Origin of the sequence: Pseudomonas sp. MD330_10, assembly GCF_042610415.1 — a bacterium.
GTDB lineage: Bacteria > Pseudomonadota > Gammaproteobacteria > Pseudomonadales > Pseudomonadaceae > Aquipseudomonas > Aquipseudomonas rhodesiae.
This window is the reverse complement of sequence record NZ_JBHGZU010000001.1, coordinates 510,510-565,480: the sequence shown is the minus strand read 5'-3', so window position 1 is coordinate 565,480 and position 54,971 is coordinate 510,510. Positions and strand designations below refer to the sequence as shown.

Genomic DNA, 54,971 nt, shown 5'->3' with positions numbered 1-54,971 from the left:
ACCTGGCTTCAAATGCATCCTGCGGTTGTTGGCCAGGGCGATATTGTCTTGCAGCGAAACGCCTGGGGGCATTGGAGGGACAGCCATTTGCGAATCCTTGCTGATGGGGTTGAGCGTCAAAAGCTAGCACTCAAAAATCAGCCAAAACTCGGGAAAAGAACTTACAGAAGCTTCACACTACTTTTCGATCTACGTCTTACATCTGTTAGGGGCAAAGTAAGACTTTTTTGGGGCCGGCGTGAGTACCGCATGGCGATGGCCATCGATGCAAAGTACCTACGACTTGTGGCAGGCCGAGCATCGGGAGCAGCCAATGATTGAGCGGTTTGCGCGGATTGACTAAGGAAAAAGCCTACCGGACGCTCAACGCGCCATGACGTTAACCACTACATGCAAAATGAACGCAGGTCCGTAACAAGGTTTCCCCTGCTCATCCTCGATTCTCCAGACTGAAGCCACCGTGCAGGTCTCCTTGGGTGCTGCAAACTCCACACTGATATGCACCGGCTGGCCCGGCAGCGTATCGGCAATAGGGAGCTCGCTGTGCAGGCTACGCAAATGAATATCCATCACAACCTCCAACTGACCCTGTGGATCGGTGCGGCGGGCAATCACATATTCCCTATCAACACGCACCAGTCGTCGCCCGCGCCAGGGTCGTGTCCCCAGGTTCTGAATCTCCCAGGTTTTCTGAAAAACTTCCCCCGGCAACACGACGGCTTGATCAGGCGTCGTGACATCGGCATTGAACACCGCAACGTCATCCGGATCATCAATACCTGCAGCCCGATTGGTGGTAGCCATTGAGTACGCATTAGCGGGCGCGCCTGTCAGGTCAGCGAAGTAGCGAAACAACAGCAAGGGAGAAACCTGCAATGCCTTCGCCAGCTTGATCAGCGTGCGTACCGACGGGTCCCTGGACGCTCCAGCCGCTAGACCGTACAGGTAGGTTCTGGAAATTCCTGCTTCCTTGGCCAGCGCAGTCAGCGGCTTGCCCAATTCGCGGCTGCGCCGTGCAACCAATGACCTGAGGGTATCTCGCGTTCTTATATTCATACGAAGTGTACGGTTCCCGTTTTTAGGTGAACGTCATTTCTTTGTCCGCCAAAAAAGACAACCTGTCCGCCGCCCCGTGTCTTGAACCATGCACACTCGCCACCTGCTGGCGCTGGCGATGTTGTGAAGGACATGGATGGAACCCTTTTAGCCGGTCATATCCAGTGTCGTAGTTTCTCGCATGCTTGCGAACCTAGTGTTTGTTGCGTTCCTTTACATCTACCTTTGGATATAGCCATGAACCACATTAAAGCGTGCTGTGAATCCATTGCTCAAACAGGCTTCGGCACCCTGCAAATATCAGAAGCGATGCTGCTGGATTACAAAAAAATCGTTGATGGATACCCCGCAATATCACCAGCCACCAAAGCCTCGTTTTCCTTCGAAAAAGACACCGATGGATTTTTCCCCTTTGGCACTGAGTACTCGAGCCTTGAGGAGCAGCCAGACCTATGTGAGCGATTTTGTTACTGGCCTGCACATTCATTAAAACGAAGAGCCTTTGAATTCACACGAAGTGATTTTTTTGCCGCCGTCACAGCTTTTGAACAACAGGTCAGCGAGCTTGCCCAGGGATTGATGGACGGAATTTGCGCGGAGTTTGGAGCCACTTCGTTGAACTCTTTGCGTGCAGCGTCCTATCTGCAACTGTGTGTCTATGGAGCTAATTCCGGGTCGGGCCAGCGCCAGTTTGCTCAGGATCCTCACGAGGATGGTCATCTGTTGTCCTTTATCAAGCCTACTCGTGATGGCCTCGTTCTGGTTCGAGGCAGCTCGTTGGAGCCGGTGCGCCTCTTGGAGAACGAGGTAGCAATCTTGGCCGGATCGTTACTGACCGAGCTCTCGGATTGTGCGATTCCCTCTATGTACCACGCGGTTCTGACGCCTCGGAGACCAATGCCGCGAAGCTCTCTCATTTACTTCGTCAACCCTGATTCGGAGCAGGAACTGACAAGCTTTTTCCGCCACCAGCCGATCGACTTGAAAAACGCCGCCAACACGCGCCATACCAGCTTCGGTAATCACCCCCTTCAATTGATCTGATACCCAGGCGGCTGAGCGCTTCATGACTCCAGACTTCAACGCTTTTTATCTCGAAGGCCTGCTACTGGGCATCGGACTGTTCGCCGCTCCTGGACCGAAGGACACCCTGGTTATTCGCCAGGGTGTCAGTCGCAGCCCTGTCTGGGGGGTGGTGGCGGTATGCGTGTTCGCCGACATCATCCTCATCGCTCTTGGGGTCATGGGCTTGGGCTCGTTACTTGGCAGAGAGCCAGGTTTCGTGGCGTTTCTGCTGCTGTCGGGAGCGGCCTATCTATTGTGGTTCGGCTGGCAGCGGTTATTGGCTTGTCTGCGTAACCAATCGATGCCGGACACTCGAAGCAACCTCACCTCACAACGGGGATTGCTGCGCACAGCGGTGATACTTGGATTTGCCAATCCGTATGCTTGGCTGGATACCGTGGTGCTAATTGGCTCTATTGGCGCGGCAAAGCCCGTCAGCCAACAAGCGCTCTTTGCCAGCGGAGCAATGACCGCGTCGCTGGTGTGGTTTGTAGTTTTGGCGTTAGGGTGCCAGAGGTTGACGGGGCTATTTCGTTCGGCGAAGGTCTGGCGTTTATTGGACGCAGGCGTGGTGATTTTGATGGTGTATCTGGCGGGTATGCTGATTGCTGATTTTCATCAGCTGCAGCGTCTCTGAACCGGAAAAGGCCCTCATCACAGGACGCCTTTCATTTCTCAGAAAATGCGCAGCTCAGGCCAGGCCTGACTCGACCAGCAAGGCTTCCAGCCCCATTAAATCCGGCACCTTCGCCACATGTTCGCCCACCTGCACCGCTGCCAGCTCCAGCGGGCTGAGCGGCACGTCCACGTAGCTCAACTCGCTGTCGAGCTTGTACGAGCGTGGGATGCCTTGGATCACCAGGGCGATGAACTTCAAGGTTGGCCGCCCGCCCAGGGCATTCAGCACCACGATGCGTGAGCGTTCGCCGACGACAAGGGCTTCGCCGCAAGCAGCTTCAAAGCTGATCAGGGGGATTTGCCGCTCACGCCAGGTGACTTGCCGCAAGTACCAGGGCGGGGCGTCGCTGGCTGGTTCGCCGCGTTGGAAGTCGATCAGTTCGGCGATGGCGACGTTGGGCAGGATCAAATGCCGGTCGGCCAGGGGCAGCAGCAAGCCGGTGACTTGGCTGGCGCGGTGGTCAAGCATGGGACTTGCTCCAGTAGGCGATGCTCTCCAACAGCACCGACTCCTGGTACGGCTTGCCCAGGTAGTCGTTGACGCCGATGGCCATAGCGCGGTCGCGGTGTTTCTGGCCGGTGCGCGAGGTGATCATGATGATCGGCAGGCGCATCAGCCGTGGGTCGTTGCGCACTTGGATCGCCACTTCGAAGCCGTCCATGCGGGGCATTTCGATGTCCAGCAGCATCAGGTCCGGGGTGTGTTCTTCAAGCACGGCCAGGGCGTCGATGCCGTCCTTGGCGGTGAGCACGTTCATGCCGTTGCGTTCCAGCAGGCGGCTGGTGACTTTGCGCACCGTCACCGAATCGTCGACCACCAGCACCAGCAGCGGGCGTTTTTTCAACGGGTCGTTGAGGATCAGCGGCGCATCGCTCGCCTGGGCCGGCAACACCGGTGGCCGGGCGCGGATATGCGCCAGCAAGTCGATGATCAGCACCACGCGACCGTCCCCCAGAATGGTCGCCCCCGACACGCCTTTTACCCCGGCAAATTGCGGGCCCAGGCCCTTGACTACAATCTCGCGCGTTCCGGCCATGGCGTCCACATGCACCGCCACATGCCGCTCGTTGCACTGCACCAGCAACACCGGCACCGGCTGGTACTGGCCCAGCAGTTTCGGCCGCGCGACGGTGTGCAGCAGGTCGCCCAAGTAGAACAGCTCATAGCGCTGGCCGGCATATTCGTAGAACGGCGGGTCCTGCTGATAGTGGCCCGCCAGCTCATGGGGCAGCACACGCACCAGGCCCTCTATGGTGTTGAGCGGGATCGCGTATTGCTCGTCCGCGCACTGCACCATCAAGGCACGATTGACCGACACCGTGAACGGCAGGCGGATGCGGAAATGCACGCCCTGCCCTGGCGTCGAGTCGATCACCATCGAGCCGCCGAGCTGGCGCACTTCTTCATGCACCACGTCCATGCCCACGCCGCGCCCGGAAATCTGGGTGATTTTTTCCGCAGTGGAAAAGCCCGGTTGCAGGATGAACTGCAACACATCGCGGTCGCTGATCTCTTGCTGAGGGCCCAGCAGGCCGCGCTTGATCGCCTTGCGCCGCACCGCGTCCAGCGGCACGCCGGCGCCGTCGTCGCGCATGTCGAAAATGATATCGCCGCCTTCGTGGGTCAGGTCCAGGGTGATGCGGCCCTTCTGCGGTTTACCGGCAGCCAGGCGCACCTCCCGAGATTCCAGGCCGTGGTCGACGGCATTGCGCAACATGTGCTCCAACGGCGCAACCATGCGCTCCAGCACGTTGCGGTCCATTTCGCCCTCGGCATTGCCGACGATGAACTCGACATCTTTGCCCAACTCACTCGCCACCTGCCGCACGATGCGTTTGAGCCGTGGCAGCATGCGTTCGAACGGCACCATACGGGTGCGCATCAGGCCTTCCTGCAACTCGGTATTGATGCGTGCCTGTTGCTGCAACAGGTTGTGCGCATCCTGGTTGCGCCGCTCCAGGGTTTCCTTGAGGTCGAGCAAGTCCGAGGCCGACTCGAACAACGCGCGGGACAGCTGTTGCAGTTGCGAGTGGCGGTCCATTTCCAGCGGGTCGAAGTCTTCATAGCCCAGGCGCTCGGCCTCGACCTGCTGGCGACTGAGAATGCGGCCCTGGGTTTCGGTGTCCAGGCGGCGCAATTGGTCGCGCATGCGCTCGATGGTGGTTTCCACCTCGTTGAGGGCGACGCCGGCATCGTTGATCTGTTGCTCGATGCGCCCGCGGAAGATCGAGGTTTCGCCGGCCAGGTTGACCAGATCATCGAGCAGATCCGCCGAGATTTTCACCGTATCGGCGGCCGGGTCCACCGCGGCCTCGGCCTTGCCCGCCGGCAATGCCACCGGTGTCGGCGACTCGTTGCTGGGGTGCACCAGGCTCTTGATGCGCTCGATCAGTTTGTCCACCGAACCCACCGGCAAGCCGTCGGCCACCGCGTCGATCATCTGCGCCAGGCGGTCGTGGCAGCCTTGCAGCAGCGCGAACAGCTCCGGGCTCGCAACCAGTTGGCCAGCGGACAACCCTTCGTAGAGAAACTCCAGTTCATGGGCCAAGTCGCCAATCGGGCCGATCTCGACCATGCGCGCGCCGCCCTTGAGGGTGTGCAGGTCGCGCAGCAGGGTTTCGACTTCCTGGCGGCTGCTCGGCTCGGCCTGCCAGCGCAGCAGCGCGGCGCCGGAGCTATCGAGGATGTCGGCAGCCTCTTCGAGGAAAATCTCCAGCAGTTCCGGGTCGGCGCTTGATGCTTCCACCGCCGGCGTCGGGGCCGTGGGGGTGCCGTTATGACGCAACGCCCGGACCTTGGCGACCAGCTCCGTACTGTCGCTCAAGGGCTTGTGCTGGTGCAGCTCTTCCAGTTGCAGCGCGAGCCGTTCATGGCTGGCCATCAATATGTGCGAGAGTTCGTTGGAATAGCTATAGCGCCGGTCGACCAGACCTTCGTAAAGGCATTCCAATTCATGGGCCAGCTCAGCCACCGGCTCTATCTCGGCCATGCGTGCGCCGCCCTTGAGGGTGTGCAGGTCACGCTGCAACGACGACAACGGCGCCATGCTCTCGGGTTCCAGCAACCAGCGCTTGAGGGACTGCCCGGCGCTATCGAGGATATCCACCGCTTCTTCCAGGAAAATCTCGACGATCTCGTCGTCCACAGTGGTGGCGTGATCCAACTGCCGCGTCGCCGCGCCCAGTTCGGCGATGCTCGGCGCACGGTCGCCCTGGTGGGTAATCAGGCCGGTGGCGGACGGATCGAGGGCTTCGTCCAGCAGCTCGCGCAAGGCGTGTACCCGGGCCGGTGCGGGGCTGATTTCCTGGCCGGCGGCGAGCTGGTCGAGCATGTTGATCAACGCGTCATGGGCCTGTTCGGCCTCCTGGAAAAACCGTGCGCTGACTGCCAGGCTGCTTTCTTCCACAGCGCCGTACAGGTCGAGCAAGGCTTCGCAGAGTTCGTCGATGGCATGCAGGTCGGCGTGCTGCGCGCCTTCGCCGAGGGTGGTCAACTCATCCAGCAAGGCCGTGAGTTCCTGGCGTTCGCCGGGGTGTTGCTGCCAGCGACGCAGCAGGTTTTCGGCGTCGAGCAGGATATCCATGCCCTGGGCCAGGAAGTCAGCGATCAGTTGCGGATTGCGCTTGATGCGCAGGCCGGTGTTGGGCGCATCGAGCAGCGCCTGGAGCTGGCGTTCGAGCAACTGTTGGGTGCGAGCAATCAGGTCCGCCGCGCCTTTGATCGGCGCCAGGGGGTTGCTGTCCAGCTGACGCAACCCTCGCTGGAACAGGCCCTCGGCTTCCAGCAGCAGTTCCACTTCATCCAGATCCAGCGGTAAGCGGTGAGCCTTGTACTCGCGGGTCAGGTGGTCGAGCGGCCGCGCCAGTTCGGCGATGGGCGACACACCGGCCATGTAGGCACTGCCCTTGAGGGTGTGCAGGGCGCGTTGCAGTTCATCGCTGACTTGCAGCGGCACATGCTCGGCGGCCTGCTCCAGGAAGTGGTTGAGGCTGTCGAGATGGCTCTGGGCTTCGTTGCGGAAAATCTCCAGCAGCATCGGGTCATGGGCATCAGCGGAGGCCACCGCGGCACCGCTGGCCAACCCATGGGCGCGGGCGGCCAGGGCGTCGACTTCATCGCGCTGGCGTTGGGCGCCCTGGGCAAAATCGGCAATCAATTCCGGCAACAGTGCCACGGTTTCATCCAACACCTGTTGCACCTCGGGGCCCAGGGCCACGCTGCGCTCCAGTACGCGGTTGAGCAGGTTCTCCACCGCCCAGGCCAGCTCCGCCAGCACCAGGGCGCGCACCATGCGGCCGCTGCCTTTTAGGGTGTGGAACGCGCGGCGCATCTCGCCTTGGGCGGTTTTATCCGCGCTGTTCGGCAAATAGCGGTGCAGCACCTCAAGGACTTCCTCAGTCTCTTCGAGGAAGACCTCACGCAGCTCGTCGTCGATAGGCGCTTCGTCGGCGGGCGGCGGCAACAGGCTGCCGGGGCGCTGCAACGCGGGAGGGTTGAGGCGCGAGGTGGGGCTGGCCAATGCGTCGAGTTGGGATTGGTTGGGGGCCGTGTCGGTGGAGAGTGCGCCGTCCGGTGCGACCAGCGCCTGGCGCCAGGGTTTTTCCTCCGGCAGGTATCCAAGGGCAGCCAAGCCCTGGGTGGCCAGTTCCAGCACCCGTTCGCCGGCTGCATCCGGGTCTTGGAGCATGCGTTCGAGGTAGTACTCCAGGCTGCTGATCACGTCGGCGAAGTGCGCCAACTGCGTCTCGCTCGGCGGCTGTTCGTCGACCATCAACTGCGCATCCACGTAATCGCTGCAACCGCGCATCAGGCTGGCCGCCCGTGGCAGCGGGATCATGGCCAGCGCGCCGCGCACCTGGCTCAGCAGTTCCGGCAGGGATTCCAGGCGCTGGCGGTCCCAGTCGGCTTCGAGGCAATCAATCACCAGTTCTTTGGCCTGGCGCAGGCACTGGCAGGATTCGCGGATCACCAACTGGTGGATCTGGGTCAGGTCGGTGGTGGGCAAGCGGCTTTCTTCGCGGCTTTCCGGCTCAACGGTTCCGGCCATACCGGCCAACGTGGCTTCGACATACAGCAACGCGCCGGCCACATCCATCAGCACCGCATCGTCCGGTTCACGATGCCCCTGGGCCAGGCTCAACACCACGGCGAGCTGGTCGATAATCACTTTGCGCGGCTGGCCGAAGCCCAACACCGCCAGGGTATCGGCGATCTGTCGCAACGGCGCCAGCAGCGCGTCAAGGTCACTGGCGTGCTGACGGTCGCTGCGCACGAACAGGTCCAGACGCTCCTTGACCCGCACCAATTCCTCGCACAAAGCGCCGAGTACCGACCCCATGGCATTGCGATCGGGCCCGGCCATGCGCGCGCGCTCGGCATCCACCACAGCGCTGTCGGGCAAGGCTTCGTCCAGGCCGTAACGTTCTTTCAGGCTCTGCATGCGCGGCGTCGGCCGGGTGACCTTGGCGACATAGAACAGCAGGCTTTTGAGCAACTCATCCGGTGCCGGTTGGTTGATGCCGTTGATGCCCTGGGCCAGCAGGCGCTTGAGTTGCTTGTCGCTGGCCTTGAGCAGGCTGCGCAGCGCCGGGCTGTTGGCAATCACGCCAGTGAGCATGCCCTCCACCAGCGCCGAGGTCACTTGCCATAACGGCAACAGTGGCGCGCCCTGGCACAGCGCTTCGAGACGCGCGAACACCCGCGCCATGTCTTCCAGATTGCTCGGGCCGTGATCTTCGCGCAGCAGCCCGACCAAGGCCTGTTGCAGCAGGTGGTGCCATTGGCGCAATTGGGTCGGCAGATCGGGCCCGGCGCGCTGGGCCAGGGCGTCTTCGGGTAAAGGTGCGATCGACAGCAGTTGCGGGCTGAACAGGCTGGTTTCCGAGAGCAGGCTTTCTCCGCGCGCACTGCGCAGGTCGTTGAGCAGCGGCAGCACCACCAGCGGCAGGTCGCGGCGGGCGCTGTGTACGCGTTCGAGGTACAGCGGCAATTGGCCGAGAGCTTGTTGCAGCAGGCCGATGCTCTCATCGCGCTGCCCCACCTGCCCGTCGCGCAGGGCCAGGGCCAGGGCCTCGATCTCCTCGGCCAGCAGCGCCGCGCCGTAGAACTCGACCATTTGCAGCGCGCCATGCACCTGATGGATACCGGCCAGGCATTCGTCGATCACATCGCCGTCGGCGGTTTCGACATAAGCGTCCAGCGCCGAGCGGGCGTGTTGCAGGGTCTCGGCAATGTCGCCCTTGACCCATTCGAGGGCCACGTAGTCGTGCCGGTCAACCATAACTGCTCCGCTTTGAATTCATGAGTTGCTGGTGTTCTTGAAACCTGTACCTATCAACTGTCGACCTGTTTGGGCGGCGGCAGGGTGAAGCCCGACACCGACCGGCGTAACTGGCTGGCCATCTTCGCCAGGTTACCGATGCTCTCGGCAGTGGCGGTGGAGCCCGACGAGGTCTGCGTGGTGATCTGCTGGATCACATTCATGGTCAGGGAGATCTGCCCCGCCGACGAGGTTTGCTGTTGCGCCGCGTTGGAGATGCTCTGGATCAGCGCCGCCAGGGTTTTCGACACGCCTTCGATTTCCTCCAGCGCCACCCCGGCGTCCTGGGCCAACCGCGCGCCGCGCACCACTTCGGTGGTGGTCTGCTCCATGGAGATCACGGCTTCGTTGGTGTCGGCCTGGATCGCCCGCACCAGGGTCTCGATCTGCCGAGTGGCGGCCGACGAACGCTCGGCCAGGCGTTGCACTTCATCGGCCACCACCGCGAAACCACGCCCGGCATCCCCGGCCATGCTGGCCTGGATCGCCGCATTCAGGGCGAGGATGTTGGTCTGGTCGGCAATATCGTCGATCAGGCTGACGATATCGCCGATCTCCTGGGACGATTCGCCCAGGCGCTTGATGCGTTTGGCGGTGTCCTGGATCTGTTCGCGAATGTTGTCCATGCCATGGATGGTGTTGTGCACCACCTCATTGCCCTTGTTGGCGATTTCCACCGAGCGCTCGGCCACGGCCGAGGATTCGGCGGCGTTGGCCGACACCTGATCGATGGACTGGGCCATCTGATTGATCGCGGTGGACGCCTCGGCGATCTGCTGGGCCTGGTGCTCGGACGCCTGGGCCAGGTGCATGGCGGTGGCCTGGGTTTCCTGCACCGCGCCGGCCACTTGGCCGGCGGTGAGGTTGATGGTGGCCACCAGATCGCGCAACTGATCCACGGAATAGTTGATGGAATCGGCGATGGTGCCGGTGAAGTCCTCGGTGACCGACGCCGTCACGGTGAGATCGCCGTCGGCGAGGTCTTCGATTTCATCGAGCAGGCGCATGATCGCGTTCTGATTGCGCTCGTTCTTCTCGGCGGTTTCGTGCAGTTGGCGATTGGTCTCGCGCACCATCACCAGGCCGATCAGGATGATCGAGGTCAGCGCCAGCAAGCCCAGCACATAGCCGCCGATAGTGTCGAAGCTGCGCCCGCTGGCCAGGTTCTCGAAACCGGTGGCCAGGTGCGAGGCTTCATCGAGCAGGGTCTGGGACAGGTTGAAGATATTGCTCGCCGAGGCGCGCACCTGGAACAACTGCGGCGAGGTTTCGAGGATTTCATCCACCGAGCCGGACACGAACTCGAACAACTCGGCGATTTCCGCCAGCCGCGCGCGGGCATCGCGGTCTTCAACCTGGGTGATGCGCAGTCCTGGGTTGCCGTTGAGCATGCCATTGAGCACCTGGCCGAAGCGGTTGGCGTCACGGCCAAAGGCGTCGGCGGCTTGCACGGCGGTTTCGTCGCCGGCCAGCACGGTATTGACCGCGCCCAGGATACGTTCGGCCAGCAACGATTGGCGCTGGGCCACGGCCACCTGGCTGGCGGGTGCGCCGCGCTGCAACAGGATTTCGACGACTTTTTCCGACTCCATCTGCAATTGCGGCACGGTTTCGGCCAGAGTCGCGGCCACTTGATGCAGGGACAGCACCGTCTGCTCGCTGGCCAGAATCGCGTCGGTGTTCTTCAGCAGGGCTTCCCAATCGGTCTGCACCGCGCGCATTTCGGCGCGCACGGCGCTGGGGGCGGCGGGCAGGCCGGTTTGCGGGTCGCCTTTTTTCAGGTAGCCCCAGCGCTGGGCAAAGTCGTTGCGCGCCTCGCCCAGCAGCTTGAACGCCGCGGCTTTGCCGGCGGCGGCCTCGGTGGCGTTCTTGGCGATACGTTGGGACAGCACGCGCAATTCACCGGCGTGGCCGATGTACTGTTTGTCGTAGGTGGACTGGGTATTGAGGTAGGCGAAGTTGGCGAACAACAGCATGATGAACACGATCAGCGCGATAAACAGCACGATGATCTGCGAGCGGCTACGCGAGCCGGCCTGGGGTTTGACGGTGGTCGCGGTGGTCATGGGGCAACATCCATGAAACCTGGCGTCTGGGCCAGGGCGAACGGGCTGAAGACTTGCCACGACGGGTCGCCGTCGAAATGCCCCTGAATAAACGGCGCGCCCGGCGCGGCGTTGGCCAATAAGGCGTCCTGTGCGAAATGCTGCATGCCCACCACCTCGTCCACCAGCAACCCAACAAACAGGTCATTGAATTCCACCACCAGCACCCGCCGTTGCTTGCGCGCCCTGGACAGCGCCTCGCCAAGGAACCCACCAAGGTCCATCACCGGCAATAAACGCCCGCGCAGGTTAGCCACACCTCGTACCCAGGTCTTGACCCCGGGCATTAAAGTGCAACGTGGCTCATGCAAAACTTCGGCAACTTCTCCCATTGGCGCCACGAACCAATGGGCGCCCACCCGAAAGCCGATCCCGCTCCAGCGCTGCAAGCCGGCCTCCTGGGAGGGCAGGTCGGCGGCCAGCAGGCGGCAGCGGCGGTCGATGTCCAGCAACAGCTCGAAGGCGGTTTGCGACTCGGTCATGATGGCGTGCCGTCAGCCGGCCAGCACCTTGTTCAGGGTGGCGATCAGGGTGTCTTCGTCCACCGGTTTGGTCAGGTAATCCTTGGCACCCTGGCGCGCGCCCCAGATTTTGTCGGTTTCCTGATCTTTGGTGGTGATGATGATGATTGGGATGCCGTTGGTTTCCGGCTCTTTGGACAGCTGACGGGTGGCCTGGAAGCCATTGAGGCCCGGCATCACGATGTCCATCAGCACGGCGTCGGGTTTTTCCTGGCGGGCCAGGGCCACGCCGTCCGCGCCGTTTTCGGCCTTGAGCACTTCGTGGCCGTGCTTTTCCAGCATGCCGGTGAGTTTGTACATTTCGGTCGGCGAATCGTCGACGATCAGAACACGTGCCATGGTTTTTCCCCGCTACATTGGTCGGCGCCGGCCCTTGTGAGGCGGCGTCAGTGTGCTTGTTCCACTGCGGCGAACCCAGGCACATAGGCCTTGATTGCACCCAGCAGTTCTTCCTTGCTGAAAGGCTTGGTCAAAAACTGATCGACCCCCACGATGCGTCCCTTGGCCTTATCGAACAGGCCGTCCTTGGACGACAGCATGATCACCGGGATCGCCTTGAACGCCGGGTTGTTCTTCACCAGCGCGCAGGTCTGATAGCCATCCAGGCGCGGCATCATGATGTCGACAAAGATGATGTGCGGGTGATGATCCACGATCCGCGCCAGGGCATCGAAACCGTCGATGGCCGTAATGACATCGCACCCCACGTTCTTCAACAGCGTCTCGGCGGTGCGGCGGATCGTTTTCGAATCGTCGATCACCATCACTCTCAAGGCGTTGGAATGCTGTTCCATATCTGCTCTACCATCGCCACAGCGAATCGGTTTTCGGTGTGTACTGCCTGACATTGCCCAAGATGAACGCCGCAAGCCTTGGAATTCAAGGGCTGCTGCGCCGTGGCAGCCTTTTTAGCACAGTCTCGGGGAGCAATCTATCGAGGCACTGGCCAGGTGGTTTTTCCTTGACCCACAACAGCGTCAGCGCCACTCTGACGCCACTTTTATGCGCCCCATTTGCTAGAGGAAATCCCCCATGAGCGTTCGCGTCGGCATTGTCATGGACCCTATCGCCAGCATTTCCTATAAAAAGGACAGCTCGCTGGCCATGCTCCTGGCCGCCCAGGCCCGCGGCTGGACCCTGTTCTATATGGAGCAGCGCGACCTGTACCAGGGTGAAGGCCAGGCCCGCGCACGCATGCGCCCGTTGCAGGTGTTCGCCAACCCTGAAAAGTGGTTCGAACTGCAAGACGAAATCGACAGCCCCCTGAGCGACCTGGACGTGATCCTGATGCGCAAGGACCCGCCGTTCGACATGGAATTCGTCTACTCCACGTACCTGCTGGAGCAGGCCGAACGCGACGGCGTGCTGATCGTCAACAAGCCGCAAAGCCTGCGCGACTGCAACGAAAAGCTGTTCGCTACCCTGTTCCCACAATGCACGCCGCCCACTGTGGTGAGCCGCCGCGCCGATGTGCTGCGTGAATTTGCCGCCAAGCACGGCGACGTAATCCTCAAACCCCTGGACGGCATGGGCGGCACTTCGATCTTCCGGCACCGCGCCGGTGACCCCAACCTGTCGGTGATCCTGGAAACCCTGACCGTGCTGGGTAGCCAGCAGATCATGGGCCAGGCATACCTGCCGGCGATCAAGGACGGCGACAAGCGCATCCTGATGATCGACGGCGAGCCGGTGGACTACTGCCTGGCGCGCATTCCTGCCGCCGGCGAGACCCGTGGCAACCTGGCCGCCGGTGGGCGCGGTGAGGCGCGGCCGCTGTCGGACAAGGACCGTTGGATCGCCGCCCAGGTCGGCCCGACCCTGAGGGAAAAAGGTCTGCTGTTTGTCGGCCTGGACGTAATCGGCGAGCATCTCACCGAAATCAACGTGACCAGCCCGACGTGCATTCGCGAGATCGACAACGCATTTGGCACGAACATCGGCGAAATGTTGATGGCTGTCATTGAGCGCAAGCTACAAGCCAAGTGACATAGAACAGCCGGATACACACCAACATTGCGTTATCATGCGCGACCTGTGAAACGCGCGATGTTGGTTTTCTTGTTATGACACTCCCGTCCGATCTGCCCCCCGAACTCTCCCACAGTGGCGTGCGCCCGGCTGATCGGCTCGGTTTCACGCTGTTCCTGGCGGCGTTGATTCACCTGGCCGTCCTCCTCGGCGTGGGTTTCACCATGGTCGAGCCCAAGCAGATCACCAAGACCCTGGAAATCACCCTCTCCACCTTCAAAAGCGAAAAAAAACCCGAGAAAGCCGATTTTCTTGCTCAGGACAACCAGCAAGGCAGCGGCACGCTGGACAAGAAAGCCATCCCCAAGACCACTGAAGTGGCGCCTTTCCAGGACAACAAAGTCAATAAAGTCACGCCGCCGCCAGCGCCCAAGCCCGAGGTCAAACAGGCTGCGCCCAAAGCGGCCGTGACCACCGTCGCCCCCAAGCCGCAGAAAGCCCCGACCACGCGCGAAAAGACCAAGACCGAGCCGCAGCCCGAACCGGTGAAACCGGCGCCGACGTTCGACAGCTCACAGTTGTCCGACCAAATCTCCAGCCTGGAAGCCGAACTGGCCAACGAACAACAGCTGTACGCCAAGCGCCCGCGTATCTACCGCCTGAATGCCGCCTCCACCATGCGCGACAAAGGTGCCTGGTATAAGGACGAATGGCGCAAGAAGGTCGAGCGCATCGGCAACTTGAATTACCCGGAAGAGGCCCGCCGCCAGCAGATCTACGGCAATTTGCGCCTATTGGTGTCGATCAACCGCGATGGCACCCTGTATGAGGTGCAGGTGCTGGAATCCTCCGGCCAGCCGCTGCTGGACCAGGCCGCCCAACGCATCGTACGTCTGGCTGCACCGTTTGCGCCCTTTACCGGGGACTTGAACGATGTGGACCGCCTGGAAATCATCCGCACCTGGAAATTCGCCAGGGGCGATCGCCTTTCCAGCAACTGATCGCGCTCACACCCGGCTTGTCAGTTCGCCCCTGCGCCGCCACACTAGCGGGCATGAAAAATGTCAGCCCGACCTACCTCAAGCACCAATTCCTGATCGCCATGCCCCATATGGCCGACCCGAACTTTGCGCATACCTTGACCTACATCGTCGAGCACACCGCCAACGGTGCCATGGGGTTGGTCGTCAATCGCCCGCAAGAGCTGAACCTGGCCGATATCCTTGAGCAATTGCGCCCCGAAGTAGACCCGCCTGCTCGTTGCCAGGGCGTGCCGATCTACATTGGCGGCCCGGTGCAGACCGATCGCGGCTTCGTGCTACACCCCACCGGGCCGACGTTCCAGGCCACGGTGGACCTGGACGGTGTGTCGCTGTCCACTTCCCAGGACGTATTGTTCGCCATCGCCGATGGCGTGGGGCCCGAGCACAGTGTGATCACCCTCGGCTATGCCGGCTGGGAGGCAGGGCAACTGGAAGCCGAGCTGGCCAGCAACGCCTGGCTGACCTGCCCGTTTGACGCCGAGATTCTGTTCGGCACCGCCAGCGAACTGCGCCTGGACGCGGCGGCGGCCAAGCTGGGGGTCAACCTCAACTTGTTGACCAGCCAGGCGGGGCACGCCTAATGGCATTGCGCTTGATCCTCGGGTTTGACTACGGCACCAAGCAGATCGGCGTGGCGGTCGGCCAGGTCATCACCGGCCAGGCCCGCGAACTGTGCACGCTCAAAGCCCAGAACGGCATCCCGGACTGGAATCAGGTCGAAGCCCTGATCAAGGAATGGAAACCCGACGCCGTGGTGGTCGGCCTGCCCTTGAACATGGACGGCACGCCCAGCGATATGTGCCTGCGTGCGGAGAAATTCGCCCGCCGCCTTAACGGCCGCTACAACATCCCCTTCTATACCCACGACGAACGCCTGACCACCTTCGAAGCCAAAGGTGAACGCAGAGACCGTGGCGGGCAGAAGGGCAGCTACCGCGACAATCCCGTGGATGCCATCGCCGCCGCCTTGCTGTTGCAGGGTTGGCTGGATGAAAACACTGCTTTATTTGAATCCTGACTGACGCGGCTTGCCGCGTCTTTTTACGTTTGAGCCCGAACCCTGCCGCCACCTCGACGCGCAAGGCCTAGAAGGAGCCACCATGAGCCTGCCCAATCCCTCCCAACTGATCAGCCAGATGGCGATACGCCTCAAGGCGCACCTGGAACACCGCGGCATCCGCGAACCGCGTTTTATCGGCATCCGCACCGGTGGCGTATGGGTCGCCCAGGCGTTGCTCGAAGCGCTGGGCAGCGACGCGCCACTCGGCACGCTGGATGTGTCCTTCTACCGCGACGACTTCAGTCAGAACGGCCTGCACCCGCAAGTGCGCCCCTCCGCCCTGCCCTTTGAGATCGAAGGCCAGCACCTGGTGCTGATCGACGACGTGCTGATGAGCGGCCGCACCATTCGCGCGGCCATGAACGAATTGTTCGACTACGGCCGCCCGGCCAGCATCACCTTGGTGTGCCTGCTGGATCTGGATGCCGGCGAGCTGCCGATCAGCCCCGATGTGGTGGGCGCCACCCTGTCTTTGGCGGCCCATCAGCGGGTAAAATTGTCCGGTCCCACGCCGCTCGAACTCGAACTGCAAGACCTCGCCCCTTAAACCGCCTTGTAAAGAGTCCCCGCGATGACGCCTCTAGATGCCAAGCGCCCGCTGCAGCTCAATGCTCAGGGCCAGTTGCAACACTTCTTGTCCCTCGATGGTTTGCCCCGCGAACTGCTCACCGAAATCCTCGAAACCGCCGATTCGTTCCTCGAAGTCGGCGGCCGGGCGGTGAAGAAAGTCCCGTTGCTGCGCGGCAAAACCATCTGCAATGTGTTCTTCGAGAACTCCACGCGCACCCGCACCACCTTTGAACTGGCGGCCCAGCGGCTATCGGCCGACGTGATCACGCTGAACGTGTCTACCTCGTCGGCGAGCAAGGGCGAAACCCTGCTCGACACCCTGCGCAACCTGGAAGCCATGGCCGCCGACATGTTCGTGGTGCGACACGGCGACTCCGGTGCCGCGCACTTCATCGCCGAACACGTCTGCCCGCAGGTGGCGATCATCAACGGCGGCGACGGCCGTCACGCCCACCCGACCCAGGGCATGCTCGACATGCTCACCATCCGTCGGCACAAGGGCAGCTTTGAAAATCTCTCGGTGGCCATCGTCGGCGACATCCTGCACTCGCGGGTGGCACGCTCGAACATGCTGGCCCTGAAAGCTCTGGGTTGCCCGGATATCCGCGTAATCGCGCCAAAAACCCTGCTACCCATCGGTATCGAGCAGTACGGCGTGAAGGTCTACACCGACATGACCGCAGGCCTCAAGGATGTGGACGTGGTCATCATGCTGCGCCTGCAACGCGAGCGCATGGCCGGCGGCCTGCTGCCGAGCGAAGGCGAGTTCTACCGCCTGTTCGGCCTGACCACCACGCGCCTGGCCGGCGCTAAGCCGGATGCCATTGTGATGCACCCGGGGCCAATCAACCGCGGGGTGGAGATTGAGTCGGCGGTGGCCGACGGCAACCAGTCGGTGATCCTCAACCAAGTCACCTACGGCATCGCCGTGCGCATGGCGGTACTGTCCATGGCCATGAGCGGGCAAACCGCGCAACGTCAATTCGAGCAGGAGAACGCCCAGTGAAGCTCAGCATTCTCGGCGCCCGAGTCATCGATCCGGCCAGCGGCCTGGATCAAATCACCGATCTTCATGTGGAAGCCGGCAAGATCATCGCCATCGGCGCCGCCCCTGGCGGTTTCAGTGCCGGTCAGGTTATCGACGCCAAAGGCCTGGTGGCCGCACCTGGCCTGGTGGACCTGAACGTCGCCCTGCGCGAGCCCGGTTACAGCCGCAAAGGCAGCATCGCCAGCGAAACCCGCGCCGCCGCCGCCGGTGGCGTGACCAGCTTGTGCTGCCCGCCGCACACCAAGCCGATCCTGGACACTTCGGCGGTGACCGAGCTGATCCTGGACCGCGCCCGCGAAGCCGGCAATTGCAAAGTATTCCCCATCGGCGCCCTGAGCAAAGGCTTGGAAGGCGAGCAACTGGCTGAGTTGATTGCCCTGCGCGATGCCGGTTGCGTGGCGTTCGGCAACGGCCTGGAAAGTTTCCGCAGCACCCGCACCCTGTGCCGCGCTTTGGAATACGCGGCCACCTTCGACCTGACGGTGATCTTCCACTCCCAGGACCGCGACCTGGCCGAAGGCGGCCTGGCCCATGAAGGCGCCGTGGCCAGCTTCCTCGGCCTGCCGGGCATCCCCGAAACCGCCGAGACCGTGGCCCTGGCCCGTGACCTGCTGCTGGTGGAACAAAGCGGCGTGCGCGCGCATTTCAGCCAATTGACCAGCGCCCGGGGCGTGGCCCTGATCGCCCAGGCCCAGGCCCGCGGTTTGCCGGTGACGGCGGATGTGGCGTTGTATCAGTTGATCCTGACGGATGAGGCGCTGATCGACTTCTCCAGCCTGTACCACGTACAACCGCCCCTGCGCACCCTGGCCGACCGTGACGGTTTGCGCGCAGCGGTGAAGTCCGGTGTGGTCTCGGCGATATCCAGCCATCACCAACCCCACGAGCGCGATGCCAAACTGGCACCGTTCGGCGCGACCGAGCCCGGCATCAGCAGCGTCGAGCTGTTGTTGCCACTGGCGATGACATTGGTGGAAGAAGGCTTGCTGGACTTGCCGACGCTGCTGGCACGCTTGAGCAGCGGGCCTGCCGAGGCATTGCGCCTGCCGGCGGGCAAGTTGGCGGTGGGGGCGGCGGCCGACCTGGTGCTGTTTGATCCGGCCCGCTCCACCGTGGTGGGCGAGCAGTGGCTGTCCAAGGGCGAGAACTGCCCGTTCATCGGCCATAGCCTGCCTGCGAGCGTGCGCTACACCTTGGTGGATGGGCGCATCAGCTACCAAGCCTAAGGTCGTCGCGAAAACGGGTGGGAGGGAGCTTGGCCCCTCCCGCCTTTTCAGCTTGAGAGATCAGCGCCCGTTATTGCGCTCGGCATTGCGGATGGATATCTGTGTATTCAACGTCCAGAAGTCATACAACACCCCCACCAGGAACAAACCACCGGTCAGGAGGTAGATCAAACCGGTGATCCACTTGCCCTGGTACATGCGGTGCACGCCGAATACGCCAAGAAATGCCAACAGTATCCATGCGACGTTGTATTCGATGGGCCCGGCGGTAAATCGCAGGTCAGCTTCGCGGTCCATGGCGGGGATCAGAAACAGGTCGATCAGCCAACCGATACCCAGCAAGCCAAACGTGAAAAACCAGATCGTGCCGGTCACGGGCTTGCCGTAATAAAAGCGATGGGCACCGGTAAAACCGAAAATCCAGAGCAGGTAACCAATCACCTTGCTGTGGGTATCTTGCTGCGGACCAAGCTGTTGATAGGTGTTCATCGCGTACCTCTTTTGCCTCGATAGATAAATTTTTTCACTTTCTTTGTGACTTTTTTACAGGCGCCCGACGTACGGCAAATGGTATCTTCGCTTCCCTGAAAGCCTTATGCCACCTGACCTGTGTAGGACAATTGCGGCGATTCGTCGCGTTTTTCCTGAATTTGACCCCAAGGTTCAGTCGACAAACGGCCTGAGAACGACACAAAAAGCTGTTATAAAGTTGCGCGCAAACCCATAAGAGCCACGCCTAATGCGACCATTTTTCAAGACATGGCTAACCATTTGCCTATTAATGCCACTGGCCGCCCACGCCACCAATCGTGAGCAACGACTTCCCAACGTCAACGGTTTCACCCCTAAAGTCCACAGCACACCGAGCACCGCCAAGGCGGCCAAGCCGACCGTCAGCCGTCCGACTCAACTGAGCAAGGCCCACGGTAAAACGACGCCAGGCCTGATGGCCGTCAACACCAAGCAGAGCAGCAACGTGCTCAGCCGCGCGGTGAATGTGCTCGGTACTCCTTATCGTTGGGGCGGCAGCAGCCCAAGTAAAGGGTTCGACTGCAGTGGTTTGGTGAAATATGCCTTTAACGATGTAAAAGCGGTGGATTTGCCACGCACCTCCAACGCCATGGCTGCCGGCCGCGGTTTGAAGGTCGACCGCAAAGACCTGAAACCGGGCGATCTGCTGTTCTTCAAGTTGAAGAGCCGTCAGGTCAACCACGTTGCCATCTACCTGGGCAATGACCGTTTCATCCACGCGCCACGGCGTGGCAAGTCGGTGAGCATCGACACGCTGAAAAAGCCGTTCTGGGACAAGAACTACGTGATTGCCAAGCGGGTTCTGCCGAAAGAGCAGAACAACAACCTGCGGATCGTGCAACGCTGATCCTGAGCTGAAATGCAGTACTAAATGTGGAAAGGGGCTTTTCGCCCCTTTCCACATTTGTTTTGTGTCACTCACAAACCGTCAGATATCCCCAGGCGCCCTCGCCTTCTCCCGCGCCTCGTCCCGACTGATCACGCCCTGGGCAACCAGCGCCTTCAAACTCATATCCAGTGTCTTCATTCCCAACGCCGCGCCGGTCTGCATCGCGGAGACCATCTGCGCCACCTTGTCCTCGCGGATCAAATTACGAATGGCTGGCGTACCCAGCATGATTTCATGAGCCGCCACACGCCCGCCGCCGAGTTTTTTCACTAACACTTGCGATACCACCGCTTGCAGCGACTCCGACAGCATCGAGCGCACCATGGCCTTTTCCCCTGCGGGAAAGACATCCACCAGCCGATCCACAGTCTTCGCCGCCGACGTGGTGTGCAAGGTGCCGAACACCAGGTGCCCGGTCTCGGCGGCGGTCAATGCCAGGCGGATGGTTTCCAGGTCGCGCAGCTCCCCCACCAGGATGACATCCGGGTCTTCCCGCAAGGCCGAGCGCAACGCGACCGAAAAACTGTGGGTATCACGGTGCACCTGCCGTTGATTGATCAGGGCGGTTTTTGGCGTGTGGATAAATTCGATGGGGTCTTCCAGGGTCAGGATGTGCTGGCGACGGTGCTGGTTGAGGTGGTCGATCATCGCCGCCAGGGTGGTGGACTTGCCTGAACCGGTAGGCCCGGTCACCAGCACCAGACCGCGCGGCAACTGGGCGATACGTTGGAATACATCGCCCAGGCCCAGTCTCTCCAAACTCAGCACCTCGTTGGGAATGGTGCGAAACACGGCCCCCATGCCACGGTCCTGTTGGAACACATTGACGCGGAATCGCGCCACGCCGGGCAATTCGAACGCAAAATCCGTTTCAAGAGATGTTTCGAAATCCTTTTGCTGATAGTTGTTCAGCAAAGGGCTCAGCAGATCGGCCACTTGGGGCGCAGAGATTGCCGGCCAGTCCATCGGCCAAACCTCTCCATCCACACGTAGCATCGGCGCCAGGCCGGCCGATAAATGCAGGTCGGAGGCGCCACGGCGCACGCTGGCCTCCAGCAATTGAGTGATATCCATAGGGCTTTCCATTTCCAGTAGAATGCCGCGGACTCCATATCCACGGGCGCAACTTGAATGTCGACGATAGCAGACAACATTGGCCTGGTTAGCCAGCGCATCCGCGCCGCGGCCGAGGCCGTGCAACGTGACCCCGACAGCGTCCACTTGCTGGCCGTGAGCAAGACCAAACCCGCTCAAGCCGTGCGCGAAGCTTACGCCGCCGGCCTGCGTGACTTTGGCGAGAATTACCTGCAAGAGGCGTTGAGCAAACAGGTCGAATTGACCGACCTGCCCTTGAGTTGGCACTTCATCGGCCCCATTCAATCGAACAAGACTCGTGCGATCGCCGAGCACTTCGCTTGGGTGCATTCCGTGGACCGTCTGAAAATTGCACAACGCCTGTCCGAACAACGCCCAGCCGAGCTGCCGCCCCTGAACATTTGTATTCAGGTCAACGTCAGCGGCGAGGCCAGCAAATCCGGCTGTACGCCCGCCGACTTGCCGGCGCTGGCCAACGCCATCAGCGCTCTACCGCGCCTGACGTTGCGTGGCCTGATGGCTATTCCGGAGCCGACCGATGATCGCGCCGCGCAAGACGCCGCGTTCGCCACGGTGCGCGACCTGCAAGCCAGCCTGAATCTGCCGCTCGACACACTTTCCATGGGCATGAGCCACGATCTTGAATCGGCCATCGCCCAAGGCGCCACCTGGGTGCGGATCGGTACTGCCCTGTTTGGCGCCCGCGACTACGGCCAGCCATGAAATGGCTGACTTCCCTCTGAGTAAGGACCTGTCATGAGTAACACGCGTATTGCCTTTATCGGCGCCGGTAACATGGCGGCCAGTCTGATCGGCGGTCTACGGGCCAAGGGGCTGGAGCCGGCGCAGATCCGCGCCAGCGATCCGGGCGCCGACACCCGTGCCCGCGTCAGCGCCGAGCACGGCATCGAAACCTTCGCCGATAACGCCGAGGCCATCCGTGGCGTCGACGTGATCGTACTGGCGGTCAAGCCGCAGGCCATGAAAGCGGTGTGTGAAAGCCTGCGCCCCCATCTGCAGCCGCATCAGCTGGTGGTGTCCATCGCCGCCGGCATCACCTGCGCCAGCATGAACGCCTGGCTTGGCGCACAGCCGATCGTACGTTGCATGCCCAACACCCCGGCGCTGGTACGCCAGGGCGTGAGTGGGCTGTATGCCACCGCCCAAGTGAGCGCCGAACAGCGCGACCAGGCGCAGGAATTGCTGTCCGCCGTGGGCATTGCCCTGTGGCTGGAGCAGGAGCAGCAACTGGACGCAGTCACCGCCGTGTCCGGCAGCGGCCCGGCGTATTTCTTTCTACTCATCGAATCCATGACCGCCGCCGGCGTGAAACTGGGCCTGCCCAAGGACGTCGCCGAGCAACTGGCCGAGCAGACGGCCCTGGGCGCCGCGCATATGGCCGTGTCCAGCGATGTGGACGCCGCAGAGTTGCGCCGCCGCGTGACCTCGCCGGGTGGCACCACCCAGGCCGCCATCGAATCGTTCCAGGCCGGTGGCTTTGAAGCCTTGGTGGAGAAAGCCCTGGGTGCCGCGGCACACCGTTCGGCCGAGCTGGCCGAGCAACTGGGCAAATAATCGTCCCTTACGAAGGAATTAATGATGCTTGGACTCAATGACGCCCTCATCTTCATCATCCAGACCCTGGGCAGCCTGTATCTGCTGATCGTGTTGTTGCGCTTTATCCTGCAACTGGTGCGGGCGAACTTCTACAACCCGCTGTGCCAGTTCGTGGTCAAGGCCACTCAGCCGCTGCTCAAGCCGCTGCGTCGGGTGATCCCGAGCCTGTTCGGGCTGGACATGTCGTCGCTGGTGCTGGCGCTGCTGCTGCAAATCCTGTTGTTCGTGGTGGTGCTGACGCTGAACGGCTACCAGGCCTTTACGGTGCTGCTGTTGCCTTGGGCGCTGATCGGTATCTTCTCGCTGTTCCTGAAGATTCTGTTCTGGTCGATGATCATCAGCGTGATCCTGTCCTGGGTGGCCCCAGGCAGCCGCAGCCCAGGCGCCGAACTGGTCTACCAGATCACCGAGCCGGTGTTGGCGCCGTTCCGTCGCCTGATCCCTAACCTGGGCGGCTTGGATATTTCGCCGATCTTCGCCTTTATTGCCATTCAACTGGTACAGAGTTGGGTGATTCCGCGCCTGGCGTTCTATGCGTTCATGCCCAAAGAGCTGTTTGGCCTGATCTGACGCGCCGCAACGGTGGGAGGGAGCTTGCTCCCTCCCACTTTTTGTATCTGCGCCATTGGATTGCATCCATGCAGGCCTTTGCTTGCCGCTGGGGTCCCCGCTCTTTAGACTTACGCCTCATTTAGACGAGAGCAGGGTCGATGCCAGCTGCCTTCCCCCCCGATTCTGTTGGACTGGTGGTGCCCCAAGTGGCGCACTTCAGCGAACCGCTGGCCCTGGCCTGCGGCCGGTCGCTGCCAGCCTATGACCTGATCTACGAAACCTACGGCCAACTGAACGCCACGGCGAGCAACGCCGTGCTGATCTGCCACGCCTTGTCCGGCCATCATCATGCGGCGGGCTTCCACAGCGTCGACGAGCGCAAGCCCGGCTGGTGGGACAGTTGCATCGGCCCCGGCAAGCCCATCGACACCAACAAGTTCTTTGTGGTCAGCCTCAACAACCTCGGCGGTTGCAACGGCTCCACCGGCCCCAGCAGCCTCAACCCGGAAACCGGCAAACCATTTGGCGCCGATTTCCCGGTGCTCACCGTGGAAGACTGGGTACACAGCCAGGCCCGCCTGGCCGACCTGCTAGGCATCAGCCAATGGGCCGCGGTGATCGGCGGCAGCCTGGGCGGCATGCAGGCGCTGCAATGGACCATCACCTACCCGGACCGCGTGCGCCATTGCCTGGCTATCGCTTCGGCGCCCAAATTGTCGGCGCAGAACATCGCCTTCAACGAAGTGGCGCGCCAAGCCATCCTCACTGACCCCGAGTTTCACGGCGGCTCGTTCCAGGAAGCCGGCGTGATTCCCAAGCGCGGCCTGATGCTGGCGCGCATGGTCGGCCACATCACTTACCTGTCCGATGACTCCATGGGCGAGAAATTCGGCCGTGGGCTCAAGAGCGAGAAGCTCAACTACGACTTTCACAGCGTCGAGTTCCAGGTGGAAAGCTACCTGCGTTATCAGGGCGAGGAGTTTTCCGGGCGTTTCGACGCCAACACCTACCTGTTGATGACCAAGGCCTTGGACTACTTCGACCCGGCCGCCCAATTTGATGACGACCTGGCGAGAACCTTCGAAGCCGCCAAGGCCAAGTTCTGTGTGATGTCGTTCACCACTGACTGGCGTTTCTCGCCGGCCCGCTCCCGCGAGCTGGTGGACGCCCTGATGGCCGCGCGCAAGGACGTCTGCTACCTGGAGATCGATGCTCCGCAAGGCCACGATGCCTTCCTGATCCCGATCCCGCGCTACCTGCAGGCCTTTAGCAACTACATGAACCGCATAACTGTGTGAGAACGCCATGAGAGCCGACCTGGAAATCATCCAAGACTGGATACCCGCCGGCAGCCGCGTGCTCGACCTGGGCTGCGGTGATGGCGAACTGCTGAGCTGGCTGCGGGACAACAAGCAAGTCACCGGTTACGGCCTGGAAAACGACCCGGACAACATCGCCGAGTGCGTGGCCAAAGGCATCAACGTGATCGAGCAGGACCTGGACAAGGGCCTGGGCAACTTTGCCAGCAACAGCTTCGACATCGTGGTGATGACCCAGGCCCTGCAAGCCGTGCATTACCCGGACCGCATCCTCGACGAAATGCTGCGCGTGGGCCGTCAGTGCATCATCACCTTCCCCAATTTCGGGCACTGGCGCTGCCGCTGGTACCTGGCCACCAAGGGCCGCATGCCAGTTTCGGATTTCCTGCCCTACACCTGGTACAACACGCCGAACATCCACTTCTGCACCTTCGAAGACTTCGAAGCCCTGTGCGGCGAGCGGGAAGCCAAGGTGATCAACCGCCTCGCCGTCGACCAACAGCACCGTCACGGCTGGGCGAGTAAACTATGGCCCAACCTGTTGGGCGAAATTGGCATCTACCGGGTCAGCAGCCCCGGTCTGGCCGACCACAAAATTGCCGTCTAATCACTTTCAAGAGGGACGCTCATGAGCCGCCTGGCTGTATTTCTATTGACCGCGTGCCTGGGCGCCAGCGCCATGGCCGCAGACGCTATCGACGCTAATCGCAAGAAAGACTTCGGTGATATCACCGTCCACTACAACACCTTCACCTCCAGCTTCCTGCAACCGGAAACCGCCCAGAACATCGGCGTGGTCCGCAGCAAAGAGAAAGGTCTGATCAACGTCACGGTGATCAAGGGCGTCACCCCGGTGGCCGCGCAAGTGACGGGCACCATCAAGGATTTGGGCGGCAAGAGCGAAATCCTCACCTTCAAGCAGATCAACGAAAAAGGTGGCATCAACTATCTCGCGCCGTACTCAGTGACCCAGCGGGAATACAAGACCTTCACCATCAACGTTGAAACCGGCGGCAAAGCGCATAGCTTCCAATTCAACCAAGAACTGTTTCCGGCCGAATGATGAACCTTAATCAACTGGTACTGGCCAGCCATAACGCCGGCAAACTCAAAGAACTGCAGGCGATGCTCGGTAAATCCGTGCAACTGCGCTCGATTGGTGAATTCAGCCAGGTGGAGCCGGAAGAAACCGGCCTGTCGTTCGTCGAGAACGCCATCCTCAAGGCCCGCAATGCGGCGCGCATCTCCGGCCTACCGGCGCTGGCGGATGACTCGGGCCTGGCCGTGGACTTCCTCGGCGGTGCCCCGGGCATCTACTCGGCGCGCTATGCCGACGGCAAGGGCGACGCGGCCAACAACGCCAAGCTGCTCGATGCCCTTAAGGACGTACCGGATGCCGAGCGCGGCGCGCAATTCGTCTGCGTTCTGGCGCTGGTACGGCACGCCGATGACCCGTTGCCGATCCTCTGCGAAGGCTTGTGGCACGGGCGCATCCTGCACGCGGCCAGTGGCGAGCATGGGTTTGGCTATGACCCGCTGTTTTGGGTGCCGGAGCGCAATGTTTCCAGCGCCGAACTGAGCCCGGCCGACAAAAACCAGATCAGCCATCGCGCCCGCGCCATGGCGTTGCTGCGCCAGCGCCTGGGCCTGAAATGACCCAGAACACCTCTGCGCAGCCGCTGATCCACGGCGGCGCGCAAACTCCTCGGGCGGCCCTGCCGGTGCTGCCGCCCCTGGCGCTATACATCCATATCCCGTGGTGCGTGCGCAAGTGCCCCTATTGCGACTTCAACTCCCACACCGCCGGCCCGGCGTTGCCGGAAGAGGCATATGTGGATGCCCTGTTGGCCGATCTCGACCAGGATCTGCACGCGGTCTATGGCCGAGAATTGAGCTCGATCTTTTTCGGCGGCGGCACTCCAAGCCTGTTCAGCGCGCCGGCACTGGGCCGTCTGCTGGAGGGCGTGCAAGCGCGCATCCCGTTCGCCGAGGATATCGAGATCACCCTGGAGGCCAACCCCGGCACCTTCGAGCAAGAGAAGTTCGTGGCCTATCGCAAGCTGGGGATCAACCGCTTGTCCATCGGCATTCAGAGTTTCCAGCAGGACAAACTCGAAGCCCTGGGCCGCATCCACAACGGCGACGAGGCCATCCGCGCTGCCGGCATGGCGCGGCAGGCCGGTTTCGATAACTTCAACCTGGACCTGATGCACGGCTTGCCCGATCAGTCCCTGGATGACGCCCTGAGCGACCTGCGCCAGGCCATCGCGCTCAAACCGACGCACTTGTCGTGGTACCAACTGACCCTGGAACCCAATACGGTGTTCTGGAACCAGCCGCCGGCGCTGCCGGAAGATGACACGTTGTGGGATATCCAGGAAGCCGGCCAGGCCCTGCTGGCTGAACACGGTTACGCGCAATATGAAGTGTCGGCCTATGCCCAACCGGGGCGCCCGGCGCGGCATAACCTCAACTACTGGAGCTTTGGCGACTTTATCGGCATCGGCGCCGGGGCCCACGGTAAGCTCAGCCACCCGAATGGGCGCATCGTGCGCACCTGGAAAACCCGCGCACCGAAGGACTACCTCAACCCGGCCAAAAACTTCCAGGCCGGCGCGAAGGAGCTGACCAACGAAGAACTGCCATTCGAGTTCCTGATGAACGCCCTGCGCCTCACCGATGGTGTCGACGCCAGGCTCTACGCAGAGCGCACAGGCCTGGACCTGGCCAGCCTCGACGAAGGGCGCCGCGACGCAGAACAAAGCGGCTTAATGCAGGTCGAACCGTCACGCCTGGCGGCGACCGACCGCGGGCAACTCTTTCTCAATGACCTGTTGCAGAAGTTTTTGAGCTGACGCTCTAAGGAATTCGAATGGATTTGGTACTCGACCTGCTCGCCACCGTATCCCGCTGGAGCCGCAGCAACCTGTCGGAAATCTCCCTGGCACTGGTCGGCTGCTTGCTGGTGCTGTTCGGCGCCGACATCAAAGGCTGGGTCGAAGCCCGCCTGGGCAGCATCGCCGGCGCCTTGCGCGTGCCCTTGATGGCGCTGGTCTGCATGATCGGCAGCGGCGCCGCGCTGATCTACGCCACCCCGTGGATCGTGCGCGGGTTGAGCCAGTTCAACAACTACAGCCTGGCGCCGGTGCTGGTGGTGGTGCTGGTGTTGATTGGGGTCGTCGCGGATCGCCGCTGATCTCAAATCCAACACAAAAAAATGTGGGAGGGGCTTGCCCCCTCCCACATTGAGTTGCCTTGCAAGTCAGTGGTGAGTTACGCCAACTTCTCGAACTTCAAATCCCAAACTCCATGCCCCAACCGCTCGCCACGGCGTTCGAACTTGGTAATCGGGCGTTCGGCCGGGCGTGGTACGCATTTGCCGTCTTCGGCCAGGTTGCGGTAGCCGGGGGCGACGTTCATCACTTCCAGCATGTACTCCGCGTAGGGCTCCCAGTCGGTGGCCATGTGCAGGATGCCGCCCACTTTCAGCTTGCTGCGTACCAGCTCCGCGAAGGAAGCCTGCACGATGCGGCGTTTGTGGTGACGGGCTTTGTGCCATGGATCGGGGAAGAACAGCATCAAGCGGTCGAGGCTATTGTCGGCGATGCAGCGGTTAAGCACCTCGATCGCGTCGCAGTCGTACACCCGAAGATTGGTCAGGCCCTGGGTTAGCACGCCGTTGAGCAGCGCGCCGACACCCGGACGGTGCACTTCCACGCCGATGAAATCCTGGTCCGGCGCAGCGGCGGCCATTTCCAGCAAGGAATGCCCCATGCCGAAGCCGATCTCCAGGGAACGCGGGGCCGAACGGCCGAACACCTGGTCATAGTCCACCGGCGCGTCGGCAAGCGGCAGCACGAACAGCGGCGCACCTTGCTCCAGGCCCTTTTGCTGGCCTTCGGTCATGCGACCGGCGCGCATCACAAAACTCTTGATGCGGCGGTGCTTGGACGCGTCGTCGGCTTCGGGTGTGTTCGGCGTTTCGTGTGATTCAGTCATCAATGGCTCTTACTTGATCAGACCATCCAGCGGCGAAGAGGCGCTGGCATAGAGTTTTTTCGGCATGCGCCCGGCGAGGTAGGCCAGGCGGCCCGCGACGATGGCGTGGTTCATGGCTTCGGCCATCATGATCGGTTGCTGGGCATGGGCGATGGCCGAATTCATCAGCACCGCGTCGCAACCCAATTCCATGGCAATGGTCGCGTCGGAGGCGGTGCCAACGCCCGCATCCACCAATACCGGGATCGTGGCTTCTTCGAGGATGATCTGCAGGTTGTAGGGATTGCAGATCCCCAGGCCTGAACCGATCAGGCCGGCCAGCGGCATCACCGCGATACAGCCGATCTCGGCCAATTGGCGCGCGATGATCGGGTCATCGCTGGTGTAGACCATCACGTCGAAACCTTCCTTGACCAGGGTTTCGGCGGCCTTGAGGGTTTCGATCACGTTGGGGAACAGGGTTTTCTGGTCGGCCAGCACTTCCAGCTTGACCAGGTTATGACCATCGAGCAGCTCACGGGCCAAGCGACAGGTGCGCACGGCTTCGACGGCGTCGTAGCAACCGGCGGTGTTCGGCAAGAAGGTGTAGCGGTCCGGCGACAGCACTTCGAGCAGGTTCGGCTCGCCCTCGATCTGGCCGAGGTTGGTACGGCGTACGGCGAAGGTCACGATTTCGGCACCGGAGGCTTCGATGGCCAGGCGTGTTTCTTCCATGTCGCGGTACTTGCCGGTGCCGACCAGCAGACGGGACTGGTAGGTGCGGCCGGCCAGGACGAAGGGCTTGTCGTTACGAACGATGCTCATGGGAAATCCTCGTAATGGGGTGAGGTTCTGCAGAATCCGGGACGGCGCCATCGCGCCAAGGGGGCGACTAGCCGCCGCCAATGGCGTGAACCACTTCGACCTGGTCGCCGTCGCTCAACGTGGTGCCCTCGTGCTGGCTACGCGGGACGATGTCCTGGTTGAGTTCCACTGCGACGCGACGCCCGGTCAACTCCAGGCGGGTCAGCAGGGCCGCAACGGTTTCACCGTCGGGCAGTTCAAAGGATTCGCCGTTCAACTGAATGCGCATGCCACGGGCCGCCATCGTTTTAAGGGGCCCGCATTCTAGCTCGATTGGCCACCAAAGGTCAGCTCCAAGCGTCAAGTGGTCAGTTGCATGCGCCAGGCAGCCAGGCCCAGAAAGAACCAGCCAAGCAGGAAAGCCAGGCCACCAAAGGGGGTGATGATGCCGAGCTTGCTGATACCGGTCATGGTCAGCACATACAAGCTGCCGGAGAACAGCAGGATGCCGACGACAAACGATACGCCCGCCCAGGTCAGCAGCCGACCGGGAATGTGAGCTGCCAGCAAAGCAACGCCGAACAGCGCCAGGGTATGCACCAGCTGGTAGGTTACGCCAGTGTGGAAGATCGCCAGATAATCGGCGCTCAGGCGGTTTTTCAGGCCATGGGCGGCGAAGGCGCCAAGGGCAACGCCCGTGAAGCCAAAAAAGGCAGCCAACATCAGAAAACTACGCAGCATGGGAACTCCAGTCAGACTCATCGGGCAGGGTCTGTATAATGGCCCGCTCAACGGGTTCGGCCAAGCCATCTCTATGCTGCGTGTCCTCTTCAGTCGCTTACTCAAAGTCGTGAAATGGTTTGCCATTGGCAGTGTGTTGCTGGTGCTGCTGTTCCGTGTCGTCCCACCGCCGTTCACTGCGCTGATGGTGGAGCGCAAGATCGAGTCGTGGTTCGATGGCGAACCCATCGACTTACAGCGCACCTGGGTGCCATGGGACGAGATCTCCGACGAACTCAAGGTAGCGGTGATGGCCGGCGAAGATCAACGTTTCCCACAGCACTGGGGTTTTGATTTCGGCGCGATCCAAGCGGCATTAGCGCACAACGAGCGCGGCGGCTCGATACGCGGCGCCAGCACATTGAGCCAGCAGGTGTCGAAGAATCTGTTCCTTTGGGCCGGCCGTAGTTACCTGCGCAAAGGCCTGGAAGCGTGGTTTACCGGACTGATCGAGGTGCTGTGGCCCAAGCAACGGATTCTTGAGGTGTACCTCAACAGCGTGGAATGGGACGACGGGGTGTTTGGCGTTGAAGCGGCGGCGCGCCATCACTTTGGAGTGAGTGCCAAGGGGTTATCGCGGCAGCAGGCCAGTTATCTGGCGGCAGTGTTGCCCAACCCTCGGGTGTGGAGTGCCAGTCACCCAACAGCGTACGTGGCGCGGCGCGCGGCGTGGATTCGACAACAGATGAGCCAGTTGGGCGGAGAGGGTTATCTGGTGGAACTGAACAACGCCCGCAAAGCTCCCTGGTCCGACTGACTCAACACAGAACAAATGTGGGAGGGGGCTTGCCCCCGGTGGCGGTGGATCAGTCACACAGAAGTTGACTGACACTCCGCCATCGGGGGCAAGCCCCCTCCTACATTGTTAAGCGGCGATGGACAATTTCAGCTTGTTCATCGCGCTTTTTTCAAGCTGGCGAATCCGCTCAGCCGACACGTTGTACTTCTGCGCCAAGTCGTGCAGCGTGGCTTTTTCTTCCGCCAGCCAGCGCTGGTAAAGAATGTCACGGCTGCGCTCGTCCAGCACTTCCAGCGCTTCGTGAAGGTTGTGATTGGAGTTGTCGCTCCAATCCGCATCTTCCAACTGACGCGCCGGGTCGTACCGGTGGTCTTCCAAGTAATTGGCCGGCGATTGGAAAGCGCTGTCGTCGTCCGCTTCGGCGGCCGGGTCAAAGGCCATGTCATGGCCAGTCAGACGGCTTTCCATCTCGCGCACTTCACGGGGCTCCACGCCGAGGCTTTCGGCCACGCGGTGGACTTCCTCGTTGTTCAGCCACGCCAGGCGTTTTTTCTGGCTGCGCAGGTTGAAGAACAGCTTGCGCTGAGCCTTGGTGGTGGCGACTTTCACGATGCGCCAGTTGCGCAGGATGAACTCGTGAATTTCCGCCTTGATCCAATGCACGGCAAACGACACCAGGCGCACGCCCATTTCAGGGTTGAAGCGCTTGACCGCCTTCATCAGGCCGACGTTACCTTCTTGGATCAGATCAGCCTGGGCCAGACCGTAGCCGCTATAGCTACGGGCGATATGTACGACAAAACGCAGGTGGGCGAGCACCATCTGCCGAGCCGCCCCCAAATCCTGCTCATAGTAGAGACTCTCGGCCAGTTCACGCTCCTGCTCGGGTGTCAGCAATGGAATGCTGTTGACCGTGTGCACATAGGCTTCCAGGTTCGCACCCGGGACCAAGGCATAAGCAGGTTGCAAAGAAGTGGTCATACGAAAAAACCTCCGACTCACATAACTCGTGCAGTTCAGCACTGCGAAAATTGACCGGGAACCGTAGGACAAGTTCCCTAAACCACTGATACGGTCAATACAAACGAAACCACATTAATCTGACATTAACTACTTCGGTGCCAGCTCACGTAAATGCCGTGCGACCGCGATCCACGCACCGATATACCCCAACAATACCGCGCCGAGCAAGAGTGACAGACCATCGGCAACCGGCACGCCCGCCAGGGCGAAATCGCTGCCATACAGCCCGGCAAGCCCGACCACCGCGTCGTTAAGCCAGTTCAGCCCGAACGCCAGCACACCCCAGGACAAAATCCCTGCACCGAAGCCATAAAGCGCGCCCATGTACAGAAAAGGCCGACGCACATAGCTGTCCGTGCCGCCGACCAGTTTAATCACTTCTATCTCGGTGCGACGGTTTTCAATATGAAGACGAATGGTATTACCTATCACCAAAAGTAATGCAGACACCAACAACACCGTCAAACCGAACACAAACCGGTCACCCAGCTTGAGAATCGCGGCCAGGCGCTCTACCCAGACTAGATCAAGTTGCGCTTGTTGCACCTTGGGCAGTTCTGCGAGTTTTTGTCGCAGGGCTTCAAGGGCGGTCTTGTCGACCTCGTTCGGCGTCACCAGCACAACGCCCGGCAGCGGGTTCTGCGGCAGCTCCTTGAGCGCCTCGCCCAGGCCGGACTGTTGCTGGAACTCTTCAAGCGCCTGATCACGGCTGACGTACTCGGCATCCGCCACGCCCGGCATATTCTTGATGTCATCGCGCAGCGCTTCGCCCTCCTTGGCGCTGGCGTCCAGATTCAGATACAGCGAAATCTGCGCCGCGCGCTGCCAGGAACCACCCAGACGCTCCACATTATTGAGCAACAGCGACAAACCCATCGGCAGGCTCAGGGCCACGGCCATCACCAGGCAGGTGAAAAAGCTGCCGATCGGTTGCTTGCCCAAGCGACGCAGGCTGTCCAGCAGGCTGGCGCGATGGCTTTCGATCCACGCGCGTAACAGGGTGCCGAAGTCCGGCCCGTCGTCATCGTCGTGTTTTTTCTTCTTCGGTTGCGGGTCGGCGGGCTTGGGGGCCACGCGTTCGGAAACCTTGGGGCTGCGTGTTGCACTCATACGCCAGCCTCCCCGTCACCGATCAGACGACCGCGCTGCAAGGTCAGCATGCGATGGCGCATGCGCGCGATCAGCGCCAGGTCGTGACTGGCGATCAGCACGCTGGTGCCCAGTCGGTTGATGTCCTCGAACACCCCCATGATCTCGGCGGCCAGGCGCGGATCGAGGTTACCGGTAGGTTCGTCCGCCAGCAGCAAGGCCGGACGGTGGACGATGGCGCGGGCGATACCGACGCGCTGTTGCTGGCCGGTGGACAGGTCGCCGGGGTAGAGGTCGGTCTTGTCCGACAGCGCTACGCGCTCCAGGGCCGAATCCACGCGCTTGATGATCTCGGCCTTGGACAACCCGAGAATCTGCAACGGCAACGCGACGTTATTGAACACCGTGCGATCGAACAGCAACTGATGATTCTGGAACACCACGCCGATCTGGCGGCGCAGGAAAGGAATCTGCGCATTGCTGATGGTGGCCAGATCCTGGCCCGCCAACAGCAGCTTGCCGGTGGTCGGGCGTTCCATGGCCAGCAGCAGGCGCAGCAGGGTGCTTTTGCCCGCGCCCGAATGGCCGGTCACAAACAAGAATTCGCCGCGACGCACTCGAAAGCTCAGCTCATGCAAGCCGACATGCCCGTTGGCATAGCGTTTACCGACCTGTTCGAATCGAATCATGAACGCTCCCGCTCGGCAAACAGTGCCTGGACAAAGGGTTCGGCTTCAAAGGTGCGCAAGTCGTCGATACCCTCACCGACACCGATATAGCGAATCGGTAACCCGAACTGTTTGGCCAAGGCGAAGATCACGCCGCCCTTGGCCGTGCCATCAAGCTTGGTCAAGGCCAGGCCGGTCAATTGCACCGTCTGGTTGAACTGCTTGGCCTGACTGATAGCGTTCTGGCCCGTGCCGGCGTCCAGCACCAGCAGCACTTCATGGGGCGCGTCGGCATCGAGCTTGCCGATCACGCGACGCACTTTTTTCAGCTCTTCCATCAAGTTGTCTTTGGTGTGCAGGCGACCGGCGGTATCGGCAATCAGCACATCGATGTTACGGGCCTTGGCGGCCTGCACAGCATCGAAGATTACCGACGCGGAATCGGCGCCGGTGTGCTGGGCAATGACCGGGATCTTATTGCGCTCACCCCAGACTTGCAGTTGCTCCACGGCAGCGGCGCGGAAAGTGTCGCCGGCGGCGAGCATGACCTTTTTGCCTTCCGACTGCAGCTTCTTGGCCAACTTGCCAATGGTGGTGGTTTTACCGGCGCCGTTGACGCCTACCACCAGAATCACGAACGGCTTGTTCGGCGTGATCACCAGCGGCGCTTCGACCGGTTTGAGCATCGCGGCCAGTTCGGCCTGCAGAGACTTGTAGAGCGCGTCGGCGTCGGTCAACTGTTTGCGCGCGACCTTCTGGGTCAGGCTTTGGATGATCACCGCAGTGGCTTCGACGCCGACGTCGGCGGTCAGCAGACGGGTCTCGATGTCTTCGAGCAGTTCGTCATCGATGGTCTTTCGGCCCAGGAACAGGCTAGCCATGCCTTCGCCGATACTGGCGCTGGTCTTGCTGAGGCCCTGCTTGAGGCGGGCAAAGAAACCGGTCTTGCTGGTTTCGGCGGGCGCCGGGGCAATGACCGCAGGCGCGACCTCCTGCACTGGCACCGCAGCGGGCGTCGGCTCGACGACCACAGGTTGCAGCTCGGGCTCGATCACCGGCGGAATCGGCGGCACCACATGCTCAGCCTGCACATCGTCGACCAGCGCAACAGGCTCCTCGGCCACCGGCAGTTCCGGCCACGGCTTGTGCTCTGGCTCTGGCTCCGGCGCCGCTTCGACCACCGGCTGCAATACCGGCTCGGCCAGAGGCAACACCACGGGCGCCGGTGTCTCGGCAACCGGTGCGGCTTCTATAAGAGGCTCGGGAATAGGCTCAGGTTGAACCTGGGGCTGTTCGACGACGGTTTCCCGCGGCTTTTTGCGCAGCCATCCGAACAGGCCTTTTTTCTCGCCAGCCGCAGCTGGGGTCTTCTTGTCGTCGTTGGAACCAAACATGGAGGACGGCTATCTCAAAGTAGCGACGCGCCAGGGCGCCTCGGTAAATAAAATTCGATGCAGAACAGACTGCTTTAACGCCCGCTTGTTCATGCGCAACATTTTGTAAGGCCAAATAAAGCCTCAGGAAAACGATTCAATACAGGGCTTTAGCGACACATAATCGGCGAAAAATAGAATAACTTCAGGGAAAACCACTGCTTATTCCATGTTTCCTACGGCTACATACGAGGCGTCGTAAACACCCCGAGCCTGATAGCCGTGGCCGTCGTTAAATCGGATCAGTATCCTAGCACCTCCTCGCCCGCCGACGCTAAGACCAAGCGGGCCGCCCAACAGGTTAAAAAACGAATGAATGCTCTCGCCCGCCGCGCCGCAGGCCTGCTGTTCAGCACAGTTTGTCTGCCTCTTTCAGCCTTGGCTGCCGATCCACAACCGACCCATGAATTCACCCTCGATAACGGCCTCAAGGTGGTCGTACGCGAAGACCATCGCGCGCCGGTGGTGGTTTCCCAGGTTTGGTACAAGGTCGGCTCAAGCTATGAAACCCCGGGCCAGACCGGTTTGTCCCACGCTCTGGAGCACATGATGTTCAAGGGCAGCGCCAAGGTCGGCCCGGGCGAAGCCTCGCTGATCCTGCGCGACCTCGGCGCCGAAGAAAATGCGTTTACCAGCGATGACTACACCGCCTACTACCAAGTGCTGGCCCGCGACCGCCTGGGCGTGGCCTTCGAGTTGGAAGCGGACCGCATGGCCAGCCTGCGCTTGCCGGCCGACGAATTCAGCCGCGAGATCGAGGTGATCAAGGAAGAGCGCCGCCTGCGCACCGACGACAACCCGATGTCCAAAGCCTTCGAACGCTTCAAGGCGATGGCTTTCCCGGCCAGCGGTTACCACACGCCGACCATCGGCTGGATGGCAGACCTGGAGCGCATGAAGGTCGAAGAGCTGCGTCACTGGTACCAATCCTGGTATGTGCCCAATAACGCTACCCTGGTGGTGGTCGGCGACGTGACTCCGGACGAGGTGAAGAACCTGGCCCAACGCTACTTCGGCCCGATCCCCAAACGTGACGTGCCACCAGCCAAGATCCCCATGGAGCTGGCCGAACCCGGCGAGCGCCTACTGACAATGCGTGTGCAGACCCAACTGCCAAGCGTAATCCTCGGCTTTAACGTACCCGGCCTCGCCACTGCCGAGGACAAACGCTCGGTGCAGGCCCTGCGCCTGATCTCGGCTCTGCTGGATGGCGGCTATAGCGCGCGTATTTCCGAGCAATTGGAACGTGGCGAAGAGCTGGTATCCGCCGCCTCTACCAATTACGACGCCTATACCCGTGGCGACACCCTATTCACCCTCTCGGCCACGCCGAACCAGCAGAAGAAAAAGACCATCGCCCAAGTCGAGGCCGGCCTGTGGCGCCTGCTGGACGAATTGAAAGCCAAACCGCCGACCGCTGAAGAACTGGAACGCATCCGTGCCCAGGTCATCGCCGGCCTGGTCTATCAGCGGGACTCCATCACCAGCCAGGCCACGGCCATAGGCTCCCTGGAGACGGTGGGGCTGTCATGGAAACTCATGGACAGCGAACTCGCCGACCTGCAAAGCGTGACCCCGCAAGACATCCAGAAAGCCGCCCGCACCTACTTCACCCGCGAACGTTTGAGCGTCGCCCATGTTCTGCCCGAGGAGACCGCTCATGAGTGATCGCAAAAGCAGCCGTCTGATTCTGCCCGGCTTGATCGCCGTTACCTTGATCGCCGCGAGCGCCGTGTACTTCCTGCGGCCCAGCGAGTCGGTTGCCAGCCAGGCGCTGGATCAAGCGCAATCGGCCAACAAGCTGCAATCCCTGGCAGAACTGGACGGCAAGGCGCCGACCAACCGCAAGCTGGATGTGCAGACCTGGACCACCGCCGAAGGCGCCAAAGTGCTGTTCGTCGAAGCCCATGAACTGCCCATGTTCGACATGCGCATCCTGTTCGCCGCCGGCAGCAGCCAGGACGGTGACGTGCCAGGTCTGGCGTTGATGACCAACGCCATGCTCAACGAAGGCGTGCCGGGCAAGGATGTCAGCCAGATCGCCAGTGGTTTTGAAGGCCTGGGTGCCGACTTCGGCAATGGCGCCTACCGCGACATGGCGCTGGTGTCCCTGCGCAGCCTCAGCGACAGTGCCAAGCGCGATGCCGCCCTGGCGCTATTCGACCAGGTGATCGGTCAACCGACTTTCCCGGCCGATTCCCTGGCGCGCATCAAGAACCAGATCCTCGCCGGCTTCGAGTATCAGAAGCAGAACCCCGCCAAACTGGCGAGCCTTGAGTTGTTCAAGCGTCTATATGGCAATCATCCGTATGCCCATGCCAGTGAAGGCACGCCAGAAAGCGTGCCGAACATCACCCTGGCGCAGTTGCAGGCCTTTCACGCCAAAGCTTATGCCGCCGGTAATGCGGTGATTGCGGTAGTGGGCGACTTGTCCCGCACCGAAGCCGAAGCCATGACCGCCAAGGTGTCCGCCTCGCTGCCCAAGGGCCCTGCCCTGCCGAAAATCGCCCAGCCCACCGAGCCCAAGGCCGGCCTGAGCCACATCGAGTTCCCATCTAAACAGACTCATCTGCTGCTCGCCCAACTGGGCATCGACCGGGCCGATCCGGACTACGCAGCCTTGTCCCTGGGCAACCAGATCCTCGGTGGCGGCGGTTTCGGCACACGCTTGATGAGCGAAGTACGCGAGAAGCGCGGCCTGACCTATGGCGTGTACTCCGGTTTCTCGCCGATGCAGGTGCGTGGCCCGTTCATGATCAACCTGCAGACCCGCGCCGAAATGAGCGGCGGCACCCTGCGTCTGGTGGAGCAAGTGCTGGCCGATTACCTCAAGACCGGCCCGACCCAGAAGGAGCTGGATGACGCCAAGCGCGAGCTGGCCGGCAGCTTCCCGCTCTCGACCGCGAGCAACGCCGATATCGTCGGCCAGCTGGGGGCGATGGGTTTCTACAACCTGCCGCTGAGCTATCTGGAAGATTTCATGAAACAATCCCAGGCTTTGACCGTAGAGCAGGTCAAGGCTGCGCTGAACAAACACTTGAGCGCCGACAAGATGGTCATCGTGACCGCCGGCCCGACCATTGCGCAGAAGCCACTACCGCCCCCTACTGATAAACCCGCCGAGCAGCCGCTCGGGGTCCCGGAGCATTAATGGCCAGTTCATCTCGCCCGAAAAAACCTGTCCACAACGTACATAACGGTGTGGGCCAATTGCGCATCATTGGCGGTGAGTGGGGCAGCCGCAAGCTGAGCTTCCCCGACGTGGTGGGCCTGCGCCCAACACCGGATCGCGTGCGCGAAACCCTGTTCAACTGGCTCGCACCCTACATCGGCGGGGCCAAGGTGCTGGACCCGTTCGCCGGCAGCGGCGCGTTGTTCCTGGAAGCGTTGTCCCGTGGCGCCGCCCAGGCCCAGGCGCTGGACGCCAGCAACGTCGCGGTGTCCAGCCTCAAGGAGCATCTGGGCACCCTGCGCTGCACCAATGGTCAGGTGCAAACCGCCGACGCCCTGCGCTATCTGGAAACCCAGCCCGCCAGTGAATACGACGTGGTATTCCTCGACCCACCGTTCAACCAGAACCTGTTGCCCACCGTGTGCGCGCTGCTGGAAGAGCGCCAATGGCTGGCAGCCGATGCGTGGATCTACACTGAAAGCGAAACCGCACCCTCTACCCTGGGCCTGCCTGGCGCATGGCGCCTGCATCGGGAGCAAAAATCCGGGCGGGTGTTTTACGCGTTGTGGCATCGGTTGGTCGAAAGCGGCGCTTAATGTTTTTCAGCACGCGGATTCTTGTGGCGGGCAGGCTCGCCACAGACTGAGAGTTTCATGACACCGACCTCCGACCTGTTTACCCCCGCCTTCGGCCTCGGCAACCCCCACCTGCAAACACTGTGGGGGCCGCTGTTGCGCCCCACAACCCACATTGAGCGCCAACGCGAGCGTCTGTGGCTGGACGACGGCGACTTTCTCGACCTTGACTGGCACGGCCCTCACGACGCACACGTGCCGCTGGTGCTGGTGCTGCATGGGTTGACCGGCTCATCCAACTCCCCCTATGTCGCGGGCTTGCAGAAAGTCCTCGCCGGCCAGGGCTGGGCCAGCGTCGCGCTGAACTGGCGGGGCTGCTCCGGCGAGCCGAACCTGTTAGCGCGCAGCTACCACTCCGGCGCCAGCGAAGACCTCGCGGCGACCATTACACACCTGCGCGCCAAGCGACCGTTGGCGCCCTTGTACGCGGTGGGTTACTCCCTGGGTGGCAACGTGTTGCTCAAGCATTTAGGGGAAACAGGGGAAATGTCCGGCCTGCAAGGCGCAGCGGCGGTGTCGGTGCCGTTTCGCCTGGATCAGTGCGCCGATCGCATCGGGCTGGGGTTTTCGCGGGTGTATCAGAAGCACTTCATGCGCGAAATGCTCACGTATATCCGCCTCAAGCAACGCCGCTTCCTACAGGATGGCCAGGTGGAGGGATTGAAAACCCTGGAGGCCCTCGGCTCGCTGGAGAAGATGCGCACGTTTTGGGACTTCGACGGCCGGGTCACCGCGCCGCTGCACGGTTTTCTGAGTGCCGAGGATTATTACCGCCGCGCGTCGAGCCGTTACTATCTGGGCGGCATCCGCACCCCAACCCTGATTATCCAGGCCGCCGATGACCCGTTCGTGTTTGCCCATAGCTTGCCTGAGGCCAGCGAGCTATCGGATTGCACCGAGTTTGAGCTAACGACCAAGGGTGGCCATGTGGGCTTTGTCGATGGCTCACTGAAACGCCCCGGCTACTACCTGGAGCGTCGAATACCTCAATGGCTATTGGCACAACACGGCTAAACGAGTGGGCGGTCAATCGCCCGTAGCAATCGCCCGTTTCGAATCGGTGATCCACTCGCTCCACGACCCCGCATACAACTTACCCAGTGGATAACCCGCCAGGCTCAGGGCGAACAGGTTGTGGCACGCCGTCACCCCCGAACCGCAATAGGCCACCAGTTCTTCCGGCGAGCGCCCCTGCAACTGCGCAGCGAAGCGTTGCTTGAGTTGTTCCGCTGGCAGAAAGCGCCCGTCGCTGCCGAGGTTTTCATTGAATGCCGCGCACTGCGCGCCGGGAATATGCCCGGCAATTGGGTCGATGGGTTCGACTTCGCCGCGAAAACGCGCGGGGGCGCGGGCATCGATCAAGGTCATGCCCGGCTGGCCCAGGCGTTTTTGCAGGTGTTCGGCGTCCAGCAGCAGATGATTGTCCGGCTGGCCGACAAAGCTCCCCGGTTCGGTTACCGGCACGTCAAGGCTCAATGGGAACCCGGCGCTGTGCCAAGCCTTGAGGCCGCCATCCAGAATGGATACGCCGTCGCGCTTGCCCAGCCAGGCCAGCAGCCACCATGCCCGCGCGGCATAAGCGCCGGGGCCGTCGTCGTACAGCACGACATCAGTGTCGGCACTGATGCCCCAGGCCCGCAGTTGCTCGGCGAAGGTGTCCGCCGCCGGCAAAGGGTGGCGGCCGGTCACGCCTCTTACCACCTGACCGCTGAGGTGGCGCTCAAGATCGGCATATTGCGCGCCCTCGATATGGCCTTCGGCATAGCTGCAACGCCCGTATTCCGGGTCTTCCAGGGCGAAACGGCAATCCAGGATTACCAAACCTCCGGCCTTGCGGCGCTCGGCTAATTGCTGGGGGCTGATCAGTTGGGCAAGCGGCATGGCGGACTCCTGTAAACAGATTCGAGAAAGGGCCTACTTCACTTCTTCCAGTGCCTGATTCAACGGCACGTAAAATTCTTTGAACAGTGCGTCCACCGCGTCTTTCGCCTGGGGCGTGACGAAGCCGGCCTCCAGCACCAGCACCTGGTACACCCCGCGCTTGATCGCTTCGGCACTCAGATGGGCAGAATTCTCATTGGTGGTGCACAAAAAACGCACCCAGGAAGTGAGGATAATCCAGGCATTCAGGGTCAGGGCTTCGGTTTGCACCGGGTCCATATTGAGAATGCCGGCATCGACAAACCCCTGGTAGATAGCGCCGCCCTGGATCAGGCAACGCTGGGAAAAACGCCGATAGCCAGTGGCCAATTCCGGGTCGCTTTCCAGCAGGTGCTCAAGGTCGCGGTGCAGGAAACGATAGCGCCACATGCCGGCCAATACGGCTTGCAGGTAGAAACGCTTATCCTCCACCTGCATCGCACGCCCTTGGGGCGGACGCAGGAAACTGTCCACCAGCGCTTCGTACTCGCGAAACAGCACGGCGATGATCGCCTGCTTGTTGGGGAAGTGGTAGTACAGGTTGCCCGGCGAAATTTCCATATGGGCGGCGATATGGTTGGTGCTGATACTGCGCTCGCCCTGCTGGTTAAAAAGCTCCAGGCTGGTTTGCACAATGCGCTCGCTGGTCTTTACTCGTGGTGCCATAGGGGATCAGCTTCTATACACGGGATGGAGCATCTTACGGGCTATCCCGGCCTGGATAAATCCATCATGTTGCTGCAATGTTATTTGACAATTTAGAGTAATGACTCTAAAAATCCACGCAGACCAATAACAACCGGTACTGCGCCATGTCTGCCAACGTTGCCTACCTGCAAGATTCTCAGGCACTGGATCAACTCCAGGGTCTGTTCGACGCACAGCAGCGTGCCTACGCTGCCAATCCCATGCCGCCGGCTGCGCAGCGTCAACAATGGCTCAAAGCCCTGCGGGATCTGCTCAGCAATGAACGCCAGGCGTTGATCGATGCGATCAGCCAGGACTTCAGCCACCGCAGTGCCGACGAAACCCTCTTCGCCGAACTGATGCCCAGCCTGCATGGCATTCACTACGCCAGCAAACACCTCAAGCGTTGGATGAAACCATCCCGACGCGCCGTAGGCATTGCCTTCCAACCGGCGTCAGCCAAAGTCATCTATCAGCCGTTGGGAGTGGTGGGCGTCATCGTGCCGTGGAACTACCCGCTGTACCTGGCCATCGGCCCGTTGGTCGGCGCGTTGGCGGCCGGTAACCGGGTCATGCTCAAGCTCAGTGAATCCACGCCTGCCACCGGGCAACTGCTCAAGACGTTGCTGGCGAGAATCTTCCCCGAAGACCTGGTGTGCGTGGTGCTCGGCGAGGCCGATATGGGGATCGCGTTTTCCCGGCTGCGCTTCGATCACTTGCTCTTCACCGGCGCCACCAGTATCGGCAAGCATGTAATGCGCGCGGCGGCGGAACACCTCACGCCGGTGACCCTGGAACTGGGCGGCAAATCGCCCGCCATCGTTTCCACGGATGTACCGCTCAAGGACGCAGCCGAACGCATCGCCTTCGGCAAAGCGCTAAACGCCGGGCAGACCTGCGTGGCGCCGGATTACGTGCTGGTGCCAGAAGACCGCGTCGAGGGGTTTGTCGAGGCTTACAGCAACGCCGTTCGCGGGTTTTATCCCACGCTGGCCGACAACCCGGACTACACCGCGATTATCAATGAGCGACAACTGGCCAGGCTCAACGCCTACGTCAAGGACGCCACAGACAAGGGCGCCACCCTGATTCCGCTGTACGACCAAGGCCAGGCGCGACGAATGCCTCACAGCCTGCTCCTTAACGTCAGCGACGACATGACCGTGATGCAGGACGAAATCTTCGGTCCGGTGCTGCCGATCGTGCCGTATCGCGGCATCGATCAGGCCTTTGCCTACATCAACCAACGGCCTCGCCCGCTGGCGCTGTATTACTTCGGCTACAACAAGGGCGAACAACAGCGCGTGCTGCACGAAACCCATTCCGGTGGCGTGTGCCTGAACGACACCCTGCTGCACGTCGCCCAGGACGATATGCCGTTCGGCGGCATCGGCCCCTCGGGCATGGGCCACTACCACGGTCACGAAGGTTTCCTGACGTTCAGCAAGGCCAAGGGGGTGCTGATCAAGCAACGTCTGAACGCGGCGAAGCTGATCTACCCGCCCTACGGCAAGGCCATACAGAAGTTGATCCAGAGGCTGTTCGTCCGCTGATTCCGCCACCTACGGGATAACAACAACAATGAACCCTAGCCTCACGGATTCCCCCGCGCTGTCACGGCGCGGCGTCTTGAAAATCGGCCTGTGCGCCAGTGCCTTCCTGGCCACAGCAGGGCTGGGCGCCAGCCTCAGTGGCTGCTCCAGCAGCACTCCGGCCAGCGGCTTTGCCATGCTGCGCAACAGCGATCTGCCGTTTTTGCGCGCGGTAATCCCCGTTTTACTGGAGGGCGTGGCCAGCGCCCAGGCGGTCGCCAGCGGCATCGACGGCACTCTGAAAAAACTCGACTTCAGTCTGCAGCACCTGTCGCCGGAAATGTTCAAGCTCACCCAGCAATTGTTCGACGTGCTGAGCCTGGGCCTCACTCGCGGCCCGCTCACCGGAATCTGGGGCAGTTGGGAAAACGCCAGCGCTGAACAGATCCGCCACTTTCTGCAGCGCTGGGAAAACAGTTACCTGAACCTGCTCCGCATGGGCCAGGGCTCGCTGCTCAAGCTGGTGATCATGGCCTGGTACTTCCAGCCGGTGTCCTGGGCCCATTGCGGCTACCCCGGGCCGCCGAAGATCTGATCCGCATCCCCCACAATAAAAACAAGAGATGACCCTGATGCCCGTACCCGATCTGTTCCGCGAAGGCCTGGCCCGTGGCTGGAAAACCCACAATGGCAGCGCCCTCGATCAAGACCTGACCCTGGAAGCCGACGTGGCGATCATCGGCAGCGGCGCTGGGGGCGGCACCACTGCTGAAATCCTCAGCGCGGCCGGTTACAAGGTGCTGCTGATCGAAGAAGGCCCGCTCAAGACCAGCAGCGACTTCAAGTTGCTTGAGGACGAGGCCTACACCAGCCTGTATCAGGAAGGCATTGGCCGCATGAGCAAGGACGGGGCGATCACCATCCTCCAGGGCCGTGCGGTGGGCGGTACGACACTGATCAATTGGACCTCCAGTTTTCGTACACCGGACGCGACCCTTTCCCACTGGGCCAGCGAATATGCGGTCAAGGGCCACAGCAGCGCCGAGATGGCGCCGTGGTTCGAAAAAATGGAGCAACGCCTGGGCATCGCCCCGTGGGCCGTCCCGCCCAACCCCAACAACGATGTGATCCGCAAGGGCTGCGAAAAACTCGGCTACAGCTGGCATGTGATCCCGCGCAACGTGCGTGGCTGCTTTAACTTGGGTTATTGCGGCATGGGCTGCCCGGTCAATGCCAAGCAATCGATGCTGGTCACCACCATCCCCTCCACCTTGGAACGCGGCGGGGAGCTGCTCTACCTGGCGCGCGCCGAGCATTTCAAATACCGCGGCGACACCGTCAGCAGCCTGGAATGCATGGCGATGGACGCCCGCTGCGTAGCACCCACAGGGCGCAAAATCACGGTCAACGCCAAACACTATGTACTGGCCGGGGGCGGCATCAACAGCCCGGCGTTGCTAATGCGTTCGGACGCGCCGGACCCACATTCGCGGCTGGGCAAGCGGACCTTTCTGCACTTGGTGAATTTCTCCGCGGCGCTGTTCGACGAGGTGATCAACCCGTTCTACGGCGCGCCGCAGTCGATCTACTCCGACCATTTCCAATGGCAGGATGGCACTACCGGTAAAATGTCCTACAAACTCGAAGCGCCACCGCTGCATCCGGCGCTGGCCAGCACTCTGCTGGGCGGCTATGGCACACAGAATGCGCTGGATATGAGCCAGTTGCCCAATACCCACGCGATGCTGGCGTTGCTGCGCGACGGTTTCCACCCTGACAGCCCGGGCGGCAATGTGGAACTGCGCGGCGACGGCACGCCAGTGCTTGACTATCAGGTCTCAGACTACGCCTGGGACGGTCTACGCCGGGCCTTCCAGAGCATGGCCGAGATCCAGTTCGCGGCGGGCGCCAAGTCCGTCAAACCGCTGCATCACGATGCACGCTATGTGAAAACCCTGGCCGAAGCCCGCACGCTGATCGAGGGCCTCAACCTGAAACTGCACCGCACCTGCCTGGGCAGCGCCCACGTGATGGGCGGTTGCGCCATGGGTGAAGACCCCAAAATGGCCGTGGCCGACAGCCTTGGCCGTCATCACCAATTGCGCAATCTGTCCATCCACGATGGCTCATTATTCCCCACCAGCATCGGGGCGAACCCGCAATTGTCGGTGTATGGATTGACCGCGAAACTGGCGACTTCATTGGCCGAACGTCTGAAAACGGCGTGAAAACACCTAGGATTCACGGCATTTATCTACGTAAGTCGACTTGGCCGACCGGGAAGGCTGCGATACCATCCGGTTCCCCAACGGACTCCGCCAGGACGACGCGATGAACCGAGTGTTGTACCCAGGTACCTTCGACCCGATTACCAAAGGCCATGGCGATCTGGTCGAACGCGCCTCTCGCTTGTTCGACCATGTGATCATCGCGGTCGCTGCCAGCCCCAAGAAAAACCCGCTGTTTCCCCTGGAACAGCGCGTGGAGCTGGCGCGTGAGGTCACCAAGCATTTGCCTAACGTGGAAGTCGTCGGCTTCTCCACGTTGTTGGCGCACTTCGCCAAAGAGCAGAACGCCAATGTATTTTTGCGTGGCCTGCGTGCGGTGTCGGACTTTGAATACGAATTCCAACTGGCCAACATGAACCGCCAACTGGCGCCGGATGTCGAGAGCCTGTTCCTCACGCCGTCGGAGCGTTATTCATTTATTTCCTCGACGTTGGTCCGAGAAATCGCGGCATTGGGCGGGGATATCACCAAGTTCGTGCATCCGGCCGTGGCCGATGCGCTGACGCTGCGCTTCAAGAAGTAAGACCGCTCAATCGGCGCCTGCTCGCACTGCGGGCGTCAATGCGGCACAATTGCGCGCATTCGTTTTCAGATGCCTTGGCTGACGGCCCTGGCAGGAGTTTCCATGTCCCTGATCATCACCGACGATTGCATCAATTGCGACGTCTGCGAACCCGAGTGTCCGAACGCTGCAATCTCTCAAGGCGAAGAGATCTACGTGATTGACCCCAACCTCTGCACCCAGTGCGTCGGCCATTACGACGAACCTCAATGCCAGCAGGTGTGCCCGGTCGATTGCATTCCGCTGGATGAAGCCCATCCGGAGACGCAAGAGCAGTTGATGGATAAGTACCGGAAGATTACCGCTAAGAATTGAGCCCATTTAGTGCCTGTTAGGGCCTTATCGGGGGCAAGCCCCCTCTCACATTTTTTGAATGTATTCACAAACTGTGGGAGTGGGCTTGCCCCCGATAGCGATACCAGCCGTCACCCAGCAATCAGCTCTGGCACCTGGGGCAAAACACACTGGCCCGCTGCCCCAGCACCACATTGCGCAGCTCAGTCCCGCAGATCTTGCACGCCTCGCCGCCTCGGCCGTAGACGAACAGTTCCTGCTGGAAGTACCCCGGCTGCCCGTCGCCACCAATGAAATCCCGCAACGTCGTGCCGCCGCGCTCAATGGCCGCCGCCAGCACGCGCTTGATCTCGATCGCGAGTTTTAAATAACGCCCGCGTGAAATGCCGCCGGCCGCGCGACGCGGATCGATCCCCGCCGCAAACAACGCTTCCGTCGCATAGATATTGCCCACACCCACCACCACCGCGTTGTCCATGATGAACGGCTTGACCGCCATGGACTTGCCGCGCGACTGTTGAAACAGGCGCTCGCCGTCGAACAGGTCGGTCAACGGTTCCGGCCCCAGGCGCAGCAGCAGCTCGTGGTTGTGCGGGTCCTGGCTCCAGAGCATCGCGCCGAAACGCCGCGGGTCGGTGTAGCGCAGGGCCAGGCCGGATTCGAGTTCGATGTCCACATGCTCATGCTTGGCCGCCGGCATGCCGGTTTCCACCAGACGCAAATTACCGGACATGCCCAAGTGGCTGATCAGGGTGCCCACTTCGGCATTGATCAACAGGTACTTGGCACGCCGTTCCACCAGCACGATGCGCTGCCCGGAGAGGCGCACATCCAGGTCTTCGGGAATCGGCCAGCGCAGACGCCGCTCGCGCACCACCACACGGCTGACGCGCTGCCCCTCCAGGTGCGGGGCGATCCCGCGTCGGGTGGTTTCGACTTCAGGTAACTCGGGCATGTACGCCTCTTGGGTAATAAATCAGTTCGCGCCCAATTCGCGGATCGACAACTTCATGCTTTCGAAGTCGTAGTCCGACAGGCCTACGTAATCGAGCACCAGGTGGCCAATGGCGTTCCACTCATGGTCCACCGACTGGTTGCCCAGCACCCGATAGGACGCGCAGATGTGCTCGGCCATTTTCAGGATCGCCAACAAGTTCTTCAGCGGCGCATTGCGCGAGGACTCATCGCTGAAAACCGCCAGGGCGTTGTGGTGGTTGGCAATCGCGTCGGTCACATGTTCCGGCAAACGCCAGGACTTGGCGGTGTAGTAACCCACCACCGCATGGTTGGTATTGAACGCGTTGTTCTCGGTATCGACCACGCGGCAGTCCGGCCCGGCGTTGGCATAGGCCTCTTCGAGCACCGCCATATAGTTGGGGAAACGTTTGAGCATCAGCGGCACGCCGCAATCGTGGAACAGCCCCAGGGCATAGGCTTCGTCCACCGCCTGAGAACCGGTGCGCTTGGCCACGGTCAGGCTGGTCATGGCCACATCCTGAGCGGTGTCCCAGAAGCGGTTGAGGGTGACGATGGTTTCATCGCTCATCTCGCCGCGGATCGACAGAGCATTGATCAGGTTGATCACCGAACGGCTGCCCAGCAGGTTCACCGCGCGCTGGATCGAGGCGATCTTGTTGCTCAGGCCGTAATGCGCCGAGTTGACGATTTTCAGCAGCGCGCCGGACAGGCCTGGGTCCTGGGAGATCAGCCGCGCGATCACGTCCAGATCCGGATCGGGCATGTACTGCTCCATCTGCAAATCCACCATGATCTGCGGCTGCGGCGGCACGCTGATGCCTTGCAGGGCCTGTTGAATCTGTTCGGCGGTAAGCTCTTGGGACATAAGTACACACTCCGGGCTAGGCCGCGATTCTAACCCCTAAGCAAAGCTGACCGACACCTCAAAAACCCGATCAATGTGGGAGTTGGCTTGCCTGCGATAGCATCGCCGCCGTACGTCAGATACACCGCGCCGTCGGCATCGCAGGCAAGCCAGCTCCCACATGAACCGGCGCGCAAAGGGTATACTCCCGCTCTTTTTTCCGGAGCGACGTCATGTCCCTGCCAAGCCTGCGTCTCAAAGCCAACGCCGATCGTCGTTTGCGCAACGGCCACCTGTGGGTCTACAGCAACGAAATCGACGTGGCCGCCACCCCACTCCACGGCTTCCAGGCAGGCGACCAAGCCATCCTGGAAGCTGCCGGCGGCAAGACCCTGGGCATCGTGGCCATGAGCCCGAACAACCTGATCTGCGCCCGCCTGCTGTCGCGCGACATCAAGTTGCCATTGGACAAGTCGCTGCTGGTGCACCGCCTGAACGTTGCCCTGTCCCTGCGTGATCGCCTGTTCGACAAGCCGTTCTACCGCCTGGTCTACGGCGATTCCGACCTGCTGCCGGGCTTGGTGGTCGACCGTTTCGGCGACATTCTGGTGGTGCAAATCGCCTCGGCGACCATGGAAGCCCATAAAGACGACGTGATCGCCGCGCTGACCCAAGTGCTCAAGCCCAGCGGCATCCTGTTCAAGAACGACTCCGCCGCACGCGACGCCGAAGGTCTGAACCGTTACGTCGAAACCGTGTTCGGCCTGGTGCCGGAGTGGGTGGCGCTGGAAGAAAACGGCGTGAAGTTCGAAGCCCCGGTGATCCAGGGCCAGAAAACCGGTTGGTTCTACGACCACCGCATGAACCGCGCCCGTCTGGCGCCGTATGCCAAAGGCAAACGCGTACTGGACCTGTACAGCTACATCGGCGGCTGGGGCGTGCAAGCCGCGGCGTTCGGCGCCAGTGAAGTGTTCTGCGTCGACGCTTCGGCCTTCGCCCTTGACGGCGTGGAGCGCAACGCCGCGCTGAACGGCTTCGCCGAGAAAATGACCTGCATCGAAGGCGACGTTTTTGAAGCCCTCAAGGAACTCAAAGCCAGCGAAGAGCGCTTCGACGTGATCGTCGCCGACCCACCGGCCTTCATCAAACGCAAAAAAGACATGAAAAACGGCGAAGGCGCTTACCGCCGCCTCAACGAGCAAGCCATGCGCCTGCTCAGCAAGGACGGCATCCTGGTCAGCGCTTCGTGCTCCATGCACCTGCCAGAAGACGATCTGCAAAACATCCTGCTGACCAGCGCCCGCCATCTGGACCGCAATATCCAGATGCTGGAACGCGGCGGCCAGGGTCCGGATCATCCGGTGCATCCGGCGATCGTGGAGACGCGGTATATCAAGAGCATTACGTGCCGGTTGTTGCCCAATAGCTGATGCTGGCCTGACCGTTCATTTGTAAACGGCTCATGTGTGGGGGCAGCCGCCCCCACACTTCTTTGCGAAATTTCAGACAGCACTGATCGCCCTATGGGGCATTGACCGGGTTCTCTCTTCAAATCGATTCTCAGCCCTCATTCAAGGTCTGAGCCCTCCTCGATGACCCACCTGACCTCCCCCGCCCGAAAAACCGCCGCCATCGCCTTGCTGATGAACATGACGATCCTCGGCGTATTTCCCCTGGACGTGATTCTGCCCTCCTTTCCCTCCATGGCTCGCTACTTCGATACGGCCGTGGCCGATATCGCGTTATCGGTGAGTCTGTTTTCAATCGGTTTATCGTTATCGCTGCTGCTGGTCGGACCGCTGTCCGACCGCCTGGGGCGCAAGCGTGTGTTGATAATCGGTATGGGCGTCGCCGTCATGGGCTCGGCGGGTTGTGCCATGGCGCAGGACTTTGCCTGGTTTATGGTCTTCCGAATGATCCAGGCGGTCGGGTGCGGCAGTTTCGTACTGTCCCAGGCACTGGTGCAGGATCTATTCATCGGCAAAGAACAAGAGCGATTGCGCATTGCCATGGTCACGGCCAGCGGCATCTGTATTTCCGTGTCACCGTTGTTCGGCAGTTGGTTGCAGACCTGGCTCGACTGGCGCGGCAGCTTTCAGGTGTTTGTCATCATTGGCCTGTTATTGATCCTCAAGGCTTGGCTCCTACTCGACGCTCCAAGCCCGCCCTCCGATACTCGACTCTCGATTGTGAACGCCTACCGACAGGTGCTGCGTGACCGCAGTTTCGTCGGCTACTGGCTGATCTCGGCACTGGCCTTCGGTTGCCATTTCGCCTTTATCGTTGTGTCGCCCATCATCCTGATGGAGCAATTGGGCCTTACGCCTTACCGGTTTGCCCTGGTCTTGCTGCTCTATGGCGCCGCCTACGTGTTGGGTGGCATCGCTGCGGGCTGGATGAACCGATGGATGGACGGCAATACGCAGATCGTCACCGGTCAGCGACTGATCGCATCGGCGGGCGTATTAATGCTGGCGCTCTATCACTTGTGGGGCCTGACGGTCATGACAGTGATGCTGCCGATGGTCCTCTGTACCGCCGGAACGACCATCACCCGCCCCATTGCAACCTCCCGCGCCATGGGCCGATTCCCGCTGGCCGCCGGGACCTGCGCGTCGGCGGGAAACGTGATTATTTTTGTCTGTGGCGGTTTGGTCAGCAGCCTGGTCAGCCAGTCGGGCGAACAGGTGATGAACGTGCTGGCGATCACCTTTCTGGTTCTGAGCGGTATCGGCATGGGCCTGAACGCCAGGGAGCAAAGGTCTGCGCACGCGGCCTAAGGGCCCACTTCACGCTTGCGCCCATTCCCTCCAGCCGCCAGCGGTGTAGAATCGGCCCTATTCATCGCCAGTCATCCCCCGGCGGGTTTATGAGCTCAAGGCCACGGCGCGCGGCGATCCCGCAGCGTTAGAGGCAACCTCCGGACACACGGCTATTTCTGAGTGTTCCAGACGTCAATAGAAGCTCACTCCCCTGTTTAGTACCTGATTAGCCGCCCGGAGTGCTCCATGCCAGATTACCGCTCGAAAACATCCACCCACGGCCGCAACATGGCCGGCGCCCGCGCATTGTGGCGCGCCACGGGGATGAAAGATGACGACTTCAAGAAGCCGATCATCGCGATTGCCAACTCCTTTACTCAGTTCGTACCCGGCCACGTCCACCTCAAGGACCTGGGCCAACTGGTCGCCCGCGAGATCGAACGCGCCGGTGGCGTGGCCAAGGAATTCAACACCATCGCCGTGGACGACGGCATCGCCATGGGCCATGACGGCATGCTGTATTCGCTGCCGAGCCGCGAGATCATCGCCGACTCCGTGGAATACATGGTCAACGCCCACTGCGCCGACGCCATCGTGTGCATTTCCAACTGCGACAAGATCACCCCCGGCATGCTGATGGCCGCCCTGCGCCTGAACATCCCGGTGATCTTCGTCTCCGGCGGCCCGATGGAAGCCGGCAAGACCAAGCTCGCCTCCCACGGTCTGGACCTGGTGGACGCCATGGTCATCGCCGCCGATTCCAGCGCTTCTGACGAGAAGGTCGCGGAATACGAGCGTAGCGCCTGCCCGACCTGCGGTTCATGCTCCGGCATGTTCACCGCCAACTCGATGAACTGCCTCACCGAGGCTCTCGGCCTGGCGCTGCCGGGCAACGGCTCCACCCTGGCCACCCACAGCGACCGCGAGCAATTGTTCCTGCAAGCCGGCCGTACCATCGTCGAGCTGTGCAAGCGTTACTACGGCGAGAACGATGAGTCGGTATTGCCGCGCAATATCGCCAACTTCAAGGCCTTCGAAAACGCCATGACCCTGGACATCGCCATGGGCGGTTCCACCAACACCATCCTGCACCTGCTGGCCGCGGCCCAGGAAGCCGAGATCGATTTCGACCTGCGCGATATCGACCGCCTGTCCCGCCATGTGCCGCAACTGTGCAAAGTCGCGCCGAACATCCAGAAGTACCATATGGAAGACGTGCACCGAGCTGGCGGGATCTTCTCGATCCTCGGCTCCCTGGCCCGTGGCGGCCTGCTGCACACCGACCTGCCGACCGTGCACAGTAAGACCATGGCCGAAGGCATCGCCAAGTGGGACATCACCCAGACCGACGACGAAGCCGTGCACACCTTCTTCAAGGCCGGCCCGGCGGGCATCCCGACCCAGACCGCATTTAGCCAGTCGACCCGCTGGGACACCCTCGACGACGACCGTGAAAACGGCTGCATCCGCAGTGTCGAGCACGCCTACTCCAAGGAAGGCGGCCTGGCCGTGCTGTACGGCAACATCGCCCTCGACGGCTGCGTGGTCAAAACCGCCGGCGTGGATGAGTCCATCCATGTGTTCGAAGGCAACGCCAAGATCTTCGAAAGCCAGGACAGCGCCGTACGCGGCATCCTCGCCGACGAAGTCAAAGAAGGCGACATCGTGATCATCCGCTACGAAGGCCCCAAAGGCGGCCCGGGTATGCAAGAGATGCTCTACCCAACCTCGTACCTGAAATCCAAGGGCCTGGGCAAAGCCTGTGCGCTGTTGACCGACGGCCGTTTCTCCGGCGGCACCTCGGGCCTGTCCATCGGCCACGCTTCGCCGGAAGCTGCTGCCGGTGGCGCGATTGGCCTGGTGCAGGATGGCGACAAGGTGCTGATCGACATTCCGAACCGCTCGATCAACCTGTTGATCAGCGACGAAGAACTGGCGGCGCGCCGGGTTGAGCAGGACAAAAAAGGCTGGAAGCCGGTTGAAAAACGTCCACGTAAAGTGACCACCGCGCTGAAGGCTTATGCCCTGCTGGCCACCAGCGCCGATAAGGGTGCTGTGCGTAACAAGGCGATGCTCGACGGTCTGTAAGACCTGCGCCCATAAAAATGCCCCGCCAAGTGCGGGGCATTTTTTTTGCCTGGCCAAATCTCAATGCCAGCGCGCCAGTTAGCACATTTGCAACTGAACTACTGCAATCGGGGGCAAGCCCCCTCCCACATTTTTGAGCAGTTACTGGATTTCATCCGGCTTGACGATCACCCAGTTCTTGTCCGCCGTCACCGGCAAGCCTTCCTTGGCCTGGGCCGCGGCGTGCTTGGCCATCATGCCGTTGAGCTGGGCCATGTATTTGTCCTTGCGGTTGACCCACAGGTGGATACCGCCCTTGGCCACGTCCACATCGTGGAACAGCATGTAGCCGTCGCTGGTCGGTGTATCGCCGCCGACGATCACCGGCTTTTTCCATTCGTCGATGTAGGTGAGGATCGCCGCGTGCTTACCGGCCATCCAGGTCGCCGGGGTCCACAGGTAGGGGGTGAGCTCCAGACCGAGGTTGGCCTTCTCGTCATACTTGCCGGCGCTGATCTGTTTGCGCGCGGTGGTCAGTTCGCCGGTCTTGCGGTCCTTGAGCAAAGTGGTCACGCCAATGACGTTCTCGGGTTTGACGTTGTAGCCGTACTTCGGATCGGCAGCGACCATGCGCACCAGCTCTTCGGAAGCGGCGGTCATCACATACACCTCGATGCCGTTTTCCATCAGCTTGTTGTACAGCTCGGCCTGGCCGGTGAAGACTTTCGGCGGCTGCACTTCGGACGTCTTGACCACATCGCCTTCGTAATAACTGACCGGCACGGGCTTGCCGGAGGCCATCAGTTCGTCGACCTGGACCTTGAGTTCCTTGAGGGTGAAGCCGGAGAACACTTGGGCGACCCATGGGTAGCAGACCATGTCGTCCACTTCGCACAGGCGATAGTAGTAACTGAACAGGCTTTCCTTGTGGTCGGCAGTGTCTTTGAACGGCATCAGCTTGAGCGATGGATCCAGGCTTTCGCGGGTGATGAGCCCCTTGTTTTCCATGTAGGGCAACAGCGACTCTTCGAGGTCGTAGCGGTAGCTGGTGTTGTCCATGTCGAACACCGCGAAGTTACCTTTGTTGGCATTGGCGGCGATCATCTCGTTCAGTTGCTTGGCGGCCGGGGCGGGCCAATGTTTCAACTCGGTGGCGGCGAACGCCTGGCTGGCCAAGCCAAGGCAGAATGCGGCGGATACCAATAGTGTCGGCGCGAGCTTCATAGGCGTTGTCTCCCTGAGTGAAAGACACCGACGCTAGCAAATCCCTGTGACAATTCCCGCTTCGAGCGCGACCGCACGCGTCCCGTTTCCGCCAAGGCCATGCGCGTGAGCGTCAAACACTTATTCCAAAAACGACAGTTACCATTCCATATCGGTATTAATTCATTATTTATCAAGCTGTTAGGCTCCCCGGTTCGCAATCGCAGGCTCAGGCGATTGGCGCCCTCACAATGGAGTTCAAATGAATCTGCCGCTGATTCTCAACCTACTGGTGTTCCTGGCCCTATTGCTGGGCCTGGCACAAACCCGCCGCACTCAGTGGAGCCTGGCCAAAAAGGTTCTATTGGCGCTGGTACTGGGCGTGGTGTTCGGCGTGGCGCTGCATACCATCTATGGCGCCGGCAACCCGGTGCTCAAAGCCTCCATCGGATGGTTCGATCTGGTCGGCAATGGCTACGTGCAACTGCTGCAAATGATCGTGATCCCGCTGGTATTTGCCTCGATCCTCAGCGCAGTGGCGCGCCTGCATAACGCGGCGTCCCTGGGCAAGATCAGCTTCCTGACCATCGGCACCCTGCTGTTCACCACCGCAATTGCGGCGATGATCGGTATCGGCCTGACCAACCTGTTCGGCCTCACCGCCGAGGGCCTGGTGGCCGGTACTCAGGAAATGGCGCGCCTGCAGGTGATCCAAAACGATTACGCCGGCAAAGTCGCCGACCTGAATATCCCGCAGCTGCTGCTGTCGTTCGTGCCAGCCAACCCATTCGCCGACCTGGCGCGGGCCAAGCCGACGTCGATCATCAGCGTGGTGATTTTCGCCGCGTTC

General features: G+C 61.3%; 56 protein-coding genes and 1 pseudogene (2 of these 57 cut by a window edge). 34 read left to right on the top strand and 23 right to left on the bottom strand.

The window, feature by feature from the left end; all coding sequences use genetic code 11:
- A protein-coding gene (locus tag ACFZPT_RS02635; protein ID WP_052202244.1) for a polymorphic toxin type 44 domain-containing protein crosses the window boundary here: on the bottom strand, window positions 1-87 show its start. 297 nt of this gene lie to the left of the window's left edge; only the first 87 of its 384 coding nucleotides appear in the window; its start codon is at window positions 85-87; the stop codon falls past the left edge of the window.
- 145 nt (window positions 88-232) lie between these two features.
- Between ACFZPT_RS02635 and ACFZPT_RS02630 the strand changes: the two are divergent.
- Window positions 233-343: pseudogene (locus tag ACFZPT_RS02630) on the top strand (addiction module antidote protein, HigA family); the annotation flags it as partial.
- Window positions 344-363: 20 nt separating this feature from the next.
- Here the strand turns inward: ACFZPT_RS02630 and ACFZPT_RS02625 are convergent.
- Window positions 364-999 (bottom strand): NBR1-Ig-like domain-containing protein, encoded by a 636-nt coding sequence (locus tag ACFZPT_RS02625; protein WP_256593251.1) that lies wholly within the window; start codon window positions 997-999, stop codon window positions 364-366.
- 294 nt (window positions 1,000-1,293) lie between these two features.
- Between ACFZPT_RS02625 and ACFZPT_RS02620 the strand changes: the two genes are divergently transcribed.
- Together ACFZPT_RS02620 and ACFZPT_RS02615 are read left to right on the top strand one after the other, a co-directional pair.
- Entirely contained in the window at window positions 1,294-2,100 is an 807-nt protein-coding gene (locus ACFZPT_RS02620; protein WP_034115349.1) for a 2OG-Fe(II) oxygenase family protein, read from the top strand.
- Between the two features lie 22 nt (window positions 2,101-2,122).
- Complete coding sequence (locus tag ACFZPT_RS02615) at window positions 2,123-2,758, top strand: LysE/ArgO family amino acid transporter (protein ID WP_034101252.1); 636 nt, start codon at window positions 2,123-2,125, stop codon at window positions 2,756-2,758.
- Window positions 2,759-2,812: 54 nt separating this feature from the next.
- On the opposite strand, the gene ACFZPT_RS02610 is transcribed toward ACFZPT_RS02615, so the two are convergent.
- Genes ACFZPT_RS02610 through pilG form a run of 6 tightly spaced genes read right to left on the bottom strand, consistent with a single transcriptional unit; the run spans window position 2,813 to window position 12,539 of the window.
- The gene (locus ACFZPT_RS02610) at window positions 2,813-3,268 is read right to left on the bottom strand and encodes a chemotaxis protein CheW (RefSeq protein ID WP_034115350.1); all 456 of its coding nucleotides are present in this window, start codon (window positions 3,266-3,268) and stop codon (window positions 2,813-2,815) included.
- Window positions 3,261-9,080, bottom strand: a complete 5,820-nt coding sequence (locus tag ACFZPT_RS02605) for an Hpt domain-containing protein (RefSeq protein ID WP_099312897.1) — start codon at window positions 9,078-9,080, stop codon at window positions 3,261-3,263. The genes ACFZPT_RS02610 and ACFZPT_RS02605 overlap by 8 nt, the downstream gene beginning before the upstream one ends.
- A gap of 53 nt (window positions 9,081-9,133) precedes the next feature.
- Window positions 9,134-11,185 carry a methyl-accepting chemotaxis protein gene (locus ACFZPT_RS02600; RefSeq protein ID WP_034101256.1) on the bottom strand — a complete coding sequence of 684 codons (2,052 nt, stop codon included), beginning with the start codon at window positions 11,183-11,185 and terminating at the stop codon, window positions 9,134-9,136.
- Window positions 11,182-11,706 carry a chemotaxis protein CheW gene (locus ACFZPT_RS02595; protein ID WP_034101257.1) on the bottom strand — a complete coding sequence of 175 codons (525 nt, stop codon included), beginning with the start codon at window positions 11,704-11,706 and terminating at the stop codon, window positions 11,182-11,184. The genes ACFZPT_RS02600 and ACFZPT_RS02595 overlap by 4 nt, the downstream gene beginning before the upstream one ends.
- Before the next feature lie 12 nt (window positions 11,707-11,718).
- A complete protein-coding gene (pilH, locus tag ACFZPT_RS02590) occupies window positions 11,719-12,084 on the bottom strand; it encodes a twitching motility response regulator PilH (RefSeq protein ID WP_034101258.1) in 366 nt (121 codons plus the stop codon).
- A 47-nt stretch (window positions 12,085-12,131) separates the two neighbouring features.
- Window positions 12,132-12,539: a twitching motility response regulator PilG gene (pilG, locus tag ACFZPT_RS02585; protein ID WP_034101259.1), complete on the bottom strand. Its 408-nt coding sequence runs from the start codon at window positions 12,537-12,539 to the stop codon at window positions 12,132-12,134.
- 238 nt (window positions 12,540-12,777) lie between these two features.
- Between pilG and gshB the strand changes: the two genes are divergently transcribed.
- The 7 genes from gshB to ACFZPT_RS02550 all read left to right on the top strand — a co-directional run bounded on the left by gshB (window position 12,778) and on the right by ACFZPT_RS02550 (window position 18,660).
- Window positions 12,778-13,731: a glutathione synthase gene (gshB, locus tag ACFZPT_RS02580; protein WP_034115352.1), complete on the top strand. Its 954-nt coding sequence runs from the start codon at window positions 12,778-12,780 to the stop codon at window positions 13,729-13,731.
- Between the two features lie 77 nt (window positions 13,732-13,808).
- Window positions 13,809-14,714: an energy transducer TonB gene (locus ACFZPT_RS02575; RefSeq protein ID WP_034115353.1), complete on the top strand. Its 906-nt coding sequence runs from the start codon at window positions 13,809-13,811 to the stop codon at window positions 14,712-14,714.
- Window positions 14,715-14,767: 53 nt separating this feature from the next.
- On the top strand, window positions 14,768-15,337 hold the full coding sequence (locus ACFZPT_RS02570) for a YqgE/AlgH family protein (RefSeq protein WP_034115354.1): 570 nt from the start codon (window positions 14,768-14,770) through the stop codon (window positions 15,335-15,337).
- The gene (gene ruvX, locus ACFZPT_RS02565) at window positions 15,337-15,774 is read left to right on the top strand and encodes a Holliday junction resolvase RuvX (protein ID WP_003176676.1); all 438 of its coding nucleotides are present in this window, start codon (window positions 15,337-15,339) and stop codon (window positions 15,772-15,774) included. The genes ACFZPT_RS02570 and ruvX overlap by 1 nt, the downstream gene beginning before the upstream one ends.
- 82 nt (window positions 15,775-15,856) lie before the next feature.
- Window positions 15,857-16,363 carry a bifunctional pyr operon transcriptional regulator/uracil phosphoribosyltransferase PyrR gene (gene pyrR / locus ACFZPT_RS02560; RefSeq protein WP_034115355.1) on the top strand — a complete coding sequence of 169 codons (507 nt, stop codon included), beginning with the start codon at window positions 15,857-15,859 and terminating at the stop codon, window positions 16,361-16,363.
- Window positions 16,364-16,387: 24 nt separating this feature from the next.
- Entirely contained in the window at window positions 16,388-17,392 is a 1,005-nt protein-coding gene (locus ACFZPT_RS02555; protein WP_034115356.1) for an aspartate carbamoyltransferase catalytic subunit, read from the top strand.
- Entirely contained in the window at window positions 17,389-18,660 is a 1,272-nt protein-coding gene (locus tag ACFZPT_RS02550; protein ID WP_034101266.1) for a dihydroorotase, read from the top strand. Before ACFZPT_RS02555 ends, ACFZPT_RS02550 begins: the two co-directional genes overlap by 4 nt.
- Before the next feature lie 60 nt (window positions 18,661-18,720).
- Here the strand turns inward: ACFZPT_RS02550 and ACFZPT_RS02545 are convergent, their stop codons facing one another.
- Window positions 18,721-19,149, bottom strand: coding sequence for a TM2 domain-containing protein (locus ACFZPT_RS02545; RefSeq protein WP_034115357.1), 429 nt, complete (start codon window positions 19,147-19,149; stop codon window positions 18,721-18,723).
- 250 nt (window positions 19,150-19,399) lie between these two features.
- On the opposite strand from ACFZPT_RS02545, the gene ACFZPT_RS02540 reads away from it, so the two are divergent.
- A complete protein-coding gene (locus ACFZPT_RS02540; RefSeq protein WP_379554917.1) occupies window positions 19,400-20,038 on the top strand; it encodes a C40 family peptidase in 639 nt (212 codons plus the stop codon).
- A gap of 81 nt (window positions 20,039-20,119) precedes the next feature.
- Here ACFZPT_RS02540 and ACFZPT_RS02535 read toward each other — a convergent pair whose 3' ends face one another.
- Window positions 20,120-21,154 (bottom strand): type IV pilus twitching motility protein PilT, encoded by a 1,035-nt coding sequence (locus ACFZPT_RS02535; protein ID WP_034115358.1) that lies wholly within the window; start codon window positions 21,152-21,154, stop codon window positions 20,120-20,122.
- Window positions 21,155-21,211: 57 nt separating this feature from the next.
- On the opposite strand from ACFZPT_RS02535, the gene ACFZPT_RS02530 reads away from it, so the two are divergent.
- From ACFZPT_RS02530 to ACFZPT_RS02490, 9 genes are all read left to right on the top strand, one after another.
- A complete protein-coding gene (locus ACFZPT_RS02530) occupies window positions 21,212-21,898 on the top strand; it encodes a YggS family pyridoxal phosphate-dependent enzyme (RefSeq protein WP_034101271.1) in 687 nt (228 codons plus the stop codon).
- Window positions 21,899-21,931: 33 nt separating this feature from the next.
- On the top strand, window positions 21,932-22,750 hold the full coding sequence (gene proC / locus ACFZPT_RS02525; RefSeq protein ID WP_034101272.1) for a pyrroline-5-carboxylate reductase: 819 nt from the start codon (window positions 21,932-21,934) through the stop codon (window positions 22,748-22,750).
- Window positions 22,751-22,774: 24 nt separating this feature from the next.
- Window positions 22,775-23,362 carry a YggT family protein gene (locus tag ACFZPT_RS02520; RefSeq protein ID WP_034115359.1) on the top strand — a complete coding sequence of 196 codons (588 nt, stop codon included), beginning with the start codon at window positions 22,775-22,777 and terminating at the stop codon, window positions 23,360-23,362.
- A 140-nt stretch (window positions 23,363-23,502) separates the two neighbouring features.
- Window positions 23,503-24,642 carry a homoserine O-acetyltransferase gene (locus tag ACFZPT_RS02515; RefSeq protein ID WP_034139676.1) on the top strand — a complete coding sequence of 380 codons (1,140 nt, stop codon included), beginning with the start codon at window positions 23,503-23,505 and terminating at the stop codon, window positions 24,640-24,642.
- A 7-nt stretch (window positions 24,643-24,649) separates the two neighbouring features.
- A complete protein-coding gene (gene metW, locus ACFZPT_RS02510) occupies window positions 24,650-25,270 on the top strand; it encodes a methionine biosynthesis protein MetW (protein WP_034101277.1) in 621 nt (206 codons plus the stop codon).
- Window positions 25,271-25,291: 21 nt separating this feature from the next.
- Window positions 25,292-25,726 (top strand): DUF4426 domain-containing protein, encoded by a 435-nt coding sequence (locus tag ACFZPT_RS02505; RefSeq protein WP_034101278.1) that lies wholly within the window; start codon window positions 25,292-25,294, stop codon window positions 25,724-25,726.
- Window positions 25,723-26,319, top strand: a complete 597-nt coding sequence (gene rdgB / locus ACFZPT_RS02500; protein WP_034115361.1) for an RdgB/HAM1 family non-canonical purine NTP pyrophosphatase — start codon at window positions 25,723-25,725, stop codon at window positions 26,317-26,319. The genes ACFZPT_RS02505 and rdgB overlap by 4 nt, the downstream gene beginning before the upstream one ends.
- On the top strand, window positions 26,316-27,518 hold the full coding sequence (gene hemW / locus ACFZPT_RS02495) for a radical SAM family heme chaperone HemW (RefSeq protein ID WP_034115362.1): 1,203 nt from the start codon (window positions 26,316-26,318) through the stop codon (window positions 27,516-27,518). Before rdgB ends, hemW begins: the two co-directional genes overlap by 4 nt.
- 17 nt (window positions 27,519-27,535) lie before the next feature.
- The gene (locus ACFZPT_RS02490; RefSeq protein ID WP_016972961.1) at window positions 27,536-27,859 is read left to right on the top strand and encodes a DUF3392 domain-containing protein; all 324 of its coding nucleotides are present in this window, start codon (window positions 27,536-27,538) and stop codon (window positions 27,857-27,859) included.
- Window positions 27,860-27,936: 77 nt separating this feature from the next.
- Here the strand turns inward: ACFZPT_RS02490 and trmB are convergent, their stop codons facing one another.
- The 4 genes from trmB to ACFZPT_RS02470 form a co-directional block, all read right to left on the bottom strand.
- Entirely contained in the window at window positions 27,937-28,662 is a 726-nt protein-coding gene (trmB, locus tag ACFZPT_RS02485; protein WP_034101282.1) for a tRNA (guanosine(46)-N7)-methyltransferase TrmB, read from the bottom strand.
- Between the two features lie 9 nt (window positions 28,663-28,671).
- Window positions 28,672-29,466 (bottom strand): thiazole synthase, encoded by a 795-nt coding sequence (locus tag ACFZPT_RS02480; protein WP_034101284.1) that lies wholly within the window; start codon window positions 29,464-29,466, stop codon window positions 28,672-28,674.
- A 67-nt stretch (window positions 29,467-29,533) separates the two neighbouring features.
- Entirely contained in the window at window positions 29,534-29,734 is a 201-nt protein-coding gene (gene thiS, locus ACFZPT_RS02475; RefSeq protein ID WP_034101286.1) for a sulfur carrier protein ThiS, read from the bottom strand.
- A 71-nt stretch (window positions 29,735-29,805) separates the two neighbouring features.
- Window positions 29,806-30,186 (bottom strand): DUF423 domain-containing protein, encoded by a 381-nt coding sequence (locus ACFZPT_RS02470; protein WP_379554918.1) that lies wholly within the window; start codon window positions 30,184-30,186, stop codon window positions 29,806-29,808.
- A gap of 73 nt (window positions 30,187-30,259) precedes the next feature.
- Here ACFZPT_RS02470 and mtgA point away from each other — a divergent pair, with 73 nt between their 5' ends.
- Window positions 30,260-30,982, top strand: a complete 723-nt coding sequence (gene mtgA, locus ACFZPT_RS02465) for a monofunctional biosynthetic peptidoglycan transglycosylase (RefSeq protein ID WP_034101288.1) — start codon at window positions 30,260-30,262, stop codon at window positions 30,980-30,982.
- A 108-nt stretch (window positions 30,983-31,090) separates the two neighbouring features.
- On the opposite strand, the gene rpoH is transcribed toward mtgA, so the two are convergent.
- From rpoH to ftsY, 4 genes are all read right to left on the bottom strand, one after another.
- Window positions 31,091-31,945, bottom strand: a complete 855-nt coding sequence (rpoH, locus tag ACFZPT_RS02460) for an RNA polymerase sigma factor RpoH (RefSeq protein ID WP_005792286.1) — start codon at window positions 31,943-31,945, stop codon at window positions 31,091-31,093.
- Between the two features lie 129 nt (window positions 31,946-32,074).
- Window positions 32,075-33,097, bottom strand: coding sequence for a permease-like cell division protein FtsX (gene ftsX / locus ACFZPT_RS02455; RefSeq protein WP_034101290.1), 1,023 nt, complete (start codon window positions 33,095-33,097; stop codon window positions 32,075-32,077).
- Window positions 33,094-33,765 (bottom strand): cell division ATP-binding protein FtsE, encoded by a 672-nt coding sequence (ftsE, locus tag ACFZPT_RS02450; RefSeq protein ID WP_003176700.1) that lies wholly within the window; start codon window positions 33,763-33,765, stop codon window positions 33,094-33,096. The genes ftsX and ftsE overlap by 4 nt, the downstream gene beginning before the upstream one ends.
- The gene (ftsY, locus tag ACFZPT_RS02445; RefSeq protein WP_034115364.1) at window positions 33,762-35,138 is read right to left on the bottom strand and encodes a signal recognition particle-docking protein FtsY; all 1,377 of its coding nucleotides are present in this window, start codon (window positions 35,136-35,138) and stop codon (window positions 33,762-33,764) included. The genes ftsE and ftsY overlap by 4 nt, the downstream gene beginning before the upstream one ends.
- Before the next feature lie 351 nt (window positions 35,139-35,489).
- Here ftsY and ACFZPT_RS02440 point away from each other — a divergent pair, with 351 nt between their 5' ends.
- From ACFZPT_RS02440 to ACFZPT_RS02425, 4 genes are read left to right on the top strand one after another with little or no spacing between them, the layout of a single operon-like run.
- The gene (locus ACFZPT_RS02440) at window positions 35,490-36,845 is read left to right on the top strand and encodes a pitrilysin family protein (protein ID WP_034115365.1); all 1,356 of its coding nucleotides are present in this window, start codon (window positions 35,490-35,492) and stop codon (window positions 36,843-36,845) included.
- On the top strand, window positions 36,838-38,328 hold the full coding sequence (locus ACFZPT_RS02435; RefSeq protein ID WP_034115366.1) for a pitrilysin family protein: 1,491 nt from the start codon (window positions 36,838-36,840) through the stop codon (window positions 38,326-38,328). Before ACFZPT_RS02440 ends, ACFZPT_RS02435 begins: the two co-directional genes overlap by 8 nt.
- Window positions 38,328-38,945, top strand: coding sequence for a 16S rRNA (guanine(966)-N(2))-methyltransferase RsmD (gene rsmD / locus ACFZPT_RS02430; RefSeq protein ID WP_034101294.1), 618 nt, complete (start codon window positions 38,328-38,330; stop codon window positions 38,943-38,945). The genes ACFZPT_RS02435 and rsmD overlap by 1 nt, the downstream gene beginning before the upstream one ends.
- Window positions 38,946-39,002: 57 nt before the next feature.
- Window positions 39,003-39,998: a hydrolase gene (locus tag ACFZPT_RS02425; protein WP_034101295.1), complete on the top strand. Its 996-nt coding sequence runs from the start codon at window positions 39,003-39,005 to the stop codon at window positions 39,996-39,998.
- A 12-nt stretch (window positions 39,999-40,010) separates the two neighbouring features.
- Here ACFZPT_RS02425 and ACFZPT_RS02420 read toward each other — a convergent pair whose 3' ends face one another.
- Together ACFZPT_RS02420 and ACFZPT_RS02415 are read right to left on the bottom strand one after the other, a co-directional pair.
- The gene (locus tag ACFZPT_RS02420; RefSeq protein WP_034101296.1) at window positions 40,011-40,865 is read right to left on the bottom strand and encodes a sulfurtransferase; all 855 of its coding nucleotides are present in this window, start codon (window positions 40,863-40,865) and stop codon (window positions 40,011-40,013) included.
- Window positions 40,866-40,898: 33 nt separating this feature from the next.
- Entirely contained in the window at window positions 40,899-41,570 is a 672-nt protein-coding gene (locus ACFZPT_RS02415; RefSeq protein ID WP_034101297.1) for a TetR/AcrR family transcriptional regulator, read from the bottom strand.
- A gap of 146 nt (window positions 41,571-41,716) precedes the next feature.
- On the opposite strand from ACFZPT_RS02415, the gene ACFZPT_RS02410 reads away from it, so the two are divergent.
- The 5 genes from ACFZPT_RS02410 to ACFZPT_RS02390 all read left to right on the top strand — a co-directional run bounded on the left by ACFZPT_RS02410 (window position 41,717) and on the right by ACFZPT_RS02390 (window position 46,288).
- The gene (locus ACFZPT_RS02410; protein ID WP_379554919.1) at window positions 41,717-43,144 is read left to right on the top strand and encodes a coniferyl aldehyde dehydrogenase; all 1,428 of its coding nucleotides are present in this window, start codon (window positions 41,717-41,719) and stop codon (window positions 43,142-43,144) included.
- Window positions 43,145-43,172: 28 nt separating this feature from the next.
- Window positions 43,173-43,718, top strand: a complete 546-nt coding sequence (locus ACFZPT_RS02405; protein WP_034115368.1) for a hypothetical protein — start codon at window positions 43,173-43,175, stop codon at window positions 43,716-43,718.
- A gap of 37 nt (window positions 43,719-43,755) precedes the next feature.
- Window positions 43,756-45,351, top strand: a complete 1,596-nt coding sequence (locus tag ACFZPT_RS02400) for a GMC family oxidoreductase N-terminal domain-containing protein (RefSeq protein WP_379554920.1) — start codon at window positions 43,756-43,758, stop codon at window positions 45,349-45,351.
- Window positions 45,352-45,454: 103 nt separating this feature from the next.
- Window positions 45,455-45,934, top strand: coding sequence for a pantetheine-phosphate adenylyltransferase (gene coaD / locus ACFZPT_RS02395; protein ID WP_003176711.1), 480 nt, complete (start codon window positions 45,455-45,457; stop codon window positions 45,932-45,934).
- A gap of 102 nt (window positions 45,935-46,036) precedes the next feature.
- Window positions 46,037-46,288, top strand: a complete 252-nt coding sequence (locus ACFZPT_RS02390; protein ID WP_034101300.1) for a YfhL family 4Fe-4S dicluster ferredoxin — start codon at window positions 46,037-46,039, stop codon at window positions 46,286-46,288.
- Window positions 46,289-46,409: 121 nt separating this feature from the next.
- On the opposite strand, the gene mutM is transcribed toward ACFZPT_RS02390, so the two are convergent.
- Complete coding sequence (gene mutM, locus ACFZPT_RS02385; protein ID WP_379554921.1) at window positions 46,410-47,222, bottom strand: bifunctional DNA-formamidopyrimidine glycosylase/DNA-(apurinic or apyrimidinic site) lyase; 813 nt, start codon at window positions 47,220-47,222, stop codon at window positions 46,410-46,412.
- Window positions 47,223-47,243: 21 nt separating this feature from the next.
- Window positions 47,244-48,056, bottom strand: coding sequence for an HDOD domain-containing protein (locus ACFZPT_RS02380; protein WP_169867689.1), 813 nt, complete (start codon window positions 48,054-48,056; stop codon window positions 47,244-47,246).
- Window positions 48,057-48,322: 266 nt separating this feature from the next.
- Here ACFZPT_RS02380 and ACFZPT_RS02375 point away from each other — a divergent pair, with 266 nt between their 5' ends.
- The 3 genes from ACFZPT_RS02375 to ilvD all read left to right on the top strand — a co-directional run bounded on the left by ACFZPT_RS02375 (window position 48,323) and on the right by ilvD (window position 52,939).
- Window positions 48,323-49,519: a class I SAM-dependent rRNA methyltransferase gene (locus ACFZPT_RS02375; protein WP_034115369.1), complete on the top strand. Its 1,197-nt coding sequence runs from the start codon at window positions 48,323-48,325 to the stop codon at window positions 49,517-49,519.
- A 162-nt stretch (window positions 49,520-49,681) separates the two neighbouring features.
- Window positions 49,682-50,869, top strand: a complete 1,188-nt coding sequence (locus tag ACFZPT_RS02370; RefSeq protein WP_034115370.1) for a Bcr/CflA family efflux MFS transporter — start codon at window positions 49,682-49,684, stop codon at window positions 50,867-50,869.
- A 228-nt stretch (window positions 50,870-51,097) separates the two neighbouring features.
- Complete coding sequence (gene ilvD / locus ACFZPT_RS02365) at window positions 51,098-52,939, top strand: dihydroxy-acid dehydratase (protein ID WP_034101306.1); 1,842 nt, start codon at window positions 51,098-51,100, stop codon at window positions 52,937-52,939.
- 141 nt (window positions 52,940-53,080) lie between these two features.
- Here ilvD and ACFZPT_RS02360 read toward each other — a convergent pair whose 3' ends face one another.
- On the bottom strand, window positions 53,081-54,142 hold the full coding sequence (locus ACFZPT_RS02360) for a hypothetical protein (protein WP_034115371.1): 1,062 nt from the start codon (window positions 54,140-54,142) through the stop codon (window positions 53,081-53,083).
- A gap of 241 nt (window positions 54,143-54,383) precedes the next feature.
- On the opposite strand from ACFZPT_RS02360, the gene ACFZPT_RS02355 reads away from it, so the two are divergent.
- Window positions 54,384-54,971 carry the start of an L-cystine transporter gene (locus ACFZPT_RS02355; RefSeq protein ID WP_034115372.1) on the top strand. Its footprint extends 804 nt past the window's final position, so 588 of the gene's 1,392 nt are visible here — the first part of the coding sequence; it begins with the start codon at window positions 54,384-54,386; its stop codon lies beyond the right edge, outside the window.

Excerpts from the sequence above, each read along its gene's own strand:
- ACFZPT_RS02620 (WP_034115349.1), top strand. The coding sequence starts at position 1,294 with ATGAACCACATTAAAGCGTGCTGTGAATCCATTGCTCAAACAGGCTTC.
- ACFZPT_RS02615 (WP_034101252.1), top strand. The coding sequence starts at position 2,123 with ATGACTCCAGACTTCAACGCTTTTTATCTCGAAGGCCTGCTACTGGGC.
- ACFZPT_RS02610 (WP_034115350.1), bottom strand. The coding sequence starts at position 3,268 with ATGCTTGACCACCGCGCCAGCCAAGTCACCGGCTTGCTGCTGCCCCTG.
- ACFZPT_RS02605 (WP_099312897.1), bottom strand. The coding sequence starts at position 9,080 with ATGGTTGACCGGCACGACTACGTGGCCCTCGAATGGGTCAAGGGCGAC.
- ACFZPT_RS02600 (WP_034101256.1), bottom strand. The coding sequence starts at position 11,185 with ATGACCACCGCGACCACCGTCAAACCCCAGGCCGGCTCGCGTAGCCGC.
- ACFZPT_RS02595 (WP_034101257.1), bottom strand. The coding sequence starts at position 11,706 with ATGACCGAGTCGCAAACCGCCTTCGAGCTGTTGCTGGACATCGACCGC.
- pilH (WP_034101258.1), bottom strand. The coding sequence starts at position 12,084 with ATGGCACGTGTTCTGATCGTCGACGATTCGCCGACCGAAATGTACAAA.
- pilG (WP_034101259.1), bottom strand. The coding sequence starts at position 12,539 with ATGGAACAGCATTCCAACGCCTTGAGAGTGATGGTGATCGACGATTCG.
- gshB (WP_034115352.1), top strand. The coding sequence starts at position 12,778 with ATGAGCGTTCGCGTCGGCATTGTCATGGACCCTATCGCCAGCATTTCC.
- ACFZPT_RS02575 (WP_034115353.1), top strand. The coding sequence starts at position 13,809 with ATGACACTCCCGTCCGATCTGCCCCCCGAACTCTCCCACAGTGGCGTG.
- ACFZPT_RS02570 (WP_034115354.1), top strand. The coding sequence starts at position 14,768 with ATGAAAAATGTCAGCCCGACCTACCTCAAGCACCAATTCCTGATCGCC.
- ruvX (WP_003176676.1), top strand. The coding sequence starts at position 15,337 with ATGGCATTGCGCTTGATCCTCGGGTTTGACTACGGCACCAAGCAGATC.
- pyrR (WP_034115355.1), top strand. The coding sequence starts at position 15,857 with ATGAGCCTGCCCAATCCCTCCCAACTGATCAGCCAGATGGCGATACGC.
- ACFZPT_RS02555 (WP_034115356.1), top strand. The coding sequence starts at position 16,388 with ATGACGCCTCTAGATGCCAAGCGCCCGCTGCAGCTCAATGCTCAGGGC.
- ACFZPT_RS02545 (WP_034115357.1), bottom strand. The coding sequence starts at position 19,149 with ATGAACACCTATCAACAGCTTGGTCCGCAGCAAGATACCCACAGCAAG.
- ACFZPT_RS02540 (WP_379554917.1), top strand. The coding sequence starts at position 19,400 with ATGCGACCATTTTTCAAGACATGGCTAACCATTTGCCTATTAATGCCA.
- ACFZPT_RS02535 (WP_034115358.1), bottom strand. The coding sequence starts at position 21,154 with ATGGATATCACTCAATTGCTGGAGGCCAGCGTGCGCCGTGGCGCCTCC.
- ACFZPT_RS02530 (WP_034101271.1), top strand. The coding sequence starts at position 21,212 with ATGTCGACGATAGCAGACAACATTGGCCTGGTTAGCCAGCGCATCCGC.
- proC (WP_034101272.1), top strand. The coding sequence starts at position 21,932 with ATGAGTAACACGCGTATTGCCTTTATCGGCGCCGGTAACATGGCGGCC.
- ACFZPT_RS02520 (WP_034115359.1), top strand. The coding sequence starts at position 22,775 with ATGCTTGGACTCAATGACGCCCTCATCTTCATCATCCAGACCCTGGGC.
- ACFZPT_RS02515 (WP_034139676.1), top strand. The coding sequence starts at position 23,503 with ATGCCAGCTGCCTTCCCCCCCGATTCTGTTGGACTGGTGGTGCCCCAA.
- metW (WP_034101277.1), top strand. The coding sequence starts at position 24,650 with ATGAGAGCCGACCTGGAAATCATCCAAGACTGGATACCCGCCGGCAGC.
- ACFZPT_RS02505 (WP_034101278.1), top strand. The coding sequence starts at position 25,292 with ATGAGCCGCCTGGCTGTATTTCTATTGACCGCGTGCCTGGGCGCCAGC.
- rdgB (WP_034115361.1), top strand. The coding sequence starts at position 25,723 with ATGATGAACCTTAATCAACTGGTACTGGCCAGCCATAACGCCGGCAAA.
- hemW (WP_034115362.1), top strand. The coding sequence starts at position 26,316 with ATGACCCAGAACACCTCTGCGCAGCCGCTGATCCACGGCGGCGCGCAA.
- ACFZPT_RS02490 (WP_016972961.1), top strand. The coding sequence starts at position 27,536 with ATGGATTTGGTACTCGACCTGCTCGCCACCGTATCCCGCTGGAGCCGC.
- trmB (WP_034101282.1), bottom strand. The coding sequence starts at position 28,662 with ATGACTGAATCACACGAAACGCCGAACACACCCGAAGCCGACGACGCG.
- ACFZPT_RS02480 (WP_034101284.1), bottom strand. The coding sequence starts at position 29,466 with ATGAGCATCGTTCGTAACGACAAGCCCTTCGTCCTGGCCGGCCGCACC.
- thiS (WP_034101286.1), bottom strand. The coding sequence starts at position 29,734 with ATGCGCATTCAGTTGAACGGCGAATCCTTTGAACTGCCCGACGGTGAA.
- ACFZPT_RS02470 (WP_379554918.1), bottom strand. The coding sequence starts at position 30,186 with ATGCTGCGTAGTTTTCTGATGTTGGCTGCCTTTTTTGGCTTCACGGGC.
- mtgA (WP_034101288.1), top strand. The coding sequence starts at position 30,260 with ATGCTGCGTGTCCTCTTCAGTCGCTTACTCAAAGTCGTGAAATGGTTT.
- rpoH (WP_005792286.1), bottom strand. The coding sequence starts at position 31,945 with ATGACCACTTCTTTGCAACCTGCTTATGCCTTGGTCCCGGGTGCGAAC.
- ftsX (WP_034101290.1), bottom strand. The coding sequence starts at position 33,097 with ATGAGTGCAACACGCAGCCCCAAGGTTTCCGAACGCGTGGCCCCCAAG.
- ftsE (WP_003176700.1), bottom strand. The coding sequence starts at position 33,765 with ATGATTCGATTCGAACAGGTCGGTAAACGCTATGCCAACGGGCATGTC.
- ftsY (WP_034115364.1), bottom strand. The coding sequence starts at position 35,138 with ATGTTTGGTTCCAACGACGACAAGAAGACCCCAGCTGCGGCTGGCGAG.
- ACFZPT_RS02440 (WP_034115365.1), top strand. The coding sequence starts at position 35,490 with ATGAATGCTCTCGCCCGCCGCGCCGCAGGCCTGCTGTTCAGCACAGTT.
- ACFZPT_RS02435 (WP_034115366.1), top strand. The coding sequence starts at position 36,838 with ATGAGTGATCGCAAAAGCAGCCGTCTGATTCTGCCCGGCTTGATCGCC.
- rsmD (WP_034101294.1), top strand. The coding sequence starts at position 38,328 with ATGGCCAGTTCATCTCGCCCGAAAAAACCTGTCCACAACGTACATAAC.
- ACFZPT_RS02425 (WP_034101295.1), top strand. The coding sequence starts at position 39,003 with ATGACACCGACCTCCGACCTGTTTACCCCCGCCTTCGGCCTCGGCAAC.
- ACFZPT_RS02420 (WP_034101296.1), bottom strand. The coding sequence starts at position 40,865 with ATGCCGCTTGCCCAACTGATCAGCCCCCAGCAATTAGCCGAGCGCCGC.
- ACFZPT_RS02415 (WP_034101297.1), bottom strand. The coding sequence starts at position 41,570 with ATGGCACCACGAGTAAAGACCAGCGAGCGCATTGTGCAAACCAGCCTG.
- ACFZPT_RS02410 (WP_379554919.1), top strand. The coding sequence starts at position 41,717 with ATGTCTGCCAACGTTGCCTACCTGCAAGATTCTCAGGCACTGGATCAA.
- ACFZPT_RS02405 (WP_034115368.1), top strand. The coding sequence starts at position 43,173 with ATGAACCCTAGCCTCACGGATTCCCCCGCGCTGTCACGGCGCGGCGTC.
- ACFZPT_RS02400 (WP_379554920.1), top strand. The coding sequence starts at position 43,756 with ATGCCCGTACCCGATCTGTTCCGCGAAGGCCTGGCCCGTGGCTGGAAA.
- coaD (WP_003176711.1), top strand. The coding sequence starts at position 45,455 with ATGAACCGAGTGTTGTACCCAGGTACCTTCGACCCGATTACCAAAGGC.
- ACFZPT_RS02390 (WP_034101300.1), top strand. The coding sequence starts at position 46,037 with ATGTCCCTGATCATCACCGACGATTGCATCAATTGCGACGTCTGCGAA.
- mutM (WP_379554921.1), bottom strand. The coding sequence starts at position 47,222 with ATGCCCGAGTTACCTGAAGTCGAAACCACCCGACGCGGGATCGCCCCG.
- ACFZPT_RS02375 (WP_034115369.1), top strand. The coding sequence starts at position 48,323 with ATGTCCCTGCCAAGCCTGCGTCTCAAAGCCAACGCCGATCGTCGTTTG.
- ACFZPT_RS02370 (WP_034115370.1), top strand. The coding sequence starts at position 49,682 with ATGACCCACCTGACCTCCCCCGCCCGAAAAACCGCCGCCATCGCCTTG.
- ilvD (WP_034101306.1), top strand. The coding sequence starts at position 51,098 with ATGCCAGATTACCGCTCGAAAACATCCACCCACGGCCGCAACATGGCC.
- ACFZPT_RS02360 (WP_034115371.1), bottom strand. The coding sequence starts at position 54,142 with ATGAAGCTCGCGCCGACACTATTGGTATCCGCCGCATTCTGCCTTGGC.